48 protein-coding genes and 1 pseudogene are annotated in these 51,649 nt (G+C 44.3%); 12 read left to right on the top strand and 37 right to left on the bottom strand.

Annotated features, from left to right (window positions below; all coding sequences use genetic code 11):
* Positions 1-185 precede the first annotated feature (185 nt).
* The 21 genes and pseudogenes from HU824_RS11885 to HU824_RS11790 form a co-directional block, all read right to left on the bottom strand.
* Positions 186-368, bottom strand: a pseudogene (locus HU824_RS11885) (NVEALA domain-containing protein); the annotation flags it as partial.
* A 16-nt stretch (positions 369-384) separates the two neighbouring features.
* Complete coding sequence (locus HU824_RS11880; protein ID WP_176468960.1) at positions 385-1,404, bottom strand: hypothetical protein; 1,020 nt, start codon at positions 1,402-1,404, stop codon at positions 385-387.
* A 51-nt stretch (positions 1,405-1,455) separates the two neighbouring features.
* The gene (locus tag HU824_RS11875) at positions 1,456-2,496 is read right to left on the bottom strand and encodes a BF3164 family lipoprotein (protein ID WP_136009921.1); all 1,041 of its coding nucleotides are present in this window, start codon (positions 2,494-2,496) and stop codon (positions 1,456-1,458) included.
* A 107-nt stretch (positions 2,497-2,603) separates the two neighbouring features.
* Positions 2,604-2,843, bottom strand: coding sequence for an NVEALA domain-containing protein (locus HU824_RS11870; protein WP_176468959.1), 240 nt, complete (start codon positions 2,841-2,843; stop codon positions 2,604-2,606).
* A 374-nt stretch (positions 2,844-3,217) separates the two neighbouring features.
* The gene (locus HU824_RS11865) at positions 3,218-4,255 is read right to left on the bottom strand and encodes a BF3164 family lipoprotein (protein ID WP_176468958.1); all 1,038 of its coding nucleotides are present in this window, start codon (positions 4,253-4,255) and stop codon (positions 3,218-3,220) included.
* Positions 4,256-4,333: 78 nt separating this feature from the next.
* The gene (locus HU824_RS11860) at positions 4,334-4,570 is read right to left on the bottom strand and encodes an NVEALA domain-containing protein (RefSeq protein ID WP_136009918.1); all 237 of its coding nucleotides are present in this window, start codon (positions 4,568-4,570) and stop codon (positions 4,334-4,336) included.
* Positions 4,571-4,917: 347 nt separating this feature from the next.
* A complete protein-coding gene (locus HU824_RS11855) occupies positions 4,918-5,976 on the bottom strand; it encodes a 6-bladed beta-propeller (RefSeq protein ID WP_176468957.1) in 1,059 nt (352 codons plus the stop codon).
* Between the two features lie 31 nt (positions 5,977-6,007).
* Positions 6,008-6,286 (bottom strand): NVEALA domain-containing protein, encoded by a 279-nt coding sequence (locus tag HU824_RS11850; RefSeq protein WP_136009916.1) that lies wholly within the window; start codon positions 6,284-6,286, stop codon positions 6,008-6,010.
* A 193-nt stretch (positions 6,287-6,479) separates the two neighbouring features.
* Positions 6,480-7,562, bottom strand: coding sequence for a BF3164 family lipoprotein (locus HU824_RS11845; RefSeq protein ID WP_176468956.1), 1,083 nt, complete (start codon positions 7,560-7,562; stop codon positions 6,480-6,482).
* Positions 7,546-7,770: an NVEALA domain-containing protein gene (locus HU824_RS11840; protein ID WP_136009914.1), complete on the bottom strand. Its 225-nt coding sequence runs from the start codon at positions 7,768-7,770 to the stop codon at positions 7,546-7,548. The genes HU824_RS11845 and HU824_RS11840 overlap by 17 nt, the downstream gene beginning before the upstream one ends.
* Positions 7,771-7,913: 143 nt before the next feature.
* Positions 7,914-8,945, bottom strand: coding sequence for a DNA-binding response regulator (locus tag HU824_RS11835; RefSeq protein ID WP_176468955.1), 1,032 nt, complete (start codon positions 8,943-8,945; stop codon positions 7,914-7,916).
* A gap of 706 nt (positions 8,946-9,651) precedes the next feature.
* Positions 9,652-10,035 (bottom strand): 6-bladed beta-propeller, encoded by a 384-nt coding sequence (locus tag HU824_RS20050; RefSeq protein ID WP_356936433.1) that lies wholly within the window; start codon positions 10,033-10,035, stop codon positions 9,652-9,654.
* An 82-nt stretch (positions 10,036-10,117) separates the two neighbouring features.
* Positions 10,118-10,342: a DUF1573 domain-containing protein gene (locus tag HU824_RS19775; protein WP_255260508.1), complete on the bottom strand. Its 225-nt coding sequence runs from the start codon at positions 10,340-10,342 to the stop codon at positions 10,118-10,120.
* A 27-nt stretch (positions 10,343-10,369) separates the two neighbouring features.
* A complete protein-coding gene (locus HU824_RS19770; RefSeq protein ID WP_255260507.1) occupies positions 10,370-10,780 on the bottom strand; it encodes a hypothetical protein in 411 nt (136 codons plus the stop codon).
* A gap of 369 nt (positions 10,781-11,149) precedes the next feature.
* Positions 11,150-12,154, bottom strand: a complete 1,005-nt coding sequence (locus HU824_RS11820; RefSeq protein WP_176468953.1) for a 6-bladed beta-propeller — start codon at positions 12,152-12,154, stop codon at positions 11,150-11,152.
* 184 nt (positions 12,155-12,338) lie between these two features.
* Positions 12,339-12,623 (bottom strand): NVEALA domain-containing protein, encoded by a 285-nt coding sequence (locus HU824_RS11815; RefSeq protein ID WP_136009911.1) that lies wholly within the window; start codon positions 12,621-12,623, stop codon positions 12,339-12,341.
* A gap of 217 nt (positions 12,624-12,840) precedes the next feature.
* Complete coding sequence (locus HU824_RS11810) at positions 12,841-13,062, bottom strand: NVEALA domain-containing protein (RefSeq protein WP_176468952.1); 222 nt, start codon at positions 13,060-13,062, stop codon at positions 12,841-12,843.
* A 376-nt stretch (positions 13,063-13,438) separates the two neighbouring features.
* Complete coding sequence (locus HU824_RS11805) at positions 13,439-14,518, bottom strand: 6-bladed beta-propeller (RefSeq protein WP_217994197.1); 1,080 nt, start codon at positions 14,516-14,518, stop codon at positions 13,439-13,441.
* A 182-nt stretch (positions 14,519-14,700) separates the two neighbouring features.
* The gene (locus HU824_RS11800; protein ID WP_136009908.1) at positions 14,701-14,928 is read right to left on the bottom strand and encodes an NVEALA domain-containing protein; all 228 of its coding nucleotides are present in this window, start codon (positions 14,926-14,928) and stop codon (positions 14,701-14,703) included.
* A 222-nt stretch (positions 14,929-15,150) separates the two neighbouring features.
* Positions 15,151-15,372, bottom strand: a complete 222-nt coding sequence (locus tag HU824_RS11795) for an NVEALA domain-containing protein (RefSeq protein ID WP_136009907.1) — start codon at positions 15,370-15,372, stop codon at positions 15,151-15,153.
* Positions 15,373-15,516: 144 nt separating this feature from the next.
* Positions 15,517-16,605, bottom strand: coding sequence for a helix-turn-helix domain-containing protein (locus HU824_RS11790; RefSeq protein WP_176468951.1), 1,089 nt, complete (start codon positions 16,603-16,605; stop codon positions 15,517-15,519).
* Positions 16,606-16,905: 300 nt separating this feature from the next.
* On the opposite strand from HU824_RS11790, the gene HU824_RS11785 reads away from it, so the two are divergent.
* Positions 16,906-17,781: an Rpn family recombination-promoting nuclease/putative transposase gene (locus HU824_RS11785; protein WP_176468950.1), complete on the top strand. Its 876-nt coding sequence runs from the start codon at positions 16,906-16,908 to the stop codon at positions 17,779-17,781.
* Positions 17,782-17,789: 8 nt separating this feature from the next.
* Here the strand turns inward: HU824_RS11785 and HU824_RS11780 are convergent, their stop codons facing one another.
* The 4 genes from HU824_RS11780 to HU824_RS11765 form a co-directional block, all read right to left on the bottom strand.
* Positions 17,790-18,860: a BF3164 family lipoprotein gene (locus HU824_RS11780; protein ID WP_176468964.1), complete on the bottom strand. Its 1,071-nt coding sequence runs from the start codon at positions 18,858-18,860 to the stop codon at positions 17,790-17,792.
* 219 nt (positions 18,861-19,079) lie between these two features.
* Positions 19,080-19,892 carry a glucosamine-6-phosphate deaminase gene (gene nagB / locus HU824_RS11775; protein ID WP_136009904.1) on the bottom strand — a complete coding sequence of 271 codons (813 nt, stop codon included), beginning with the start codon at positions 19,890-19,892 and terminating at the stop codon, positions 19,080-19,082.
* Between the two features lie 55 nt (positions 19,893-19,947).
* Positions 19,948-21,147: an FprA family A-type flavoprotein gene (locus tag HU824_RS11770; protein ID WP_136009903.1), complete on the bottom strand. Its 1,200-nt coding sequence runs from the start codon at positions 21,145-21,147 to the stop codon at positions 19,948-19,950.
* Between the two features lie 61 nt (positions 21,148-21,208).
* Positions 21,209-22,138 carry a TIGR01212 family radical SAM protein gene (locus HU824_RS11765; protein ID WP_136009902.1) on the bottom strand — a complete coding sequence of 310 codons (930 nt, stop codon included), beginning with the start codon at positions 22,136-22,138 and terminating at the stop codon, positions 21,209-21,211.
* Positions 22,139-22,463: 325 nt separating this feature from the next.
* Between HU824_RS11765 and HU824_RS11760 the strand changes: the two genes are divergently transcribed.
* From HU824_RS11760 to HU824_RS11750, 3 genes are all read left to right on the top strand, one after another.
* Positions 22,464-24,677, top strand: coding sequence for a S9 family peptidase (locus tag HU824_RS11760; RefSeq protein ID WP_136009901.1), 2,214 nt, complete (start codon positions 22,464-22,466; stop codon positions 24,675-24,677).
* Positions 24,678-24,743: 66 nt separating this feature from the next.
* Complete coding sequence (gene lipA, locus HU824_RS11755) at positions 24,744-25,604, top strand: lipoyl synthase (RefSeq protein WP_176468949.1); 861 nt, start codon at positions 24,744-24,746, stop codon at positions 25,602-25,604.
* Between the two features lie 62 nt (positions 25,605-25,666).
* Positions 25,667-26,785: a hypothetical protein gene (locus HU824_RS11750; protein ID WP_136009899.1), complete on the top strand. Its 1,119-nt coding sequence runs from the start codon at positions 25,667-25,669 to the stop codon at positions 26,783-26,785.
* On the opposite strand, the gene HU824_RS11745 is transcribed toward HU824_RS11750, so the two are convergent.
* Complete coding sequence (locus HU824_RS11745) at positions 26,751-27,455, bottom strand: SAM-dependent methyltransferase (RefSeq protein ID WP_136009898.1); 705 nt, start codon at positions 27,453-27,455, stop codon at positions 26,751-26,753. The two genes, HU824_RS11750 and HU824_RS11745, sit on opposite strands and share 35 nt — an antisense overlap.
* The gene (locus tag HU824_RS11740; protein ID WP_136009897.1) at positions 27,455-28,312 is read right to left on the bottom strand and encodes an enoyl-ACP reductase; all 858 of its coding nucleotides are present in this window, start codon (positions 28,310-28,312) and stop codon (positions 27,455-27,457) included. The genes HU824_RS11745 and HU824_RS11740 overlap by 1 nt, the downstream gene beginning before the upstream one ends.
* 372 nt (positions 28,313-28,684) lie before the next feature.
* Here HU824_RS11740 and HU824_RS11735 point away from each other — a divergent pair, with 372 nt between their 5' ends.
* Positions 28,685-29,338 carry an HAD family hydrolase gene (locus HU824_RS11735; RefSeq protein WP_176468948.1) on the top strand — a complete coding sequence of 218 codons (654 nt, stop codon included), beginning with the start codon at positions 28,685-28,687 and terminating at the stop codon, positions 29,336-29,338.
* Between the two features lie 153 nt (positions 29,339-29,491).
* Here HU824_RS11735 and HU824_RS11730 read toward each other — a convergent pair whose 3' ends face one another.
* The 3 genes from HU824_RS11730 to HU824_RS11720 form a co-directional block, all read right to left on the bottom strand.
* Complete coding sequence (locus tag HU824_RS11730) at positions 29,492-30,625, bottom strand: metallophosphoesterase (protein ID WP_176468963.1); 1,134 nt, start codon at positions 30,623-30,625, stop codon at positions 29,492-29,494.
* Positions 30,604-30,975: a hypothetical protein gene (locus tag HU824_RS11725; protein WP_255260506.1), complete on the bottom strand. Its 372-nt coding sequence runs from the start codon at positions 30,973-30,975 to the stop codon at positions 30,604-30,606. The genes HU824_RS11730 and HU824_RS11725 overlap by 22 nt, the downstream gene beginning before the upstream one ends.
* Before the next feature lie 104 nt (positions 30,976-31,079).
* The gene (locus HU824_RS11720) at positions 31,080-31,649 is read right to left on the bottom strand and encodes an RNA polymerase sigma-70 factor (RefSeq protein WP_136009894.1); all 570 of its coding nucleotides are present in this window, start codon (positions 31,647-31,649) and stop codon (positions 31,080-31,082) included.
* A 603-nt stretch (positions 31,650-32,252) separates the two neighbouring features.
* Here HU824_RS11720 and HU824_RS11715 point away from each other — a divergent pair.
* The 3 genes from HU824_RS11715 to HU824_RS11705 all read left to right on the top strand — a co-directional run bounded on the left by HU824_RS11715 (position 32,253) and on the right by HU824_RS11705 (position 36,256).
* Positions 32,253-33,644, top strand: a complete 1,392-nt coding sequence (locus HU824_RS11715) for a PTS galactitol transporter subunit IIC (protein WP_176468947.1) — start codon at positions 32,253-32,255, stop codon at positions 33,642-33,644.
* Between the two features lie 28 nt (positions 33,645-33,672).
* Entirely contained in the window at positions 33,673-34,629 is a 957-nt protein-coding gene (kduI, locus tag HU824_RS11710; protein ID WP_136009891.1) for a 5-dehydro-4-deoxy-D-glucuronate isomerase, read from the top strand.
* A gap of 136 nt (positions 34,630-34,765) precedes the next feature.
* A complete protein-coding gene (locus HU824_RS11705) occupies positions 34,766-36,256 on the top strand; it encodes an MFS transporter (protein ID WP_176468946.1) in 1,491 nt (496 codons plus the stop codon).
* A gap of 324 nt (positions 36,257-36,580) precedes the next feature.
* Here HU824_RS11705 and HU824_RS11700 read toward each other — a convergent pair whose 3' ends face one another.
* The 7 genes from HU824_RS11700 to HU824_RS11675 all read right to left on the bottom strand — a co-directional run bounded on the left by HU824_RS11700 (position 36,581) and on the right by HU824_RS11675 (position 45,623).
* Positions 36,581-40,009 (bottom strand): DEAD/DEAH box helicase, encoded by a 3,429-nt coding sequence (locus HU824_RS11700; protein ID WP_176468962.1) that lies wholly within the window; start codon positions 40,007-40,009, stop codon positions 36,581-36,583.
* Entirely contained in the window at positions 40,009-40,827 is an 819-nt protein-coding gene (tatC, locus tag HU824_RS11695) for a twin-arginine translocase subunit TatC (protein WP_176468945.1), read from the bottom strand. Before tatC ends, HU824_RS11700 begins: the two co-directional genes overlap by 1 nt.
* Positions 40,828-40,961: 134 nt before the next feature.
* The gene (locus HU824_RS11690; RefSeq protein WP_136009887.1) at positions 40,962-41,177 is read right to left on the bottom strand and encodes a twin-arginine translocase TatA/TatE family subunit; all 216 of its coding nucleotides are present in this window, start codon (positions 41,175-41,177) and stop codon (positions 40,962-40,964) included.
* A gap of 124 nt (positions 41,178-41,301) precedes the next feature.
* Positions 41,302-43,827: a bifunctional UDP-N-acetylmuramoyl-tripeptide:D-alanyl-D-alanine ligase/alanine racemase gene (locus HU824_RS11685; RefSeq protein WP_176468944.1), complete on the bottom strand. Its 2,526-nt coding sequence runs from the start codon at positions 43,825-43,827 to the stop codon at positions 41,302-41,304.
* Positions 43,803-44,792, bottom strand: coding sequence for a GSCFA domain-containing protein (locus tag HU824_RS11680; protein ID WP_176468943.1), 990 nt, complete (start codon positions 44,790-44,792; stop codon positions 43,803-43,805). Before HU824_RS11680 ends, HU824_RS11685 begins: the two co-directional genes overlap by 25 nt.
* A gap of 83 nt (positions 44,793-44,875) precedes the next feature.
* Entirely contained in the window at positions 44,876-45,022 is a 147-nt protein-coding gene (locus HU824_RS19525; RefSeq protein WP_217994196.1) for a hypothetical protein, read from the bottom strand.
* Positions 45,023-45,083: 61 nt separating this feature from the next.
* A complete protein-coding gene (locus HU824_RS11675) occupies positions 45,084-45,623 on the bottom strand; it encodes a hypothetical protein (RefSeq protein ID WP_136009884.1) in 540 nt (179 codons plus the stop codon).
* A gap of 527 nt (positions 45,624-46,150) precedes the next feature.
* Between HU824_RS11675 and dxs the strand changes: the two genes are divergently transcribed.
* The 4 genes from dxs to HU824_RS11655 all read left to right on the top strand — a co-directional run bounded on the left by dxs (position 46,151) and on the right by HU824_RS11655 (position 51,434).
* Positions 46,151-48,058: a 1-deoxy-D-xylulose-5-phosphate synthase gene (gene dxs / locus HU824_RS11670; protein WP_136009883.1), complete on the top strand. Its 1,908-nt coding sequence runs from the start codon at positions 46,151-46,153 to the stop codon at positions 48,056-48,058.
* Positions 48,059-48,145: 87 nt separating this feature from the next.
* On the top strand, positions 48,146-49,486 hold the full coding sequence (gene trkA, locus HU824_RS11665; protein ID WP_176468942.1) for a Trk system potassium transporter TrkA: 1,341 nt from the start codon (positions 48,146-48,148) through the stop codon (positions 49,484-49,486).
* A gap of 21 nt (positions 49,487-49,507) precedes the next feature.
* Positions 49,508-50,959: a TrkH family potassium uptake protein gene (locus tag HU824_RS11660; RefSeq protein ID WP_176468941.1), complete on the top strand. Its 1,452-nt coding sequence runs from the start codon at positions 49,508-49,510 to the stop codon at positions 50,957-50,959.
* Positions 50,960-51,062: 103 nt separating this feature from the next.
* Positions 51,063-51,434 carry a hypothetical protein gene (locus tag HU824_RS11655; protein ID WP_005823953.1) on the top strand — a complete coding sequence of 124 codons (372 nt, stop codon included), beginning with the start codon at positions 51,063-51,065 and terminating at the stop codon, positions 51,432-51,434.
* Positions 51,435-51,649 lie beyond the last annotated feature (215 nt).

Below are 51,649 nucleotides of genomic sequence, written 5' to 3'. Positions count from 1 at the left end.
TCCACGCTTTACATTCTATCGCTGACACGGCCTGGAAAAACGGACAATCCCCTCTTAAAGCTATATTGGCGCTCGTCTAAACTGACGGGCTAATTCTTCGTATCCTTTGTTCTCGCTGAATAGTTACTTGAAATAGTGAAGACTCTGCTTTAACACAAAGTCTTCACTATTAACAAACAATTCAATTACGCTTCTCTATAGGTAGGGAACCAATAATGACAGAGACATCCATTACCATTACTAAGGCATCCATTAGGACACATCGGATTTACATCACCTTCTCCCCGTGCTAATGCTTCCACATTAGCCAGCATCAAATCCGACATTGTTTCTGCTTTCTGACTCGTATAAACACCATATACGCCACTGCAACAAAAGTAGCTTTCATTGCTTCCTCTCTACAATATTCATGTCATAAATCAAAATTTTCGGGTCCGGATTATATGCAATACCATATATCAAATTATTTTCCGAATCAATACAAAAATTATACAGATTAGAGAAAATGCGATATCTTTCCAACAACAGCCCTTCCTGATTCAATAAGTGAAATTCTCTTCCATAGTTAAATGCCGAACCTTTCTTTTTGCCGAAATATAACCCTACTACCGAATCTCCCATAAAACCGGCAGCCATATATCCCATAGGACTTTGCTGATATATAGAATTATTCTCCTTTGTATACTTGAAACCGGAAGATGTATATTCCCAGACCTTTCGTACAGAGTCTGCAACAGTTTGATATTGTGCTAAGGTTCCAGACATATATACAACGCTCAACATCTTGTCTCCTGTGGCAGAAGGATACTGCCTTCCATAATTTGCCTTAGATACGGTCATTGAATCCTTGTCAACTTCATTTCCTCTCTGATAATCTGTACAGACATTTATACGTTGCAGACTGTCTGAACCTAAAATAGTATATTTATGTGCAGTCCGTCCTGTTGCAATATAAAAATCCTGCAATTTGTAAATCTCCAAATAGCGGGAAGTTGCGGGTAACTTCATTCTTTTTATCGGTGGGCATTTACCTTTATAATGGTTCAGGCTATCAACGGAATAAACCATGTATTCACGCTTCATATTGTCAAACAGCGATAAAAACCATTTGTCATCCAAACGATACACATCCATACTCGCTATTTGAAGAAATTCATCCGCTCCCTGCCCCTTGGTTGCAAAAGAATACAATATAGAGTCATTGGCTATATCAACAGCATCTATATTACAGCCGTCAGTAAACGAATAGTTTACAAATAGCAAGTCTCCTGCCTTTTTTATCAATGTAGGGCTACCTATTTCCACGTTCAACGAGTCAGAAGGTAGCCACTCCTTCATTTCGCTTGATTCCTTCGGCAGGATGCAAGAAGTAAACAAGAACATTATAATTATAGCATATTTCATAACCTAGCAATATCAATTATCCCTTTTATTCCTATTCCCAGATTAATCTCATCATAAACTAAAACGATAGACAATCGTTCTGTCATTCTGATAGCGAACAACATAAATATAATGCTCATCTATGCTTAAATTACTGATAGGAAATGGCAAGATATATTTCTTCACTTTTTCACCCTTCCAATTGAAACAAAGTATTTCTCTTGATGCCATATCCATCGCAGCCGCTTCCGTATAACTTAACGAAGAATAAGTGAAACAAATCAAATCATCCGAAACTGCCATTTTCATTAAACCTGCTATGCTTTTATCATAATCAACAGTGAATCGTCCTCCCTTTTGCTTTATTTGAGGTATATTTGCATACGGACTCACAAATGTTCTATGAACGCAATTGTCTGAAAGTTGATAAATCTCAAATACATCCGAAGCAAACGTCGATATCACAAATTTACGTTGCTTATTATTCGACTTTATATCACTCTGAAAAACATTTCCTCGATATATTCCTTCTATTTCTTCATATCCAAATGGATAACCAGAAGCAAAATCCATAATACTGTCATTCGAATCCAGAACACCGAAACGCCCTTCCTTAAACGAACCTACAGCAAGCTTATAAGTATCTAGAAAACAAAAGCGTGTAGGACGAAAGTCTACCGTATAGGGATAAAACGCCTGCGCTACATCTACAGAATCACTATTCTTCAAGACATTTGGAATTGAAACATAGTGTATCTTCTTTTTCATACGTTCACTAAAAACAAGCAAGGAGTCTTGTATAACAAAGTTACTTCCAAAATCGAGATACTCATCCGAACCATTTCCTTTCCGCCCCCATCTTTGTAGCAGTTTACCACTCGCTAAATCTATTAATGAAAAGTTGTACTCATCATGCATATGTTTTGCAATTAGTATTCCATCATAAATACCAATATCAGTTATTACACCCAATTCATCTTCTTCATCAGAATAGATACTATCCAACGTACTGACCTCAATAACTTGATTAAAAGCATCAATATTCACATTAGTTTGTTTACAAGATATGCAAAAAACTACTGATAAAGCCATCAAAAACAACTTATTATTCATCTTCTCACTTTTATGATAGTGTGTCAAATTTATCACATAATCAGCCAATATATTTAAAATTTACTTGCTAACAATAGAATAAATTCGACACATTCTATCCAAATTATTTACCACCTAGCATTATCTCTTCGCTTGTCTTGTGAAGGATCTGTAGGATGCAAAGCTTCACAATCATAATTGGGGTCAGAAATACAATCGTTAGTATTGGGCTGTTCTGGAGTTGCCAATGCCTCCACATTAGCCAACATCAAATCCGACATTGTTTCTGTTCTCTGATTCGTATAAACTCCATATCCCGTCACTGCTGCAAAGGCTGCAACAAAAGCAATTTTAATTATTTTCTTCATTGTTATTTCTTTTGATTTTTAGATTTCAATTATTCTATTCCGTATCTATCCTTTCAACGGAAAGGCAAACATATTGCCCGTTCAATTTAAATCGTTATCTTTGCCGAGACCTCCTTTCCAGGATGGGTTACGGAACGGGCGGGTGCGTAAAGTGTCAAAAAACGTTAGCCGTCCGCTCCTCTCCAGCCCTTTTATATTTCTTTTTTCCTAATAGCCATCTTTTTGTAGTAAATACTTAAGTACATGACAAAAATTAAATATATATTATTTTCTGCCTATCCCGTATCCCAGTATTCTATCTCGTTCATTTTCCAAGCCATCAAATAGACAATCTACCCTGCACAATTCATTCAGTTCACTTGCCGTTTCATCCATTATAATTTGAATCTATAGATAATAGTTTCCTCTTCATTATTACAAATCCCATAAATATACTGTTTATCAGCACAGAAAGAGGTTATGGGAATAGGAAGGAGATATTTTCTCACTTTCTCGCCATTCCAATTAAAACAAAGGATTTCATTCGCAGAGTTACCCAACCTTTCTTTTTCATTACTTCTCAACGATGAGTATGTAAAATAAATGAAATCATCCGATACGGCCATTTTCATCAGCCCTGCAATACTTTCATCATAATCTATACCATAGCGATTACCGCTCTTTCTTAATTTAGGAGGATTATTAAAAGGACTTACATAAATCCTGCTAAGTGCCGTATCGGAACATTGATATATTTCAAAAACATCAGAAGCTAAAGTTTGCACAATAGTTTTTCTTTGCTTTTCATTTGACTTTATTTTACATTGAAATACACTTCCCCTCATAACACCTGCCAATGGTTCTGTGGAAAACGGATATTCAAAAGGACATTCCATAATCTCGTTTCTCGAATTTATCACACCTAAACGACCAGTCTTGAAACAACCCGCAAAAATCTTTTTTCCATTTACTATATTAAAAATCAATGGACGAAAATCAACCGTATATGGATAAGACTCTTTCGTAGCAATAGAAGCGCGTCCCTCATCTAATATGTCAGTAACGGAAACTGAACATATCATTTTTCGCATTCGTTCCTGAAAGATGAGCAAAGAGTCGGTCAATACAAACCCATTGCCAAAATCAATAAATTCATTGTCTCCTTCTCCTCGTTTCCCCCATCGCTTCAACAGATTGCCGGTACTCGCATCAATAAATGAAAAATTATACTCATCATTTCCATGTTCAGTAACTATTATACCATTTCTAACTTCCAGATTGACAATTACTCCTAAAGGGGTCTCTTTATCTGAAAACAAACTATCATAATCAGTTATTTCCGTTACTACTTCAAAGGCATCAATATCTGTCATTGACGAACGACATGACATAAGAAGCATGATACATGCTATAAGAACTAATATTCGTTTCATTTTCATTTCTTTTGAAGAGGACACACATTCAAAAGATGTATTAATAATCCTCTAAATGTATATCCTCCAACTCTCTATTTAGGGCCATTTAGCTTTCGACTGCGTTTCATCTTTTGAAGGATCAGTTGGATGCAACAGAATACAGTCTGAATCAGCAGAAACACAATCTTTAACGCTGGCCTCTCCACTTGCCAATGCCTCCACATTAGCCAACATCAAATCCGACATTGTTTCTGTTCTCTGATTCGTATAAACTCCATATCCGGCAACTGTTGCAAATGCTGCAACAAAAGCAATTCTCATTATTTTTTTCATTGTTATTTCTTTTGAATTTTAGATTTCAATTATTCCATTCCGTATCTATCCTTTCAACGGAAAGGCAAACATATTGCCCGTTCAATTTAAATCGTTATCTTTGCTGAGACCTCCTTTCCGGGGTGGGTTACGGAACGGGCGGGTTCGTAAAGTGTCAAAAAAACGTATGCCGTCCGTTCCTCTCCATCCATGTTTTATATTCTTCCTTTATAGTTCATGTTATATTTTATTATCGGCTCATCCTTATCCACGTCTGTAACAAAAATGACTCCTTTCCGTCCACTAACCCTTTTCAAAGTTATAAGGTCTTGCCGCAAGATATAGTTAACATGAGCAATCAGACTATCTTATTTTTTCAGATACAATATCTGGAGTATCGGGTTTCGGTCTTCTTCAGGAGCACACCAAAATAGAAATGTATTTTCTTTTGTCATGGATGTCTTGCCGGAGCATTGGACACCATCCAAATCATTCTTCAGGTATTTGCCAATCAGATACTCATCCGCTGCTTTTGAATATAAAAAATATCGAAGATCAAAAACTGCACACCAATATGCAGCAAACAGCCATTTCTCACTTTCGATATATCTGGTTCGGACAAAATCTTCCATGTGTTCCAACGAGACATTCCCTTTATAGCTATGTTTTATTTCAGGTTTCATACAAAAAGACTGTATCGTATCCAATTCTGTGCCATCAAAATGATAAACCTCGTTATCCAAGTTGGGAGCCATAAAACATATCTCATTCTTGATAGAACATAAGTCCCAATCCGAATTCATATAAATCAGATGTTCTTGGTTACGGCCTACCAATTGACTCACAACCTTACCTGAAGCATCCAAATAATAAATTCCGGCCTCTTTATTGTCGGCACCGGCCAAAGAGATAACATAGCCACCTGAAGGAAGTATCTTAAAGTCAAAGGCACTAATCTCCAATCCGATACTTTTCAAATACTTGCCTTCAAGAGTATAAAAGAGAAGGGAATGTGTCCATAAATCCAGAATTACAATTTGCCTGTTACTTTCATCATATTCAAACTGACACATGTTTACATATTCCCCGGGAGCATCACCTTTATGAAACACTTGTCCCCGATACTTACCGTCTCTGGAAAAAATCCAGACTGTCTGCATTTGCAAATCGAGAACAAATATGTGTTCTTCACTAATTTCTACATCAGTGATGTTCCCAATCAGACATGCATCCGTTGTCTCCAAAGGTATATACTTTATTGAATCAACGAATTGGGAATAAGCGATAGTATCAACAGCTTCATTCAGTAAATCCGGATATTTACTCACTCTTTCTATTTTTTCAGAGCAAGAGATTAACATCAAAAACAAAGACAAAACGCAAGCAATAATTCTACACATAATTACGACTTTACCTTCTATTTTCATAACACTCCTTCCTTTCTATTTAACCGGCTACTTATTTATTGCATTTTCCCCAAACAGCAGAACGCTTACATTCATCACCGGGTTGAGTTTGAGCACATGTAGCACCAACAAGCCTATCACCATCGTAACAATTAGTTGCTTTATAACCATAAAAAGTATTTGGATCTGCATCTGATTCTCCGCTCGCCAACGCTTCCACATTAGCCAACATCAAATCCGACATTGTTTCTGTTCTCTGATTCGTATAAACTCCATATCCTGCCACTGCTGCAAATGCGGCAACAAAAGCTACTTTCTTTATTTTCTTCATTGTTATTTCTTTTGATTTTTAGATTTCAATTATTCTGTTCCGTATCTATCCTTTCAACGGAAAGGCAAACATATTGCCCGTTCAATTTAAATCGTTATCTTTGCCGAGACTTCCTTTCCAAGGTGGGTTACGGAACGGACGGGTTCGTAAAGTGGCAACAAAACGTTAGCCGTCCGCTCTTCTCCAGTCCCTTTTATATTTCTCTCCTTTTATATTTCATCTTATACTTTATTATCGGGTCATCTTGGTTCACATCGGTAGCATAGATGATTCCTTCCGACTCATTCACCGAGATGCCATAGATATAGTGGTCGAGCACATATTTGCAAAGAGGCTCGCCATGCAAACTGAATACATAGATGTATTGCCCGCCATCTACCTGGATGCCTTTTTGAGCGTTCTGCATAATCTCCTTGAAAGAGCGTCCGTGGAACACGGCATAAATGGCTTTGTCCGTGACCTGCACATCGCTAAAACCCATAATGCCCGTAGGAATACCATAGCCTTCGGCAACCTTGAACTCCGGTTCACCGTGAGGACCGATGCGCACCACGTGCGTACTGTCCTTCAAGTTATAGACTTCGAGCACTTCACCCAGCTGGGTGACTGCTGCCAGCACGCCGTTGCGCGGATTGTAGTCAATGAAGCTACGCCATGCCTGCGCCAGCGCAGGACGGGCGTTCTGCAAAGCATCGGTATTGCCGGTAGGTATAGTGCCGGTCTTACGGAGCAGATGTCCTTTCCTATTAATCAGGCAGAAACGGCTGTCACCGGAATAGTCGGGAATGATGAAAGTGGAGTCGTCGTACTGCACAAAGTCCAAAGTGCGAAGTACCTCTTCATCTATTTTTACCGCTTCCTGACGAGAAAGCGAGTCGCCGGACAACGACACCCCATACCTATTAATTTCCGATTTACCGGTATCGAGCAACCACAAAAATTCCCCATTCCATCGGATATTTTCCGATGAAAGCACCTCACCGGGAGCTTCGCCCCTCTTGCCCAAAGATGCCAGATAGCGAAAGTCCGGATAATGGAAAAGGTGACAGAAGTGGTCTGTACTGTGCAAATCCATTACTGCAACCTTATCGCCCTGCACCCGAATACGGAACGGATAGCGGAACAAGGCGGTGTCTACCGGCACCGTTGTTCCTTTCAACGCAATGGTCTGCAGAAAATCACCGTAAGCAACGGAGGCTTCCGTAGGCTTTGAAGCGCAAGAGGAAAGGAGAAAAACGGAGAGCGCTATGATATGAATTTTAATAATAAAGTACATGTTTTACTCCTTCATTTGAACGAGGACAAGGGATTGAACCGCTTCCGATACATTTTCCATTTATTTCAACCTCATCGTCGGCCAATGCCTCTATGTTTTCTAATAACAAATCGTCCAACTTTTCTGCATGGTTAATTTGAGAATAGCCGAAAAACGAAAGGGCACAAACGACCATTCCGCCTACTAATTTCACTTTAATTGTTTTCATCTTGTTTTTTATTTTTCGTTACGGCAGCAAAGGTAAAAGGAAAGGTTAGAAAACACCAATTTAACCATCAGTAATATACGAGAATGGGGCGTGAAAAAAAAATCACGCCCCGCAAAAACCTCTTAAAGCATTTATAATCAACATTATTCAGAAATGAAGATTTTATATCCTTTTAGCTTCGACACAAAACGAATTTGAACAGAATCGTCCGCACTGAACAGTTTCTTCACCATGCTGATGGCTTTCCGGCGGCGTTCATTTATGTTTGAGTCCGTTGGTTGCCACTCGCAGATTTCGGCAATTTCCGCTTTTGTCAATAGGAGGTCGGGACTCTTGGCAAAGCCTAAGAGTAATTTGGCGGTTTGCGGCGTGCACGCTTTGCCTTCTTCTTCCCGATAGGTCAGCGTATGGTTTACGACATCGAATACATACTCTCCAAACCGGCAAGTGGTGAGCACTGCATCTGTATTTTCTTCTTTCGTAGGCAGCCGGGACCAAACATACATAGCCAGCCCCGCCAACGCGCTGAACAAAAAGAGGCCGGAGAGCACCAAAAACAGTGTATCAGTCCAGTCCACGCAACGCCAAGCGGAAAACTGCATATAGGCGGTCAGGGTCATGGTATACATACCGTCTAAATAGTAAGTGCCCAAAGCGTATTTCGGAAGTATAATTGCCTCGTTTCCGGCAAACGATTCCCGGCAACTATCTTTTCCCAATGGCTGCACCTTTAAAGAGAGGGCAAACCGTGCCCCGTCATACTTGGCACTCGTTTCGTTTTTCCACTCTGCCCCCATCTTTTCCAATGGGAACTTACCATAGCAGTTTAGTATATCGGCTTTGCTTCCTATCAGATCCAGGGGGTATAGTCCTTGCGCCTCTTTCAAGGAATCTATCTCTATTTCAAATACGCCTTCGGTCGATACGGCTTTCCGCTTGAGATTCTTCTTTCCTGCACTATGCCAAGATAGATAGTATTCCCCCAGCCTATCAAACTCTCGGCTCACCGCCTGTTCCGCAACCTTGCGCAGCGTCTGTATCGCCATTGCTTTCACTTCAGTACGCCCTTGGCGTACATTACTATACAGGGTTATTACCCAGGCAAGTGCTACCACTGTGGTAGCGCCTGCCCATATGGTTCCAATGGACTTCTTTGCCTTAAATTTTATTTTCATATCGTGTGGCTTTTTTCGTGCGGTAAATCATAACTACGTGCAAAGATAGTTTTTTCTGCAAAGAATCTGCTCCCTTTATGAATACAGAGGGAAGGGATTCTTCGCTTCGCTCTGACTATACTTTAATGAAAAAACAGAAGAGGCTTTGAGCGAAGCTAATGACGAATAGTATAAGCCTGTTAATGTGTAATGCACTATCTTTCAGGATGATTCTCAGATAAAATTCTTTTATTTTAGAATTGTGGACAGGGTGCCAACAGCTACTACTTTATCATTTTTATCAAGTAAAAAAGCTTGAAATATTATATCTGATGGAAAATGGTTAAGTTTATTCAAAGAATCTTGTTCATCAATACAAACAGGATAAGAAAAATTATTCAGTTTTAAAATATACTCTAACTCCTTCCTGTTTCTAGGATACAAAAAGAAACAAACAGGAACATACCCCACAGAATCTAACTGACAAATAAATTTTCTTCATTGAGCCATCTTAACTTACAACTTGTACAACCTACCGAATCAACATACGTAATAATCTTATATTCACTTTCAGTGAATAAACCGTATCAGCTCCTAATTATTTCCTTCCTCATTTTTCCACACGAAATAAAGCAAACGACAAAAGGAATTAGTAATAAAGGATTTATTTTCAATAATTTAATTCTAATAGGATTAAATATATCCGTAGGTGCAAACTTCCACTTCACTACTTTAAGGAGTATATGAACAGAATCGGATTATCATCTTCATTTGAATTCTCCAGTATTCTCATCAAATCATCATTTATCTTGGATCCACTCTCATGCAGTTGCAAAAGTAACCCGGGACGAAGTAAAGATATAAAAGCACCGTCTTGAGTTATTCCGCTTGGAGAACTAAAAGCTCCTATTTGAAGTTCCGACTGGAGTCTTTCTTGAGAAAAGCTGTAAGAAACTTTTCTTTGCTTATCATAAAACCCGAAATACATTGTTTTATTCACATAATACGGTACACAGAACGATTGGTCATTCTCATAAACATGATAAAATGCAATGTATGGCGACTCCAACAAATCCGGGATATAATTTCTATTGTTGGCAGATTTTTCTATACTCTAAATCCACCAAGCCACATCCCTTCGCATATAAAGCCCTGAATATCCACATAAAGTTCACCGATAAACAGGTAAAATATTATTTTGCATCTCCCGACAGGGACAGCCGTATCGGCGAGGAGGCCGTATTGCAATACACGGTGACGGTCTTGGAGAAGTGTTCCGGATGCTCCGCCTTATAGACCGCCTCCAGTGTTATCTCCTTGCCCGGCTGGGCAGGTTCCTTGGAATAGGATACGGTGGTGCAGCCGTAAGAGGTGGTGACATCCTGTATCACCAAAGGGCTGCCGCCTGTATTCTTCAAAGTGAAGGTCGCCTTTTGCTCCTTATGTCAGTCGAAACTGCCCAAGGTCACGGAAGTCGCATCCATACCAACCTCGGTCATTATCTGCTTGCTTTCCTTCTCTTCACCGATCTCTCTGCCTCGGATAATCCTTAGATAGAGTTCTTTTATTGGGGGGTTGTTGATGGGGTTTCCAATAGCGACGACCTTCTTATTTTTGTCTAACAGAAAAGTTTGAAAACGATTATCTTTAGGAAATTTGTTCAGAAGATTAAAAGAATCCTTTTCATCAATACACACTGGATATGAAAAATGAACTCGCCTCAATAAACTTACCACCCGTTCTTTGCCATTTTTTTTAGGATTAAAAATGAATAGACATGGGACTGTTTTATTAGAAATAGAATCTAACTCTATTATAAAATTAGCCCACTCTGGCAAATTCATTTTACAGCTCATGCAACCTATAGAATCTATATATATCAATATGGCATTTTGCTGGAATTCAACCTTATTATAACTAATTATGAATCATCCAAATACACATCCAAAACAAACTCCTGAGGAAATAGAAGTTGTTTTCCGCTCCACTCTTTTGTTAAATTCACAATGCTTTCTCGTTCTGGAACAGAACACATACAAAAAATAAGCAAACATAGAAACACATATAAATATTTCATTTTTTCAAACGATATTTTAAGATTACCGAATTATCATCTTCTTTAATGTTGTTTATTGTATCTATAGTAGCAGTTTCCACCAATAATTTTTTGGATACTAAATATTCCAGCCAACTGGGTTCGGCTATTACATATAAAAAATCATTATCTACATAGATTGGGGGTAATAGTAGTTCACCATTATTAAATGTACATGAATAAAGGTTGGACCGTTCTGAATCCTTTTTATAAAGAAGAAGATGTTGTTTTCTTGATACATAATAAATGTAAATAAAAAATTCTTATTTTCCCATCGACAAATAGGGAAAGCATATTTTCCACTTCCCTTAATAATATCTTCAAAAATAGCTTTATGAGAATCTATTTTCTCAAAGGGGAAAGAACAACTTCCAAAATTATAACGAATTACTTCTTTTATATGACCTTCATTTTTTTCTATTTTATACACCTTATCATTAGGATAAGGAAAAGAGAAAAAAACATCTCCCTCAGACTCATAAAAAGAATACGGTTGAGTAACACCAATCCTCAAAGAAGGAATATAAATATAACCTTTTGTACTTTCTACTATACGATTTTGTTTGAAAGAATAAATATTCATTCTATCATTCGCATTGGATGTGGATGAGAAAGAAGAATAAAAGGCATATAACTCATTATTCAAACATTTAAAAGTACTTATAGGATACAAATCTTTTGGTATTTCAACTTCATCTAAAAAATTAAATTCATCATCATATATCATAATTTTATATGCTGATACATCCAAAATTTCAATATGCTTATCTTTAGAAATATCAAAATCTACTATACAGTGATATTCACCGGGACCATCGCCTTGTTTGCTTTTGCTATTTCTCAAAAAAGTCCCATTTGCATTGAATACATAGATACAGGCCTCTTTTCTATCTAATATGTAGTATTTCCCTTCTTTAAAAAGCATTTTATCGCATTTACCAAATAACGATGCTTCTGAACTTTCTAAAGCTGTCACTTCTATAGAAGAAAAAATAGCCTCTATATCTAACTTTTCTGAATTATTCGGATTGACAGTAATACAAGCCGCATCAGTGTCAATAATAGAATCATACTTATTGACACATCCCCATAAACAAAAAAAGACAACTAAACACCCAAACACAACTTTATACATTTCAGTTATGGATTAAAATTTCACATCTAAAAATTAAAGAGCAGACCTTTCCAAAGGAATTAATTCAAATTCCTATTCATAAATGATGCGGGCTAAATGAAAAAGTTGAGAGGAGATATGTTTCTTAAATGACAAATAATCAAAACAAAATAATATCTCCCAAAAACAATCAAAATACTTCAAATTATGCCGGCAACCCAGGTATACAACTCACCCAAGTATAGCCTACAAATTTACAACGAGTTACTTTAAATCCACCAAATGGAGTCCAAGTATATTCATAGCCATCATCTCCCCAGCATTTTCCTTCCGAACTGCCACAGGCTATATCTACTTCCGGCAACTCATATCTTGCCAATGCCTCCACATTAGCCAGCATCAAATCCGACATATTATCTACTTTCTGATTAGAATAAATGCCATATCCGGCAACTACTGCTACTAAAGTAGCTTTTGCTATTTTCTTCATACTATTTATCTTAAAAAAAATTACTGATTAAGATTAACATTCCGTATCTATCCTTTCAACGGAAAAGCAAACATATTGCCCATTCAATTTAAATCGTTATCTTTGCCGAGACTTCCTTTCCAAGGTGGGTTACGGAACGGACGGGGTCGTAAAGTGTCAAAAAACGTGTACCGTCCGCTCTTCTCCAGCCCTTTTTATATTCATTTCTTCCTTTTTCTTAATAGCCACTTTCGGATACTAAATATACTTTCACATGAGAAATCGGGCAATCTACGGAACCGCTTCCCAAACAATCAATTGATACGTGCCCCTCACCCGACGCCAAAGCCTCTATGTTTTCCAACATCAGGCTGTCCAGGTTTTCGCGTTCAGCACCCAATTGAAAGGAAGCGGCTACTGCCACTAAAAATAAAAACATAAATAGAATTTTCTTTTTCATTGTTTTCCACATTTATTATTTGTTTTGAATAATGGGGTAAAGTTAATGGAAAACAAAAGTCATATCCAAATTTACATCCTGACAATATCTGACAATCAAGCAAGAAAAGAAATTGTCAGAAATTGTCAGGCAATGTCAGATAATGTCAGGATGTTATTCTGATGGTATTTTTTCCGATGAAATGGGGATTTTCAATAGATAAGCGGAAATCTTACGTTCTATTGTACAAACTGAAATCTTCGACAGGCAGTCGCGCAATCTTTTTATACTTTGATACAACTTATCCAGAGTACCACTACCATCCGGCCACAATAAATGCAGGATTTCATCCTTGGAAAGTCTATTATCTTCAGCATCCCAAAAACGCATTCACGCTTCATATTGTCAAATAGCGATAAAAAACGAGAATGGGATTACTTTCCTCTGATTTGCTATCCAACAAATCCTCCAGACGCTTATCTTGGACATCTTCCTTGACAACATCAAATGGAGTAATGGCACCCACGAATAGACCGTCACAAACAGCCATAGGCAAGGGAAATCTTCCGCCAAGTCCTAAATCATCAACAATCATATCACTTTTAACATTAACTGTTCTATTCTCTTTTTTATCCCGGATTGATAAATACAAATCTCTCTTTATATAATACTTCACAACCAACATTTGATTGGTTTCATACACATAAAGAAGTCTAATCCAATCATTCTCACCTGTCAATATTTCCTTCATCACATCTCCTGAAGTATCATGTTTTTGGAACAATTCCAAAGGAGGGAATTTCTGTTTTCCCCAAGAGAATTCATAACAAGCATCAAAAGAATTCCCGCTCAATTCATATACCTGATTGCTGAAGTAAGGATAAACCCTCAAACTCTCATTAAACATATAAAAATTAGCAGGACAACCATGAAGTATTTTCCCCGTTAGCGGAGCGTCATAAAATGTACGGACTACGTCCCCTTTTTCATTAGCCACAACAAACTGTTTACCAGAAAAGACATCATTTTGCCTCAAAGGATAATAATATATATACATTCCTGAATCTTGCATTGCAGCAAAAGACAACGGTGAAGGCGCGGGAAGCGTTACATCACCGATATATTTCAAATCAGTCAAGCGATATTTCAACAACCTATTCAACTGTCTATCCAAAATCAGAACATGCCCATGCTTGTCAATCCAAAAAGAATGAGGAGATATAAACTCTCCCGGTCCATTTCCATGACCTTCTAACTTCATAACAAATTTTCCATCCATGCCAAACACATTAAATGTATTCATCTTGTTATCAAGTATGTATATGCGATTGCCACAGATTTCTATTTGACCGATATTACCCACTAATGAATTTTCCGAGGATTCCAATGCAACATAAGAACATACCGAAATCAACTCTGCAGCATTTACCGATTTCAAATTTCCAAAATCAATAACCTCTGCGGCTGTACTACTCACTACATTAGGTCTACTACAACCCATCAATAAACATATAAGGCCTGCAAAATAAATGCAAATAAGCGATTTTATCATCTTCAACATTAAATTTACATGAATAGGAAGGACGATGATAGCTTAACAATGTATGAAAAGCTATCATCTCATTTCTTACATTACAATTCAGGAAAAACTATATTTTTTCAACACGTCTCATTTCCTGTTTTAGTACAATTATATCCATCCCCTTCAGGGCGATAGTAACGTTCCCACACTTTGCTATTATAATCAGATTCCCCACTTGCCAACGCCTCCACATTAGCCAGCATCAAATCCGACATTGCTTCTGTTCTCTGATTCATATAAACTCCATATCCTGCCACAGCTGCAAATACGGCAACAAATGCAACTTTCATAATCTTCTTTCTCATTGTTTTTCTACTTTCAAATTTATTCTTTTTAATTCTTATCTATTTCCGTATCTATCCTTTCAACGGAAGAAGCAAACATATTGCCCGTTCAATTTAAATCGTTATCTTTGCCGAAACCTCCTTTCCGGGGTGGGGTACGGAACGGACGGGTTCGTAAAGTGGCAACAAAACGTCTACCGTCCGCTCTTCTCCAGCCCTTTTCATATTCATATTCCTTTTTTCCTAATAACCTCCTTCTTGTACTAAATACACTTTCACATGGGAACTCGGACAATCCACGGAACCAAGGCCAAAACAACTGATATTTACGTGCCCCTCACCTGATGCCAAAGCTTCTATGTTTTCCAACATCAGGCTATCCAGGTTTTCGTGTTCAACACTCCATTGAAAGGAAGCGGCTACTGCCGCCAAAAATAAAGCAATAAATAGAATTTTCTTTTTCATTGTTTTCCACATTTAGTATTTATTTTGAATGATAGGATAAAGTTAATGGAAAACAAAAGTCATATCCAAATTTCCGGCCTTACAATGTCTTATATTCGGGAAAGAACAAGGAATATAAGAAATTATAAGATTGTGAGTAGGATACTATTCTCCGGCATTCCCCTCGATGAAATAGGGGATTTTCAACTGATAAGTAAAATTTCCACGCTCAATGGTACAACAGGAGACCAGCGACAGACAGTCGCGCAATCTTCTTATAGACTGATACATTTTATTCGAGCCACCACTACCATCCGGCCACAATAAATGCAGGATCTCATCATTGGACAACTTATAATCTTCAGCATCCAAAAAACCTTGCAGCAACCGGGCAAGCAGTGGAGTCAAATTTACAACATCATCACCCCTCTTCAGCAAGCGGGAAGCAGCATCAAAATATACACCTGCTTCCAACTGACAAATACGTGAAGGATTCCCGTGACCGGCAACCACCGGAACTTCCTTTTCTACCACGATGTGCTTTTCCTTGACGAATAAACGATGATAGACTTTACTCACATACTCCTGTATAAAAAACAAGAGTATGCAGGAAGCCACCAAAACTGCCAACAAAACCTTGTCTTTCCGGGAAAGAACCATCCAACAGGAATGATAAAGGTAGCCGGTCATGCCGACTTCACATCGAAGTCCTAAATAATAAGTGAACAAGCTATCCGATTCCGACAAATAAAGGGAATCTTCGGAGTAAGTATAAGACTCGTGCTCTTGCCAGTCGGACACAGAAATGCGCATAGCCGTTGTTCCGGGAAATCCCATCGCAGCCAACCGGTTATTCCAGAACAGATTCAATGAATCGGCACTCAGAGGAGAGACATGCAGGAGATAAGAATGGGCTCCTCTCGTATCACGAGACCGTTCCATATTACGGGCGTGTTTCTCATAAGGAACCCAAAATTCTTTCTGGCCATATTCGCTTGTCAGCAAAAGCTTGATTGGTTCCTTCTTAATGTCAGTAGAGTCATCCGGCAATCGAAAGCCACCTGACAGATGAAGATACATAGGAATACCCTTCCATTTCTGCGTCTCTTCCTGCAAAGCCGAACGGAAGGCATCACGCGCCTGTGTCTGCCAGTATTCCAGCCGGTACTGATACAAAAAACAGCCGGTGAATCCCGCCGCCACAATGCCTATAAACGCGTATATCAATAGCAGCAGCCAATATTCTTTTTTCATGGTCGGTTCATGGATAAACTGTTTTCGGTCAAAAAGTTAAGCATTTATTCCTAATCCTTTAAAAAACAGCAAGCATGAATTTCACACTCCTCCCAAGAAAAAAAGTACCCGCATCCGGGAAGCAAAAGCCACACTTCCGACAGCATAGGCAACGGGACTTACCCTCTAAAACTCCAACTGAAGTATATTTAACTCAAGTTTACTCCCCTATTCCTTGTCTATTAGGATTTTAATTCTTTACTTTGCAACAGGCTGTATATAGCCGAACAGTATTGAACCGCGAATTAAAAAAACAGAACCATGTCCAACTATATCCGTTTTGACTGGGCCATGAAACGGCTGCTGCGCGACAAAGCAAACTTTGCCGTGCTCGAAGGGCTCATGACAACACTGCTGAAAGAGAAAATAACCATCAAGCGGCTGCTGGAGAGCGAAAGCAACCAGGAAAGCGAGTATGACAAGTACAACCGGGTGGACTTGCTGGCAGAAGACGAGAAGGGGGAACTGATTCTCTTCGAGATACAGAACAACAACGAATATGCCTACTTCCAAAGGATGCTGTTCGGAACTTCCAAGCTGGTGACCGAGTACATCAACCGGGGGGAAGGATACGAGAAAATCAGAAAGATATACAGCATAAACATCGTTTACTTCGCACTGGGAAGCGGTACGGACTTTGTCTATCAAGGGAAAACGGAGTTCCGAGGAATGCACAACAACGAGCTACTGCAGCTCTCGCCTTTCCAAAGGCAGACGTTCAAGGTCAGCGAAGTGAGCCAACTCTACCCCGAATACTACATCCTGAAGGTGAACGACTTCAACCGATGGTCAAAAGTACCCCTCGAGCAATGGATCTACTTCCTGAACACCGGCGAAATCCCCGAAGATGCGACCGCCCCGGGCCTGCCCGAAGCCAGGGAACGCCTGAAGCTGGACAAATTGAAAAAAGATGAGCTCAAAGCTTATTACAGGCACCTGGACAATGTAGTGATTCTGAGAGACAATATCAATACAGAACGTGCCGAAGGAAGAGAAGAAGGGAGAGCCGTGGGAAGGAAAGAAGGAAAAGAAGAAGGAAAACGAGAAATGGCCTTGAGAATGAAAGCGGAAGGCATTCCTGTTGATGTCATTGCGCGATGCAGTGGATTGAAAGTAGAGGAAATCAATAAACTATAAAACCGGTTTCATCGGAAAAGTCGATGAAGAGGGCGATACTCTATGACAGGTTCGTCCTTGTTCACATCCGTAGCAAGGATGATGCCTTGCTGCTCATCCACAGAGATGCCATTAACAAAATGGTCGAGCACATAGCTACAGAGCGGTTCGCCCTTCAAGCTAAACACATAAATGTATTGACCGCCATCCACATGGATGCCTTGCCGGGCATTCTGTGCCATCTCCTTGAAAGAACGTCCGTGGAACACGGCATAGATGGCGCTGTCTGTTACCTGAACATCGCTGAATCCCATGATGCCGGTAGGGATGCCATAGCCCTGGGAAATTTTGAACTCCGGCTCACCGTGAGGACCAATGCACACTGTGCGGGTGCTGTCTTTCAGATGATAGATTTCGAGCACCTCGCCAAGCTGTGTCACCGCTGCCAAGACACCGTTACGAGAATTGTAATCGATGAAGCTGCGCCATGCCTGCGCCAGTGCCGGACGGGCATTCTTTAAAGCGTCCTCGTTGGAAGAAGGGATTCCACCCAGTTTATGCAACAGACTGCCCTGCCGGTTCACCAGACAGAAGCGACTGTCGCCCGAATAGTCGGGAATGATGAAAGTGGAATCATCCATCGCCACAAAGTCCAGGGCGCGGAGAATATCCTTATCTAGGTTCACCGATTCCTGACGCGACAATGAATCACCGGATAGGGCACAACCAAACCGAATCAATTCGGACTTATTGGAATCGAGAATCCACAAACCATCGCCGCTCCATCGGACATTTTCAGCGGAAAGTTGCTCGCCGGGAGCTTCGCCACGCCTGCCGAAAGAGGAAAGGGGGCAGAAAGCTGGATAGCTGAAAGCATGGCAGAAACAGTCCTCGCCATGCAAATCGAGCACAACTGCCCGGTCTCCCTGCACACGAATGCGGAAAGGATAACGGAATAGGGCGGTATCCAGCGGAAGCGTTCTTCCCTTCAGCTCCAATGTACGGGGAAAGTCCGTATAAGACAATACTTCATTACGGGGAGCAGAGGTACATGCAGCCAAAGCTACAGACAGAAAGAACAGGCCGATGAGGTTCCGCATAGCTATTATCTTTTGAAAGGAAGTTACTGCCGTCACCAAAAACAGAGTCATAAATAACATTTTCTTTTTCATTGTTTTTTCACATTTAGAGTCCGTTTAATTTTATTCAGTATTCGTCCCCCCCAAAAAACAACCATGGTGACTAATAGAAAGGCGCATTGGCAGTAAGACTTGAGTCAAGCTGTCAATGCGCCTTTCTATTAGTCATCAGCTATCTGCTTACTTCAGCAAGCTTTCCGCATCCAGATGCTCCGCCTCAATATCTTTAAAATAGCGGTAAGTACCCACTTTCAATTCATCGGTAGCAGCGTCATCAGCAACAATGATTCCCTTTTCGTGCATCTGCAACGCGCTGATAGTCCACATCTGCATCACAGGTCCCTCGACTGCATGATAGAGGGCACGTGCCTTGTTGTGTCCGTTTACGATAATCATCACCTCGCGGGCGCTGAGCACAGTACCCACACCGACGGTCAGGGCAGTCTTGGGTACCTTGTTCACGTCATTGTCGAAGAAACGGGAATTGGCAATGATGGTATCGGTAGTCAATGTCTTCTGACGGGTGCGTGACGAAAGAGAAGAACCCGGCTCGTTGAAAGCGATATGTCCGTCGGGGCCGATACCGCCCATGAAAAGGTCGATGCCACCGTAGGACTTGATTTTCTCTTCATAGCGTGCACACTCGGCATCCAGATCAGCAGCGTTGCCGTTCAGGATATTGGTGTTCTCCGGCTTGATGTCTATATGGCTGAAGAAGTTGTTCCACATGAAGGAATAGTAGCTTTCGGGATGTTCCTTGGGCAAACCTACATACTCGTCCATATTGAAAGTCACTACGTTCTGGAAAGACACGATGCCTTTTTTGTTCAGGTCGATAAGTTCCTTGTACATGCCCAGCGGAGAAGAGCCGGTGGGACATCCCAACACAAACGGTTTTTCAGGTGTCGGATTAGCGGCCTTAATCTTGGCAGCTACATAATGTGCCGCCCACTTTGACACGGATTGATAATCCGGTTGAATGATTAGTCTCATTGTGATTGTTTTATTAGGTTAATAAATTAGGGGTAACTCTCTATTTAAATTTTTGTCACTTCCTATCCTTCTTCAAACGCTCCGCCATGGCACGTGCCAGATTTTCGCATTGTTCGTAAGTAATGTCCTTCATGGCCTGCTTCATCTCTACCGGGTCGCCCACAATCTCGAACTTGCTCTTTTCGGCAAACTCGTTCATACGCTTCACGGCAGCACCCGCCCAGCAGAAGGAGCCGAAGTATCCCAGATAACGTCCCTTCACTTCGCGTACCAGAATTTTGGAAAGCAAGGATTCTATCTCAGGATAAATCTGGTTGCTGTATGTGGGACTGCCAATAATAAGTCCGCGATACTTGAAGATATCGGCAATGATATAAGAAGGATTGCTCTTGCTCACATTGTGCATCACGATGTTCTTGATGCCTTGTGCTGAAAGTTCCGCCGCAATGGCTTCCGCCATCTGTTCCGTGTTGCCGTACATGGAGCCGTAAACAATGACCACACCTTCGTCAGCGGCGTAGCGGCTCAGCTTGTCGTAGATGCCGATAACCTTGGATATATTTTCTGTCCATACCGGCCCGTGCGTAGAGCAAATGGTGGAGATGGGCAGACCGCCCAGCTTGGCCAGCGCTTTCTGCACCGGAGAACCATATTTACCCACGATGTTGGAATAATAACGTACCATTTCCTCCCAATATCTGTCCAGATTGATGCGCGTATCGAGGAAACCTCCGTCCACAGTGCCGAAACAGCCGAAACCGTCACCAGCGAAAAGGACTCCTTCCGTTTCGTCAAAAGTCATCATCGTTTCGGGCCAGTGCACCATCGGAGTCATATAGAAACGGAGTTTATGATGCCCCAAAGCCAGAAAATCCTCGTCCTTCACCATATACTGCTCGCCCGTCACGCCATAAAAACCTTCAATCATGCCGAAAGTCTGCTTGTTGCCCACGATGACGATGTCCGGATAATGCTGCTTTATCAGACGGATGGAACCCGAATGGTCCGGCTCCATATGATTGATGATAAGATATTGAATGGGACGCTCACCAATGATGCTCTTTATTTTGCGTAGGTATACCTCGAAATAGCAGGCGTCTACCGTATCGACCAGGGCGACCGTTTCATCGTCTATCAAGTAAGAGTTGTAGGAAACTCCATACGGTAACGGCCACATGCCTTCGAACAAATGCTTATTGCGGTCATTCACTCCCACATAGTGGATTTTTCCCTTTATCATTGTTTTTGGGTTCATAACTATTCTTTATTTAGATTGATTCCACATTTAAAGTTGCGGCAAAAATAATTCTTTTTTCTCACATTTCATACTTCTTTCCCTGATATGCACCGAGTTCTTTCATTCTTTTTTGAACCCGGTGATTAAATTCATAATTTTTCAATCCCCAGTCGGGTGCAATGAGCAGATCCTTAGGAGACTGGGAGACGAAGCGCTCCAGCACCAAGTCCGGCCGCAAATGCTCGACATAGTCTATCACGAGATCGATATATTCCTCCACATTAAACAGATGGAAATCTTCGGGATGCTGCCGATACTCCAGAGCCATACGGGTGTCCCTTATCAGTTGTAGCTGATGCATCTTCAAGGTAGTGAGTGGCAGACGGGACAACACACTGGCTTGTGCAACGATACTTTCATGCGTCTCGCCCGGCAGTCCAAGGATGACATGTCCACCGGTCAGGATTCCACGCGAAGCGGTTCTTTCCACCGCATCAGCGGTAGCACAGAAAGTATGTCCGCGATTGATTCGGCAGAGCGTCTTGTCGTCGGTACTCTCTATGCCGTACTCCACTAAAAGGAATGTATGTCGGTTCATCTCTTCCAGATAGTTCAGCAAGCTGTCAGGCATACAGTCCGGACGGGTGCCGATAACCAACCCCACCACTCCATCTGCCGACAAGGCCTCCTCGTATTTCCGCTTCAGGTCTTCCAGCTCACCATACGTATTGGTATAAGCCTGGAAATAAGCGAGATACTTCATACCGGGATATTTGTGTGCAAAGAACTGCTTGCCCTCTTCCAGCTGGCGGGTAATGGATTTCTCCGTACGGCAATAATCGGGGTTGAAGGTCTGGTTGTTACAATAGGTGCAACCGCCGACTCCTTTGTTTCCATCCCGGTTGGGGCACGTAAAACCGGCATTCAGCGATATTTTCTGTACCTTATAGGAAAAATATCGTTTCAGAAAAAGAGGGAACTCATTATAGAGCGTAGATTTGGTTTCCATACATATTCCTTATGTAAATGGCAAATATAGGATTTTTCCGTGGGATGAACCTGCAAAAACAAGAATAGTTTCCACCCGATTTGTTAACGAACATAAAACAAAGTGTTTTCATCTGTTCTAATTCACCACGATATGGCTGGCATCACGACCGTTGCTGTATATCAAAGCAAGGTCAAGTGCTTGTAACGAAAGACATTCAGAAGCAGGACAGACTTTTTCTTTTTCAGAAAGAATAAAATTAGCCCGCTGTTTCGATAAGTCCTCCCTTTGTCGTATATTTGTTCCCCAGAACAAATATGGAAACGGATAAGCATAAAACAGATATATGAAACAGATAAGCATCGTACTTCTCCTCTGCCTCTGTACGCTGGCAGGTTTCGCCCAAAGTGGCAAGGCTCTTGATTTGAAAGAAATCGTATCGGGCAAGTTCATTCCGAAGAACATTTCCGGCGTTATCCCCATCCCGGGAGACGGAGAACACTATTCGCAGATGAACGCGGCAAGAACACAAATCATCAAATACTCCTTCAAGACGGGAAAACCCGTGGAAGTACTGTTTGATGCCGCCACCGCACGCGAATGCACATTCAAGACATTTGACAGCTACAGCTTTGCTCCGGACGGAAGCAAGCTGCTCATTGCCACCGAAACAACTCCTATCTACCGTCATTCCTATACGGCTGTGCATTACATCTACAGCCTAAAGCGCAATCTGGACGGTAAAATCAACAATATTGTGGAAAAGCTTTCGGACGGCGGCCCTCAGCAAGTGCCCGTATTTTCACCGGACGGCAATCAGGTGGCTTTTGTACGCGACAACAACATCTTCCTTGTAAAACTGCTCTACGGCAACAGCGAAAGCCAGGTGACAGAAGACGGAAAACAGAACGAGGTGCTGAACGGCATCCCCGACTGGGTTTACGAAGAGGAGTTCTCCTTCAACCGTGCGCTGGAATTCAGTGCCGACAGCCAGATGCTGGCTTTCATCCGCTTCGACGAGAAAGATGTTCCCTCCTATTCTTTCCCTCTTTTTGCCGGACAAGCTCCCCATTTTACACCTTTCGAGAAGTATCCGGGAGAATACACCTATAAATATCCTAAAACGGGAGAAGTAAATTCAAAGGTATCCGTACATACCTTCGACATCAAGTCAAAAGTGACCCGCAAGATAAACGTGCCGGTAGATGCAGACGGATATATCCCCCGCATCCGATTTACTCAAGACCCCAACAAGCTTGCCGTCATGACTCTGAACCGCCATCAGAACCGGTTCGACCTATACTTTGCCAATCCTCGCAGCACAGTAGCCAAACTAGCTCTGCGTGATGAAAGCGATACCTATATCCGCGAAAATGTATTCGACAACATAGTCTTCTATCCGGAAAATTTCAGCTTTGTCAGCGAAAAGAGCGGATACAACCATCTGTACTGGTATAGCATAGGAGGCAATCTGCTGAAACAAGTGACAACCGGACAATATGAAGTGCAGGAGTTCCTGGGTTACAACCCCGAAGAAGGAAGTTTCTACTTCAGCAGCAACGAGGAAAGCCCCATGCGCAGTGCCATCTACAAGATTGACCGGAAAGGCAAAAAGACCAAGCTATCGTCACAAGCCGGAACAAACAGTGCGCAGTTCAGTGCGAACATGAAGTACTACATGAACCGTTATTCTAATCTGGACACACCGACCGTCATTACACTGAACGACAATACAGGCAAGACTCTTGCCACCCTAATGGACAATGCGGCATTGAAGCAGGAAATCAGCAGCTATGACATGCCCCGGAAGGAATTCTTTACTTTCCAGACTTCCGAAGGCACCACATTGAATGGCTGGATGATGAAACCAGCCGACTTCTCTGCCGGCAAGAAATATCCGGTACTGATGTACCAGTACAGTGGTCCCGGTTCGCAGCAAGTGCTTGACAAGTTCAGTGTAAGCTGGGAAACCTACATGGCATCACAAGGCTATATTGTAGTCTGCGTAGACGGACGTGGCACTGGAGGACGTGGTGCCGAATTCGCCAAATGCACCTATCTGAACCTGGGTATCAAGGAAGCCAAAGACCAAGTGGAAACCGCCCTCTACATGGGCAACCAGCCATACGTGGACAAAAACCGCATCGGTATCTGGGGATGGAGTTTCGGTGGATATACTACCATCATGAGCATGAGTGAAGGAACACCGGTGTTCAAGGCCGGAGCAGCCGTGGCTGCCGTTACCGACTGGAACTACTACGACACAGTCTACGGTGAACGGTTTATGCGCACTCCTAAGGAGAACGCCGAAGGCTATAAGACCACTTCCGCCTTTACCCGTGCCGACAAGCTGCACGGCAACCTGCTGCTGGTACACGGCATGGCAGATGACAATGTACATTTCCAGAACTGTGCCGAATATGCCGAACAACTGGTACAGCTCGGCAAACAGTTCGATATGCAGGTATACACCAACCGTAACCACAGTATCTACGGAGGAAATACCCGGTTACATCTGTACACACGGTTGACTAACTTCTTTAATAAAGAGCTAAAATAAATTTAATTGAGGAATGACGAATTCTTCATTCATCATTCCTCATTCATCATCCTTCATTAAACCAACATGAGAGTACGCAAACCGGAATGGCTCAAAATAAGCATCGGTGCCAACGAGCGTTATACCGAGACCAAACGCATTGTTGAATCACATTGCCTCCATACCATCTGCAGCAGCGGCCGTTGCCCTAATATGGGAGAATGTTGGGGGAAAGGCACCGCAACCTTCATGATTGGAGGAAATATCTGTACCCGCAGTTGCAAATTCTGCAATACGGCAAGCGGCAAGCCCTTGCCGCTAGATGCCGACGAACCCACACACGTGGCAGAATCCATTGCCTTGATGAAACTCTCCCATGCGGTCGTCACTTCTGTAGACCGTGACGACCTGCCTGACTTAGGTGCATCGCACTGGGTACGTACCATCCGGGAAATCAAACGGCTCAATCCGAACACCACCGTCGAAGTACTGATTCCCGACTTCCAGGGGAGAAAGGAGCTCGTGGCACAAGTCATCGATGCACAACCGGAAATCATTTCGCACAACATGGAGACTGTCCGCCGCATCAGCCCTCTCGTACGCAGTGCCGCCAAGTATGAGACAAGCTTGGAAGTGTTACGGCAGATTGCAGAAAGCAATACTACCACCAAGTCCGGCATTATGGTAGGGCTGGGCGAGGCTCCGGAAGAAGTGGAAGAACTGATGGACGACCTTCGCCAGGTGGGCTGCCACATACTGACCATAGGCCAATACCTGCAACCCACACACAAACATTATCCGGTAGCCGAATATATTACTCCCGAACAATTTGCACTCTACAAAAAGAGAGGATTGGAAAAAGGGTTTCAGCAAGTGGAAAGCGCTCCATTGGTACGCTCCTCTTATCATGCGGAAAAACAGATTCATTTTATACAAAAAAAGAAGTAAAATAGAAAACATTTAAACCTGCCAGTTGTTATGATGTAAACGACAAAATCATAATACGGATAATGAGCCATCAAAGAATTTTATCATCAAGATTCAATATGTCACTGGGATTCATCCCAGTTATAATATCCATCATATTATGCGAGTTTATAACGCAGGACATGTCCATCTACATCGGTGCAGGCGCAGGACTTTTATCTAGCATCCATTCAATAAGGCATAGAGAGACGCATGTTCCGCAAATCATACTTTACTGTACTACAGGAATGTTACTGCTATTGTCGGCAACAAGCCTATTCCTCGTAAACTACTGTCCCCGTTTCATGCTTCCGTTCACGCTGGAAATCAGCGCCATCATCCCCCCGTTCATCATCTACCTCAATAAGAGAAGGTTTCTGGACTACCACATGTCTCAGACACATAAATGCTGTAAGCAGCTTTTTGCACAAGGGGCAGAAGCCGCCATCGTATCCGCACGCGTAATTCTTATCATAAGCTTGCTGCATTTTCTGATTATCTTCCTGGCGATTCTGATTAGTTACCCTTTGGGAGACACTACCCGCCACATTCTGTTTTATGTGGCACCTCCCCTCGTCTTTATATCAGGCATTCTGTTCAACCAGTTCGGCATCTTCTACTTCAATATGGTGATGAACCACACGGTTTTCGTACCGATAGTGAACACCAAAGGAGATGTCACGGGGAAAGCCATCGCCTCAGAAACCATCAACCGGAAAAACGACTATATCAATCCGGTCATCAGGATTGCCGTTGCCTCACACGGCATGCTGTTTCTCCTCCCTCGCCCCCAATGCAACGTTTTCGAGAAAAACAAAATCGACTTGCTGATAGAGGGATACCTGATATACGGAGAAACACTGGAACAGGGTGCACACAGAATATTACGGCAAACGCTTCCCACCGCTCCATTAGATTATCTGCACTTCAACCTCATGTATCATTTTGAGAATGAAGCCACCAACCGTCTGGTCTATCTCTTCACGCTCGACCTGAAGGATGACTCCATCCTATGCAATAAGAATTTCAAGGGTGGAAAGCTATGGACGTTCCGGCAAATTGGACACAACCTGGGACGAAACTTCTTCAGCAGTTGCCTGGAATATGAATTCGAGCATCTGGAAGCTATTATTTATACAAGAGAAAAATACAAGGAATCTTAGAAAGGTCGGGGGTCTTGCCCTGCCACTCCCTCACTGTCTTGGTTTTGATATACTCCCCTTCACAAGTAATGTTCGCTGCAATGCAGAGCTTGGTCTGCGGACGGCAGTTATGAAGAATATCCTCTATCATCTTATTATTGCGATAAGGCGTTTCAATGAAAAGCTGAGTCTGATGTTCATTGTAGGCGCGCTGTTCCAGCATTTTCAGCTTTTTGGCACGCTCTGCCGGTTCAATGGGAAGATAACCGTGGAAGGCAAAGCTCTGTCCGTTGAAGCCGGAACCCATGACAGAGAGGATAATGGAAGAGGGTCCCACCAAGGGGACCACTCTCAAGTTTTTACGTTGTGCAATAGCCACTACGTCTGCGCCCGGGTCGGCCACGGCCGGACAACCGGCTTCGGAGATTACGCCCATCGGCTGCCCCTCCACCAACGGCTTCAGATAGCCGGAGATGTCTTCGGGTGACGTGTGTTTGTTCAACGTATAGAATGTCAGCGCATCAATATCCATTCCCTTGTCCACCTTTTTCAGAAATCGGCGTGCCGAGCGCACATCCTCCACAATGAAATGGCGGATTCCCAGTATTATCTCCTTATTATAAGGCGGCAACACCGTTTCAATAGGCGTATCGCCCAGGGTGACTGGCAAAAGATAAAGTGCGAGTTCCATTAGCCGTAGATGATATTTCCGTTTTCATCCTTATACTCATCCAAGCCCTTTTCATAGGTAGCCATGGCGCGAAGACTCATACCTACGCTGGAGAAGCCTCCATCATGGAACAAGTTCTGCATGGTGACCTTGCGGGTGAGGTCGGAGAACATCACGATACAGTAGTCTGCACACTCGTCGGCAGAAGCATTGCCAAGGGGAGACATGCGGTTGGCGAAGTCGAACAACTTGTCCATGCCCTTCACACCGGAACCGGCAGTGGTCATCGTAGGAGACTGGGAGATGGTGTTGACACGAACATGGTGTTCGCGTCCGTAGATGTAGCCGAAGCTGCGGGCAATGGATTCCAGCAGCGCCTTGGCATCTGCCATATCATTGTAACCGTAGAACGTACGTTGCGCAGCCACATAACTCAGAGCCAGAACTGAGCCGTAGTCGGCAATGGCGTTGAGTTTCTTGGCTGCTTGTATCATCTTGTGGAAAGAGACAGCGGAAATATCCAGTGTCTTTTCCAACATATCGTAATCCAAATCATCATATGTACGTTTCTTACGCACATTGGGAGACATACCAATGGAGTGCAGCACGAAGTCAACCGGGCCGCCCAATACTTCCATAGAACGTTTGAATACATTTTCCAAATCTTCTACACTTGTAGCATCTGCAGGAATCACCTCGCAATTCAGTTTCTCCGAAAGAGCCGACACTTCACCCATACGCACGGCAACCGGCGTATTCGACAAAGTGATTGTTGCACCTTCTTCTACTGCTTTTTCTGCTACTTTCCAGGCAATGGACTGCTCATTCAGAGCACCGAAAATAATGCCTCTTTTTCCTTTCAACAAATTGTAACTCATACCTATTTTTAGTAAAATTCGGCTGCAAAGATAGGAAGTTTTTGCATAAAAAGCCCGAAAGTGTGCAAAGAAAAGGAAAGAACGACAAAAAATACCACTGCAAAACTACTGCAACGCTTGTGCAGTGTCACTGCAAAGCAGTTGCAGTAATGCTGCAAAGCAGTTGCAGTCACGCTGCAAACCTATTTGCAGTAACGCTGCAACCTATTTGCAGTACTACTGCAAAAAGCATACAGCAGGAATGCAGTAATAATACACTGATTATCAATCAAGAACTTCCTATCCTGCAAATACCTGATGAAAACCGGAACTGCATTTGAACATGAGCGCAAAAAGCCCTATATTTGCAGCAAACTAAAAATAGAGAAAGCAATGAAGAAGTTGATTATATTTGACCTGGACGGAACTTTACTGAACACAATAGCCGATTTGGCACAAAGCACAAACCATGCCTTGCAAGCGCTCGGCTATCCCACTCACCCGGAATCGGCCTATAACTTCATGGTTGGTAACGGAATCAACAAACTGTTCGAGCGCGCCCTTCCGGAAGGGGAAAAGAGCGAAGAAAACGTCTTGCGCGTCCGCAAGGAGTTTGTGCCTTATTATGACGTGCACAATGCTGATAAAAGCCGCCCTTACCCCGGCATCCCCGAACTGCTGGAACAGTTGCAGGAGAAAGGGATGATATTGGCAGTGGCTTCCAACAAATATCAATCGGCTACCGCGAAACTGATTTCACATTATTTTCCCCGCATACGTTTTACCGCCGTCTTCGGACAGCGGGAAGGGGTCAACGTGAAGCCCGACCCAACAGTGGTGCATGACATTCTGGACATCACCCGGATATCCCGTGAAGACGTGCTATATGTGGGAGACTCCGGAGTGGATATGCAGACGGCCGCCAATGCCGGAGTCACCGCCTGCGGAGTCACCTGGGGATTCCGTCCCCGCACAGAACTGGAAGAGTTTCATCCGGCACATATCGTAGACAATGCTACGGACATTGCCGTTATCGCCTCTCTTTGAGAGGGCACTCCCTCCCCCAGTTATCCGAAAGCGCATATTTACATTATGATGTTTTTTAGGCGCGGATTACGCGAAAAACGCGGAGTTTTTCTTTGTTTCTCCGTGAAATCCACGTACTTCCACGCCTAAAAAATAATCAGAAAGAAAACAGCCTCAGAACAATTTCCGCATCGCTCCTTTATCTCCCACCACAAGATAGGTATTCCCGTCAATCAGTAAAGCGCGCCCACGTTTCTTCTTTCGGTTTTCCTCGTTATCCACATTCACTCCAATCACCCGTCCATCATAGAAAGTGGAAATGTCCTTAAAGATGGTATGCCCCACAATGATATGTTCGACGTCATAACGTTTCAACATCAGTTGCAGGGAGTCTTGTGCCAATGGATGGTATTTTGCATCCGTCCGTACCAATCCACGATACCAGATAAGGCCGCTATTACCATATAGGAAAGCCGTGAGAGGCGATAGGGCCTTACGTTCCTTCTTGCTCATGAATAATGCACGGCTCATTTCCTCATTTACTGTGGGAATATTCAAGTCACGGTCATAAAACTCCTTTCCCAAACCTGCATGTACATACAGATTAGGTCCGATGGTCTGCATCGTATTACGGGTACCAAGCCATCTGCCAAGTTCTGTGTCCAGACCGAACAATGCCGGATAATCCATACCCAGTTTTCGAGCCAATGTCTTGTACTTTTCTTTGGTATAACGCAAATCATTTGCCGTCACAAGCGGTTCATGGTTACCCAACAGAAACGAGACATGACCACCTGCATCCGCCGCCTCCTTCTCCAATTTATAGAACAGCCAAAATATCTGCAGCACATCTTTGCCACGGTCAAATATATCACCGATAACCACCAGATGATTGGTTCCAAAATTCCAATGGTAGTCTTTATCAATGACATTGTTGCCCCGCAGCAAGCTCATCACGCAATTCAACTTGCCATGGGGGTCAGACATCACAAACACTTTATCCGGTTGTCTGTATTGCCATTCCGGACGTTTGACCGGATGCAGCTTCACATCAAACGGATAACGCCCTTTGTGGTCTGTGACATGAAGGGTGAAATCCTGAGGAAGTACCGTATAAGCCGTATCTCCTATCTGCCCCCGGGCTGTAACGCTTATGACGCGCACCTTGCCGTCCGGTTCATAAATCACATAAGGTCCGTCTGCCGACAATTCCTCCTTCCTCTCCTTATCCTTCTTCTTACCGTCTAAACCAAGAGTTCCGGCACTTAGGCCGGAACTGATGAAGGTTAGAATAAATACAGTAAAAATTGATTGTCATCCATGACATGGGGTACAGAAATATCCTGAAGTGCAAAAACCAATATCAGCACCGGTGCAATAAAAAGAGCAACGTACCGTAACAGTTTCAAATGTCTCCTTCTGAGCTCCACCCTCTTGATACGTACTTCGACACCTCTCCATCCAGCCTGCGAATCAAACTCCATTTTACGAATTTCGTGCTGTGCATAATGTTCATCACTACAAATCTTTTGGAAAAGCTGCTCATGGCTTTTGCTCTCTTTGCGCCATTTATCCAAAAAACGGTTTTCTTCCGGTGTTACTTCACCGGATAGGTGCCTGGAAATAAGATGAGCTATATGAAAGTATTCTTTTATCATAATCCGGCATGTTTTAGTCTATCTTTAATGATAATACAAGCCAAAATGAAAACATGGTGAATCGATAAAGACTTTTTTTTGAAAAAATAGAAAAAAATGTGCTTTTAGATAAATAACAGAAGGCAATAATAATAATAATCGGTAAGGAATGCACGGAGCTTTTTATAAGCCACTTTTTTAAGAGTATGTACCGTTTCAGGAGAGACATTGAGACGCTCTGCTATTTCTGCATTCTTTTTACCTTCCAGAGCCAACTGCATGATAGCTCTCATTTGGGTAGGAAGTTTCTCTATAGCTTCTGACAGAATCCGGAAAGTCTCTTCTTCCACAATCGCATCACGAAAAAAAGCATCTGTCTTTTTGGCTATAATCTTTTGCTCGTATTCATGAGCTACCTTCGAATGCTCAAGTTCGTTCAAGGCATGGTTACGTACGGCCGTATAAAGAAAAGCTTTCACCTGATGAAGATAAAAGAAATCGTCTCTTATCTGCCACAACTTGGCAAATACGTCTTGTACTATATCTGCTGACATATCCGCATCCTCCATGTATTGGAACGCGAAGGAACAAAGCGCCGCATAATATTCCTTAAAAATATTATGAAACTCTTGCTCATCCAGCTTAATGCTTACAACAGAACGAGACTTATCCTTTTTTATCAGATTTAGCGCCATATTTATGCTTTTCGGGCGCTAATATAGTTAGATTCTCAGAATATAACCAATATAACTATCAATCCTCTAAATCTTTTTCCCATAAATCAATATCGGATGGAGTTTTCCATAAGCTCCACCCGGATGTGTTGTTTTTCACTCCTTCATTTCTATATTCCGTCAGTGTCATTCCCATTTTCCACTTGAAGCATCCCCGCACTGTGGGCGGGAGAGAAAGGCACGTACATGAGGGTCAGTTCCCTCCTCCCCCCCGACTCTCGTAATCGACATAAATGCTGATACAATAAATTTACAAATTAAATTCATCTTCATGTCGTCATTCATTTTTTGGCATAAGACCGGTTTCATTTCCAAGAACAAAAGTAATGCTTTCTTTCCAAACGGACGTATGCTTTTCAATGCAGAGGGTGTATTATTCGGTTTTCGTGTACGGAAACGAGCATTTTTGTGCACGATAACGACCAATTTCGTCCGAAATCATTCCATTTACTAATAATTATGCTTTTCAAGTTTGATTAATTGAGAAAAGGTCTTATTTTTGAGCCCGGTTTTTAATTCATACTATTGCAAAACATTATCAATTATCTAATTAAATCACAAAAAATGGAACAAGTTTTCGGTTATATCATCGGCTTAGGAGCAGCAGTGATGATGCCTATAATCTTTACAATTTTGGGATTATGCATCGGCATCAAGTTCAGCAAGGCATTAAAGAGCGGTCTGTTGGTAGGCGTCGGCTTCGTAGGTCTGTCAGTAGTCACTGCGTTGTTGACCAGCAGCCTCGGTCCTGCTCTGAGCCAAGTCGTTGAAATTTACGGTCTTCAATTGAAAGTATTCGACATGGGATGGCCTGCGGCTGCAGCTGTAGCCTATAACACATCAGTGGGTGCATTCATCATTCCGGTATGTTTGGGAGTAAATCTTCTGATGTTATTAACGAAAACAACCCGTACGGTCAATATCGACCTTTGGAACTACTGGCATTTCGCATTTATCGGTGCAGTTGTTTATTTTGCCAGCGACAATATCTGGTGGGGCTTCTTCGCCGCTATCATCTGCTATATCATTACCCTGATCATGGCCGACTATACCGCCGACAAATTCCAAAGATTCTATGACAAAATGGAGGGTATCTCCATTCCCCAGCCTTTCTGCGCAGGTTTCGTTCCATTTGCCGTAGTCATCAATAAAGCATTGGACAAAATCCCCGGTTTTGACAAATTGAACATCGATGCGGAAGGCATGAAGAAGAAATTCGGGCTGCTGGGTGAGCCTTTGTTCCTGGGAATTCTGGTAGGTTGCGGCATCGGTGCCTTGTCTTGCAAGAACGGTCAGGAACTGGTAGACAAGATACCTTATATATTAGGTTTGGGTATCAAGATGGGCGCCGTGATGGAACTGATTCCGCGTATCACCGCTTTGTTCATCGAAGGCTTGAAGCCTATCTCCGATGCTACCCGCGAACTGATTGCCAAGAAATTCAAAGGTGCTGTCGGTCTGAACATCGGTATGAGTCCCGCATTGGTTATCGGCCATCCTGCAACGCTGGTAGTTTCCCTGCTGCTGATTCCCGTAACCATACTGTTGGCTGTCATCCTGCCGGGTAACCAGTTCCTGCCTTTGGCGTCGCTGGCCGGAATGTTCTATCTCTTCCCGCTAGTACTGCCCATCACGAAAGGGAATGTAATAAAGACGTTCATCATCGGACTGGTTGTACTGACCATCGGCCTTTATTTCGTAACAAACCTCGCCCCCTATTTCACACAAGCAGCCCACGATGTATACGAAAAGACACAAGATGCTGCCGTAAATATTCCTGCCGGCTTTGAAGGCGGCGCACTGGATTTTGCATCCAGCCCCTTTGCTTGGGTCATTTTCCACCTGACCTACTCGCTGAAATGGATAGGTTCCGGTATCCTTGCATTATGCACATTGTTCCTGATGATTATGAACCGTCGTGCTATCATCAAATACCAGAAATCAATCAAAAATTAAAAGTTAAAAATTAAATAGTAACGCAATTATGAAAAAGTTAGTACTTGCATTTATGATGGGAGCAGCTGCCATGGCAGCCAATGCCCAAGTGAATTACAAAGTGCAGACCGCCTGCCATCCGCAGGACGTGAAGCATTATGACACGGAACTGCTGCGCAGCAGATTCATGATGGACAAAGTGATGGCTCCGGATGAAATCAACGTAACCTACACCCTCTACGACCGATTGATTTACGGTGGCGCTATGCCGGTGAACAAGACATTGAAGTTGGAAGTGTTCCGTGAACTGGGTCCGGAAATCACCTACTTCCTCGAACGTCGCGAACTGGGTGTCATCAATACCGGCGGTGACGGAGTGGTAACTGTAGACGGTAAGGAATACCCCATGAAATATAAGGAAGCACTTTACGTAGGCTGCGGAAATAAGGAAGTAACCTTCAAGAGCAACGACGCCACCAATCCTGCCAAGTTCTACATCAATTCGGCTCCAGCCTACAAGCCCTACGTCACCCAGCTGATTACGACCGATGCCAAGCTTCAGAAAGCCAACCCCAAGAAATATGCACTGGGTATCTCCGACCATTATGGAAAAATGGAGGACAGCAACGACCGCATCGTAAATCAGCTGATTGTGAAAGATGTGTTGGAAAGAGTGAAAGACGGTGGCACCAACCAGTTGCAGATGGGACTCACGGAACTGGCTCCCGGCTCCGTATGGAATACCATGCCTGCCCACACGCACACTCGCCGCATGGAAGCTTACTACTACTTTAACCTGAAACCCGGCAACGCTATCTGTCACCTGATGGGCGAACCGCAGGAAGAACGTCTGATATGGCTGCACAACGAACAAGCCATCACTTCTCCCGAATGGTCTATCCACGCTGCTGCCGGAACCAGCAACTATACTTTCATCTGGGGTATGGGCGGTGAAAACCTGAAATACAGTGACAAAGACGAAATCAAATACAACGATATGAAATAAAGTTGCCCGTAACACCCGATAGGCATGGACTAAGTCCATGCCTATTTTTGTCATTTTCTACATCCTTTTTACCCGATATTACACCTCGAATAACACACAAGCCCCTGCATTTGCATCAAAATATAAATCTATTATCATGAGTACATTTCAAAACACTACGGGGCGGATGACCAACTACCGCTGGATTATCTGCGCCATGCTATTCTTCGCGACAACCGTCAACTACCTCGACCGCCAGGTTCTTTCATTGACCTGGAAAGATTTCATCTCCCCCGAATTCCACTGGACTGATACACACTACGGCTACATCACGGCTATCTTTTCCATCGTCTATGCCTTAGGCAATCTGTTTGCCGGACGTTTCATCGACTGGATGGGAACGAAGAAAGGATATTTATGGGCCATTGCCGTATGGTCTATCGGCGCTTGTATGCACGCCCTCTGCGGACTTGCCACAGAAATAACCCTCGGCATTGAAAATGCCGCCAACATGATTAGCGCTACCGGTGCATTGGCCTCTACCATAGCCATCACCAGCGTTTATTACTTCATTGCCACCCGTATCATACTGGGCATAGGTGAAGCAGGAAACTTTCCTGCCGCCATCAAGGTGACAGCCGAATATTTTCCCAAAAAAGACCGCGCCTTCTCCACTTCCATCTTCAATGCCGGCTCTACTATCGGAGCACTGATAGCCCCATTGTGTATCCCTACCCTGGCCCGCTACTTCCAACGCATGGGCGTGGGCAACGGCTGGGAAATGGCTTTTATTGTTATCGGCGGATTGGGTTTCATCTGGATGGGACTGTGGATGTTCATGTATAAGAAGCCTGATGAAAATCCACACGTAAACGCTGCTGAACTGACGTATATAGAACAAGACAAAGACAACGAGGAGGATAAAAAAACAGCTACTCCGGCAACCAACGACGAAAAAAGCATTTCTTTCCTGCAATGTTTCAAATATCCGCAGACTTGGGCTGTATTTTTCGGCAAGTTCATGACGGACGGTGTATGGTGGTTCTTCCTCTTCTGGGCACCCGCATACATCTCGGACGTTTACGGATTCTCCTCAGATACTCCCACAGCACAGATGCTTATCTTCATGCTCTATGCCATCACAATGCTGTCCATCTATGGCGGGAAACTGCCCACCATCATTATTAACAAGACTGGCAAGAACCCCTATGCCGCACGCATGCAGGCCATGTTCATCTTCGCACTGTTCCCACTATTGGCATTGTTTGCACAACCATTGGGCAATAAGGAGGTATTCGGCGAACAAGCCTATTGGTTCCCGATTATCATCATAGGTATTGCAGGCGCGGCCCATCAGTCTTGGTCGGCCAATATCTATTCTGTAGTAGGTGATATGTTTCCCAAGAGCACAATTGCCACCATTGTGGGAATCGGAGGTATGGCAGGCGGCATCAGCTCATTCCTCATTAACATGAATTCCGGTTTGCTGTTCGACTATGCCGACAAGACACAAATGGTATTTCTTGGATTCCAGGGCAAACCTGCCGGATACTTCATCATCTTCTGTGTGTGTGCAGTGTCCTACCTGATAGGCTGGTGCATCATGAAGGCACTGGTTCCGAGGTACAAACCGATTATAGTGGACTAATCAGAAGTCTTTTTATAGATATTCAGAGCCATGCAGAGTTTGCAAAGTGCATTACATGCCTTGCAAACTCCGCACAAAAAAAGCCTTTTCTCACGAAATGGCTTTTCTTCGTTCAATTACAGTCAAAAACAAAAAACTGTAAATGGAACACAATTTAAGATGAAAAAAAGGGAAGTCTCACGACTTCCACAATTCTTCTAACCTTAAATCTAAATCTCTATGAAAAAAACGTGATGCAAAGATAATGGTTTATCTCACACAGCGTTATTAATAAACTATATAAAGAAGCTGAAAATATTTAAAATTTACTAAATAGCGCAGTTGTCAATGACAAACTACCGACAAAAGCTCGGCATAAATAGGATTAAGTTTCAATAGTTGCGGCACTCCTGTCATAAACATCTGCTTACGGGCACGAGTAAGGGCAACATTCAATTTCCGGTCAATCCAAGTACCGTTTTCCTCCGTCATATTTGCCAGAAACTTCAACTGATAAGCCCGATTCACACAGAAAGAGTAGATAATGACATCCCGTTCGCTACCTTGGAAGCGTTCCACGGTGTCTACCAATATATCCTCCAAAGGAGCAATACCCAAAGTGGCAATCTCTTTCTTAATCAAGGCTATCTGACTGCGATAAGGAGTAATTACACCTAAAGTGACAGCCGGATTGAAACCGGAAACAGCAGCATACTGCCGGTAGATGGCCGCTGCCAACCGTGCCACAATCCGCGCCTCCGAATGGTTCATCTTGGCCGACTGTGCCGGCGGTTCGACTGCGGAAGGCAGAAAAGCGACACGACGAGTCAACAAATCGGCAAATTCACAATCACACAACTCAGGAGCAAGGCTCAGCTCGCCCTGCTGGTGTGGCAGACCAACCGGCTCCAGCAGACCACCATAAAAAGCCTGGTTAGGAAACAAAGCTACTTCGATATTCATGCGCCCCTGACGGCAGAGCATGTCATAAGAGGGATGAGGGATAAGGGATGAAGAACGAGAGGTTGATGCCTGGCGATTGACACCCTCTCTGGACAGGTTTCTATAAAGGCGTTCGAAAAGGGAATCTTTCAAATTATACAATCCGATGGCCTGCAATGCTTCGTCACACACTTCCGACTGTTGGGACGACTGCAAGACCACTGCAGGCAGCTGCTTATGGTCACCTATCAAAATAAATTTGCCAATGGCATCCGCACCTGCGGGATTGCGGGTACAGAGCACCCCCAGCAGTTGTGGTTCCAAAATTTGGGTAGCCTCATCCACAATCGCTACATCAAAAGTCTTCAACCGAAAAAGCTCGGTCTTGGAAGAAAGCGTGGCAACCGTACCGACAAAAACACGGCAACGGGCAATGCGCTCCTGCACCTGCCGCCGAGTGGCACAAGATTCCAGCACATTCTCAATCAGATACGGACGGAATGACTCGTCGCAAGACAACTCACTGCCTAGACGGATAAAGTATATTTCCGGCTCAATGGAAGCCAGCGCCTTACTGATTTCGTCTACGGCGCGATTGGTATACGAAAGCAGCAGAATCTGTTTCCCCTCCCGGTAAAAGGCTTCTACCATGCCCCGCAACGCACGGGAAGTCTTGCCGGTACCCGGAGGACCGATTAAAAGGAAATAGTCGCGGGCAGCCTGCGCTTTCAAAGTAATCCGCGAAAAATCATCCGGAGCGGTCGCAATACTGGCATCCAAAGAAGCATCGAATTCGGGAGGGCGCTGCCCCAACAACAAGTCACGCCGTCTTTGGGTGGCAGAAAGAAAAGCGGAAAGTCCCAGATACATGCTACGGAAGGAGGTGTCCATATAGTCGTGCTCTATGGCATAGAGACTAGCAGCAGGCAATACCCCCGCATTCTGCTGCGTGGCACGAAGACGGATGCAAACTTCGTCATCGGATATGCGCTCTATATTGCCTTTAAACACCATCTTGTTGGTAACGTTGTCGGTATCCTTATTCCGTTCATAAAGAACCACCGCATCACCCTGACGGAAATTGGGAAGAACCCGCTCCTGCCGGGAAACAACAGTTTGCTTCGTTCTGAGTGACAAATACGGCTTATGCGCATCTGCCGCATGATTCTCGCAAATAGTCAAATCGTACAGAATTTCACCTGCCTCACATTTCTCAGCCAGAGTGGAAAGCCAGAGGGCGGCAGCACCGGTACGTCCTTCATAATCTACATCTCCAGATTTGGAGGTATAGAGTTCCTTAGTTATAAAGTTATAGAGCGTATAGAAATAACTTTGCTCTAACGACGAAAGAGAACAAATGCGTTGTGCTACAGCATCGATAGAGGGATAAAGGAAACGTTTCCACAAGGTATTGTCCAAACCACGCTCGTTCAAGGTGTCCGGACGAATGTCTTTCAGGCGCTCTGCCGTATACTGCGGGCTATTCCGTAACTGGATGCCATATTCATTGGCTACAATCCGGTTACGCACATCCATCACGCGGCGCACCATTGCCCACGAAGGACGCGCCGGATAGAGCAACGGATAACGGGTATAGAGCAGATAAGCCTTTACACGCCGATGGTCCATTCCCATAGAATACTCCAACACGGCCTGATAGAGCAACATCTGCACCTTATTATTTTCTTTAGGCTCCACCTTGCCCCGGATGGAATACTCGTCCGCCTTGCCTGACTTCATTTCAATGAACGAGGTCATATCCCGCTGCATATAGTCCAGACGCCCTTGCAAGCCCAATGCTTCACAAATGTAAGAGGGTTCCAGCACGGCATCAGTCCTATCGAGCTCATAGCCGGATGCACGGAATGTTTCTGTCACTGTCTGACAGATATTGTCGAAATGGCGCTTGCAATCAGAAAAGAATTCAGCTTCTTTCTCCCGGTCGCGCAGGTCGCCACATGCTGCCAGTTCGATAGGGTAAGAACGGAAGGCCTTCTTCATGCATGCCAGATAATCGGGTACCTCCTTGGCATGAATCCATTCGTCCAGAAAAAGGTTGGCAATATTACCCAACAGTAACGGACGGGTATTGTCCGGCGACTGGAGCCGCGCCAAGATATAGTTAGCTGGATGATGCCCGTAATCCTTGAAACATTCGGCAAGCGAACTGATGTCTATCAAGTAATCGGGCTCAAGTATAATAAAGGAAGGAGTGAGTATGCCGGCTTCGTCCACCGCAACATCCAGCAGATTGATCTGGGCATGCCGCCACAGAATCCGGCAGGTTTCTGCAAACTCTTCATTAATCTGAGGTACATTGTAACGGACACGCAACGGCTCATCGGCCACAGTATCTACAGGTAATACATACAAACAGGTATCATCGGCATACTGAAAACAGACACGCATGCGCTTTATCCGCTCTTTGGCGGGCGGCGCCACTATATAGGTGGCATCCGCACGGGGTAGCAGGCGATAGAGATCCGCAGGTATCTCCTCCCCCGTCAAGCGCTTTACAAAGAATGCCAGCGTTTTGGCATCACGCAACAATTGTTCACGCTGCGGCTCTGCCTGGCGGTTCAGGATAGCATTGGAAGTCAGCCGGAAAGTATGCAGACGATTTTGCTCCACGGTGGAAAGCCCAGCCTTCGAAGCCACGAAACTGATACGTGCAGAAAGGTCTGTCATCTGCAAACTGCTGTCAGGCATCTGTGTACGGCACAAACGCTCCAACAACTCGCGCAATTGCCGATAGGCCACGTCCAAGGAGATTTCCTCACCGCGACAAGCTTCCAGCAATATACTAAAATATTCCTTTACTTCACAATCCATCATTCGTCTGTATCCACTTCTTCCACTTCATCAGTCTTTTTATCCTTTATCATCAGGATACTCAACTCATAGAGCAGATAAAGCGGCACCGCCACTACTGTCAAGGTAAACGGGTCACCGGTCGGAGTAATGATGGCCGAGGCAATAACAATAATGACAACAGCATGACGGCGGTATTTCCGCAAGAAACTCTTGTGTACCAGTCCCAGCAAGGAAAGTAGCCATGTCACCAGCGGCAGTTCGAACGCCAGTCCCATGCAAAGCACCAACATCATGAAATTGTCGATGTACGAGTTCAGGGAAATTTGATTCTCGATGGCTGCACTCAACTGATAGGTGGACAGGAAACGCAAAGTCAGCGGATAGACCATAAAATACCCCAGCAACACCCCCATGAAGAACATCACCGTACCTATACCCAGCGCTTTCCTCACCCCTTTGCGCTCGTTTGGATAGAGGGCTGGACTCACAAAGCGCCAAATCTCATAGAAAATATAAGGAGCAGCCGTTACCACCGACATCCAGAAAGCGGTAGACATGTGGACAAAGAACGGTGCGGCAAGATTGATATTGACAAGCTTCACATGAAACTCCTGAGTAAAAAAATCATCCTGCAAATCCAGTTTCTGCCCAATCCAACGCAGCAAGTCATAGAAAATGAAATCATTATGGCAAGGAGCCAGTATCACATTGTCAAACAGATAAGGCATGGCAATAAAATAACCGATAGCCAATACAAACCACACACCGAGTACACGGAACAACACTCGGCGCAACTCGTCCAAATGGTCCCAAAAGGTTAGTTCTTTTTCTGCCATAAAACTAATATATTTACGATTTGACGATTTATGATTTACGACTTAGGTGCACAATGAGATGAAAGGCAACAAGTCTGCACATACTCCTGAAGTTTACAGAGTATCAAATCGCAAATCGCAAATTGTAAATCTTTTTATTTCTTCTCAGCCGGTTTATCCAAATCTTCCTGAGCCTTGCTTATTTCTTCTTTGGCTTCGTTCACACCATCTTTGAAGCTCTTCACTCCCTTGCCTAAACCACGCATCAGTTCAGGAATCTTCTTACCACCAAATAACAGCAAGATAACCAATGCAATGATTATCCATTCGGAACCGCTGGGCAGAAAGCCTAATAAAAGTAAGTTTGTCATAGTTATATCGGATTAATTATAATGCAAAGATAGGAAAATTAAGGATTAGGGGTGAAGGATTAAGGATTAATTTTATCACAATCCTTCACCCCTAATTCTCAATCCTTCCCTATCATCCTCTATTTCAGTCTTGATAATAAACACGTTTCACCCGAGTAGAGATACTTGTCAGCACCTCATAGGGAATCGTATCGAGTGCATCGGAAAGAACGGTTATAGGCAGATGGTCACCAAAAATTTCCACACTGTCCCCCTCCTTGCAATCAATGTCCGTCACGTCAATCATACAGACATCCATACAGATATTGCCTACATAGGCTGCCCGTTGGCCGTTTACAAGACAATAGGCATGCCCGTTTCCAATATGGCGGTTCAGGCCGTCGGCGTAACCGATGGGAAGAGCCGCTATACGCGACGGACGGGTGAGATGCCCTTTCCGGCTATAACCCACCGTATCCTCTTCAGGAACATCACGTATCTGAAGGATGGTAGTCTTCAATGTGCTTACATTATTCATAATAGAATTGTCTATGGGATTGACACCATAAAGACCGATACCCAGACGCACCATGTCGAATTGCGCTCCCGGGAAACGTTCGATACCTGCAGAATTACAGATATGGCGAAGTATCTTATGCGAAAAAGCTCCTTGCAATTCCATGGACGCTTTTTCGAACATTTCTATCTGCCGACGTGTAAAACTGTCGAATTGCTGCGAATCGCTCCCTACCAAATGCGAGAAGACGGAACGGACAATCACGGCATTCTGTCCCTTCAGCCGTTCTATCAGCCGGGGCATATCCTCCGGTGCAAATCCCAGACGGTGCATACCGGTATCCAGCTTTACGTGGATGGGGAAGTTTGTGATACCTTCCTTTTCCGCTTCTTTAATCAGAGCGTCCAGCAGATGGAAGCTATATACTTCGGGTTCCAACTTATAATCGAACATAGTCTTGAAAGCAGTCATCTCAGGATTCATAATGATGATGCTCGCAGTGATACCCGCTTTGCGGAGTTCGGAGCCTTCGTCGGCAACCGCCACGGCAAGATAATCGACATGATGTTCCTGCAAAGTCTTGGCTATCTCATAAGAACCCGCACCGTAAGCGGAGGCTTTCACCATGCAGACCAACTTTGTTTCCGGCTTCAGTTTGCCACGATAATAGTTCAGATTGGCAATCATCGCTCCAAGATTAACCTCCAGAATGGTTTCGTGCACCTTCTTCTCCAATACTTCCGTCAAGGAGTCAAAACCGAACTTACGCGCCCCCTTAATCAGGATAATCTCGTTTTCAAGGCGAAGTTCCCCACGCTGAATGGCGTGTATCAAGGCCGCTGTATCCGGATAAAAGGTTTTCTCTATATTAAAGCGTGCAGCGCAGGAAGATATTTCATTTCCTACACCTATGATGTGTTCAATGCCACGGCTACTTACCAGCTGTGCCACTTGCCGGTAAAGTGCCGGTGTATTCTGACCGGTCTCCAATATATCCGAAAGAATCAAAGTCCGCCTCAATCCCTTACTTTGCGAACGGCGGTAAAGAAAATCGAGTGCAATATCCAATGAGCCAAGGTCAGAATTATAACTGTCGTTAATCAGCAGGCAGTTGTTTTTTCCCTCTTTGACTTCCAGACGCATGGCAATGGGTTCCAATCTTTCCATACGCTCCGTAATCCGTTCGGCAGGAAGCATCAGATAGAGACATGCGGCCAAACAGTTCAGAGAATTCTCAATGGAAGCATCATCTATGAACGGTAGAGTAAACGTATTGTCCATATCCAGATAGCGGTAGGAAATGACAGTACAGTTATCCTGTTTCTCGACTTTACTTATATATAAAGGACGTTCCATATCTTTCCGGCTCCACGCAATCTCACGTGCAGAAAGCATGGACTTCGCCACACAGTTGCTGACGAACTCATCGTCACCATTATAAATCACGACATCACAATTCTTGAAAAGCGTCAGCTTCTCCATGCATTTCTCCTGCAACGAGAAGAAATTTTCCTGATGAGCCCCTCCTATATTGGTCAGGATGCCTATGGTAGGCTTGATGATGTTCTGCAAAGCTCGCATTTCCCCCGGCTCGGAAATACCGGCTTCAAAAATAGCAAGTTCGGACTGTTCGTTCATCTGCCACACGGACAAAGGCACTCCAATCTGTGAGTTATAACTGCGGGGAGAACGGATAATGGCACGTTCCGGACAGAGCAACTGGTGCAGCCATTCCTTCACAACAGTCTTGCCGTTGCTTCCCGTAATACCGATGACCGGTATCTGGAACTGGTTCCGATGCTGTTCCGCCAGTTTTTGCAGGGCTTTCAGCGGATTGGAAACAATAAGGTAGTTGACAGTGGAAGATTGAAAATGGATAGCGGGTTGCTGCGCATCATTATCAATTTTCAATTCTCCATGCTCAATTAATCTAAAGCTTTCTTCGCTAAGCACAAAATTACGTACTCCACGGGCATATAAATCTGCGATATAGCGCGCACCGTCATTCCTCTTGGTGGTCAAGGCAAAGAATAATGTTTCCTCAGGAAAATTCAGGGAACGGCTGTCTGTGAGCAGCCAGTCTATGGTAGCCGGCGCGTTTCCCACACGCCGTGCGCCAATACTTTCGGTTATGCTTTCAATCGAATACGACATATTTCTCTCTCTTTTTGGAAATCTAAGTACGGGTATTTTCCGTTAAGTTGGTCTATTTTTAACACAATTTGTCCTAAAAAACGCTTATACTCTTCTGAATCGGGATAAAATGGTCTATGCGACAACATCTTACGGATATTTTCACTTTCTTCCATAATCCGTAACGCATCGTCAGAGATGCAGGAATGCACGAATCGCTCCCAGACATAATCGACAGCAAGCTTAGAAGGATGCGCCATATCGTCGGCATAAAAGCGATAGTCACGCAATTCGTCGAGTAGCAGCTCATAAGCCGGAAAGTAAAAGGCATGTTCCGGAAAAAGTGTCTGAAGTTGCTCGACAGCCAACAGCAAAGTTGCTTTACTTAGGTTATTGGCATGCAATCCATCGCGGACATGACGGATGGGACTAACGGTAAACAATACTTTCAGCTTAGGGTTTCGTACCAGTACATCCGACAACAAGTTCCTATAATCAAACACAATTTCATCCACAGAAAGTTTACGACGTGTAAACTTTGCCTCCGGTTGTTTGTGGCAGTTGGATACCACACGTCCACTCTCCTTGGACTCATAAACCCACGCTGTACCAAAAGTAAGCAGAAGGTAGTCCAATTGAGAGAAGGCAGCATGTGCCTCCCGTAGTCGGGTGTTGATGTTTTCCAACACTTTTTCCTTATCAGAAGAAGAAAATTCACCATGGTGCATAGGACTATGCCAAAGTTCACGAAAAAGAAAAAGTTCCTCTGTTCCATAACTCTTCCCGGCTTCTATCTCCCGCAATGCGACAGAGATGGAAAGTGGATTATAAATCACCCCGTACGGGTTAACATTACAACGGAATTTAATGTTCAGCAGCCTTTCCCCCATTTCGGCAGCAAAACAAGAACCGAGCAGCATCAAGTGGTCGGCATGCTTCATCCGGAACAATCCGGCAGGCAGTTCAACTGGGGTACGTAAGTTCATATGTCTTCACTACATTTTATGAGTCGTCATTTCAAGGCAACAAAGATAATGAAAGAAAGCTATGAAATAATTACAAAACGTAATCATTTTATGCTTGCAAACAGCCAAAACAAGAAAAGAACAGACTTATCCACACGAGCAAAATCGGTAAGTTTGCCTACAAGCTTTTGTTCATCTTGCGAACAATGAATTTCATTGATGCGTTCAAGAGAGATTTTCACATCTTGCATGACATTGTGAGGCAAGCAATTCCGCACTGCATCGCATCCCGTTGACGAACCAATGGAAAACTCATGATTCACATGCCGTATTTGCAGCGAGTTTCTCCACGCCTTCGTAGATGTTCAACGGGGCAACAGCATTTTTGATAGGCACCAAATAGGCCAAGTCGGGTGTGCGGGGAGTTATCAGGTAGCTCAACTTGATGTTTTGCGTGGATTGCGCCCCCATAAAGGGGTCATCTTTAAAAGCGAAACTATACACCATCTCTGTCCATGAAGCCAAAGCGAACGAAGCCGTGTTGCGGTTCACACAATGATGCTTGCCGCCACGTCGGTAGTCCAATGACTGATCGAAAATATAGACTTGTGGAGTTACTATAAAAGAAAAGCGTTTCGTCCAGTGGCTTATACGTACTGACAGCTGATGTGTGTTGTCCCGGTATCGCGAAGTAAAGCTATTGTCAGCATCAAGCACAGAATGATAACCAACAGGCAGTGAACCGAATACACCTTCCTCTTCCAGCCTATCGAGCAAATAGCGGTGAGAATCCTTATCCTGAGTTTTGTGCGTAAAATTATATTCAGGCTGAATATAACTATATTCATTCATATAGTATGAATAGCCTACGTGAGTACCCAACACATAAGTTTTATTCGGTTGATTATAGTATTCGTTCTGAAGTATTTGTTGAATACTTACTTTGGAACGAATATCCACAAGCTTGATTTCACTTTTTTATTGCATGTACCCACAGTTTCCTTAAATGAAAAAGCCGTGTATTTACTTCATCTCTTGACAACAGCTAGGCAAACTTTTGCCAATAAGTTGGCAATCTTTTGACTGCATGTTGGCAAGACCTTGCCAACATATTGGCAGTAATCTGCCCGCTCACAGCTTTTTCATTTACAGGAGCTATCACTTCTCTCCGTTAGGAGTTAAAGATGTCAGAACCGATACCCTTGCGTATGTATTCACAGAAGTATCGGCTTTGGATACTGAACCCGAAGGGCAATCCCCCCTCTTAAACTCCTCCAATAAATGAAAAAGCCATGGAAGATACGCGATTTTTTCCTTGAAAAGCAAATAGCATCCGTTTTCTTTTGCTATTTTTGCATCTTGTAATCTTCAGATTAGAAATGAGAACAGAACCAACAACATATAACTTGCTTAACACCATTACATTTCCCGAGGATTTACGACAACTCAGCGTAGAAGAGCTTCCTGAAGTCTGTAAAGAATTGAGGCAAGACATTATAAAAGAGGTTTCGTGTAACCCCGGACATTTCGCAGCCAGCCTGGGCACGGTAGAGCTGACCGTTGCCTTGCACTACGTGTTCAACACTCCGCACGACCGCATAGTCTGGGATGTGGGCCATCAGGCGTATGGACACAAGATACTGACCGGACGCCGCGAAGCATTCTCCACCAACCGTAAATTCAAGGGAGTCCGTCCTTTTCCTTCACCGGAGGAAAGCGATTATGACACATTCGCCTGCGGACATGCGTCAAATTCCATTTCGGCGGCTCTCGGCATGGCGGTAGCCGCAACCAAGAAGGGAGAAAAAGACCGGCGCGTAGTTGCCGTCATCGGTGACGGAAGCATGAGCGGCGGTCTGGCTTTCGAGGGACTGAACAACGCTTCGTCCACCCCCAACAACCTTCTCATCATTCTCAACGACAACGATATGTCGATAGACAGAAGTGTAGGTGGCATGAAGCAGTACCTTTTCAACCTGACTACCAGCAACCGCTACAACCAGTTGCGCTTCAAGACATCCAGACTGCTATTCAAAATGGGACTCCTGAACGAAGACCGCCGCAAAGCACTAATCCGCTTTGCCAACAGCCTGAAATCAATGGCCGCCCGGCAACAGAATATCTTTGAAGGGATGAACATCCGCTACTTCGGCCCCATCAACGGACACGATGTGAAAAACATAGCCCGTGTCCTGCGGGACATCAAAGATATGCAGGGACCGAAAATACTGCATCTGCACACCGTGAAGGGAAAAGGCTTCGAACCTGCCGAGAAGAATCCGGACATCTGGCACGCACCGGGCAAGTTCAATCCGGAAACCGGAGAACGCCTCAAGACAGATACCAGCAACTTGCCTCCGCTTTTTCAGGACGTGTTCGGGGAAACACTGGTAGAACTGGCAAAGGAAAATCCGAAAATCGTCGGAGTAACCCCCGCCATGCCCACCGGCTGCTCCATGAACAAGCTGATGGACGCCATGCCCGACCGTGCCTTCGATGTGGGTATCGCCGAAGGGCATGCCGCCACTTTCTCGGGCGGTATGGCCAAAGAGGGAATGCAGCCTTTCTGCAATATCTACTCTTCCTTCATGCAGCGGGCATACGACAATGTCATCCATGACATCGCCCTGCTCCGCCTCCCCGTCGTGCTTTGTCTGGACCGCGCCGGACTGGTGGGAGAAGACGGACCGACACACCACGGAGTTTTCGACTTGGCCTATTTCCGTCCGATTCCCAACCTGACCATATCTTCACCGATGGACGAACATGAATTGCGCCGCCTGATGTACACCGCACAGTTGCCGGACAAAGGTCCGTTCGTCATCCGCTATCCCCGCGGACGCGGCGCATTGCTGGACTGGAAATGTCCGCTGGAAGAAGTACCCATAGGCAAAGGGCGTAAACTGAAAGAAGGCAAAGACCTGGCAGTCATCACCCTCGGCCCCATAGGAAATGTAGCCGCTCGTGCCATAGAGCGTGCGGAAAAGGACAAAGGACTCTCCATAGCCCACTACGACCTGCGTTTTCTCAAGCCGCTCGACGAAGCCCTGCTGCACGAGGTAGGACTCAACTTCCAGCATGTCGTCACCATAGAAGACGGCGTCAAAAAAGGAGGAATGGGCAGTGCCGTACTGGAGTTCATGGCAGACAATGACTATATTCCCCATATCAGACGTATCGGTGTACCCGATGCCTTTATAGAACACGGTACTATACAAGAGTTGCATCATCTTTGCGAGATGGACGAAGAGGGAATCTATAATATATTAATTAAGGACGATGATTGACGAATGAAAAGTCCGGCTACACCCATACAGCCGTCCGTAAGGAAACTCTTCATTCTTCATTCTTCATTCTTTATTCTCTAAAACATTGTGAAAATAATTATTGCAGGTGCCGGCGCAGTAGGCACACACTTGGCTAAATTGCTGTCCCGCGAGAAGCAGGATATCATTCTGATGGACGATAACGAAGAAAGGCTGACTTCCCTAAGTTCCAACTTCGACCTGATGACCGTCGTGGCATCTCCCACCTCTATCAAAGGTCTGAAAGAAGTGGGAGCGGGAGAAGCCGACCTCTTCATAGCCGTCACCCCCGACGAAAGCCGCAACATGACCGCCTGCATGCTGGCCACCAACCTGGGAGCGGAAAAGACCGTGGCACGCATTGACAATTACGAATACCTATTGCCCAAACACAAGGAATTCTTCAAGAAATTAGGCGTGGATTCACTTATTTATCCTGAAATGCTTGCTGCTAAAGAGATTGTATCAGCCGTACGCATGAGCTGGGTACGGCAATGGTGGGAATTCTGCGGAGGTGCCTTGGTACTGATAGGTACCAAGATGCGCGAAAAGGCCGAAATACTGAACATTCCCCTCCACGAACTGGGAGGACCGGAGATGCCCTACCACATAGTGGCCATCAAGCGAGGCAGCGAAACAAAAATTCCGCGAGGTGACGACACTATCCGCCTGCACGATATCGTCTACTTCACTACCACCCGCAAATACATCCCCTACATACGCAAGATAGCCGGTAAAGAAGAATATGCCGACATACGCAACGTGATGATCATGGGCGGCAGCCGCATCGCCGTGCGTACCGCCCAATACGTACCCGACTACATGCAGTTGAAAATCATTGAAAACGACTTATCCCGTTGCAATCGCCTGACCGAACTGCTGGACGACAGTACCATGATTATCAACGGTGACGGACGCGACATGGATCTCCTTGTAGAGGAAGGGCTAAAGAACACGGAAGCTTTCGTGGCTCTGACCGACAACTCGGAAACCAATATCCTGGCCTGCCTCGCCGCCAAACGCATGGGAGTTGCCAAGACCGTGGCCGAAGTAGAGAACATCGACTACATCGGCATGGCCGAGAGCCTGGATATAGGAACCGTCATCAACAAGAAGATGATTGCCGCCAGCCACATCTACCAGATGATGCTGGATGCGGACGTCAGCAACGTGAAATGCCTGACCTTTGCCAATGCCGATGTAGCGGAATTTACCGTTAAGGCCGGCTCGAAGATTACCAAACATCCGGTAAAAGACCTCGGCCTCCCGAAAGGAGCCACCATCGGCGGACTTATCCGTCAGGGGGAAGGCGTCGTGGTTATGGGTAACACCCTGATACAGCCGGGTGACCATGTAGTGGTATTCTGCCTGAACATGATGATTAAGAAAATCGAAAAATACTTTAACTAATTGAGAATGAGTAGTTGGTAAATGATTAACTTCAAGACAATCATACGGATTATCGGTATTCTGCTATTGCTGGAAACAGTCATGTTTCTGGTCTGTTCGGGCGTGTCCTTCTACTACAGAGAAAGCGATATGCTCGACTTCTGGAAAGCAGGAGGCATCACAGCAGGGGTAGGCTTATTGCTGGCGGCTCTCGGCAAGGGAGGTGAACGACAACTGACGCGCCGTGACGGATATGTACTGGTCAGCTTTGCCTGGGTGGCATTCTCTCTTTTCGGAATGCTGCCTTTCTATATAGGCGGATACATACCCGACATTGCCAATGCATTCTTCGAAACCATGTCCGGTTTCAGCAGTACGGGTGCCACCATCTTGGACGACATCGAGTCACTTCCTCATGGAATACTGTTCTGGCGCAGTATGACACAGTGGATTGGCGGCTTGGGAATCATCATGTTCACCATTGCAGTGCTTCCCATCTTCGGAGTCAGTGGCCTGCAGGTGTTCGCCGCCGAGGCAAGCGGCCCTACACATGACAAGGTTCATCCCCGTATCGGTATCACCGCCAAATGGATTTGGAGTATCTATGCCGGCATAACCGCTCTGCTTGTCGGTCTGCTGATGCTTGGAGGTATGGACTGGTTCGACAGTATCTGCCATGCATTTGCCACTACCGGTACCGGTGGCTTCTCCACCAAGCAGGCCAGCGTTGCCTACTACAATTCTCCTTATATAGAATATGTCATCTCCATTTTCATGTTTATCTCCGGCATCAACTTCACCTTGCTATTATTGTTCGTCAACCGGAAATTCAAGAAGTTCATCGGCAATGCCGAGCTGAAATTCTATTTCGGTTCAGTTATGCTCTTCACTGCCGTCATAGCCATCGTGCTTTACTATACCAGTCCCATGGGGATGGAAGAATCCTTCCGCAAATCCTTGTTCCAGGTAATCTCCCTCCAGACCTCCACCGGTTTTGCGACAGATGACTATATGCAATGGACACCCGTCTTGTGGGGGCTGCTTACCATCATCATGCTGATGGGAGCGTGTGCAGGCAGTACCACCGGAGGCTTGAAGTGTATACGTATGGTAATTCTTACCAAAGTTTCACGAAACGAGTTCAAACACATCCTACATCCCAATGCCATACTTCCGGTACGGATAAACAAGCAGGTAATCTCTCCCTCCATTGTCTCCACCGTACTGGCTTTTTGTTTTATTTATATCGCCATTATAGTCATCGGCACACTGCTCATGATGGCTATGGGGGTCGGAGCTGAAGAATCAATGGGCTGCGTTATTTCCAGTATCGGTAATATGGGACCCGGATTGGGTAAAACCGGACCTGCCTATTCGTGGAATGCCCTGCCCGATGCAGCTAAATGGCTGTTATCCTTTTTAATGCTTCTGGGTCGTCTTGAGTTATTTACCGTACTGCTGCTTTTCACACCGGATTTCTGGAAACGAAATTGATTTAGGATAAAAAGTGTAAAAATAATCATTTTTTGTTATGCGGGGATAGCAAATTGAACAATACTTATTATATCTTTGCGCCCTTGAAAGAGAGAATTGTGGTATGAAGCAATGCATTAAATACTGTTTAATCATAATCTTTGCAGCCCTATTGCACGACAGTGCAACCGGAGCTGCAGACATTTTGTGCGTTCCTGCCACCCGACAAGCAGAATGCTGCACGCTGTCACAAGCTCCTACCACCCAACAAGCAGTCCAGAAGTTCTACGACTTGTTTTCACCAAACTCCCTCTGCATAGAACATGTGGACCATACGCAAGTACCAACCAACAAAAGCGTACTCCTGCGCATGTATATCTACAAGATGCAGCAGCATGCCTATGCACCGGAATGCGACCGTTTGTTGAATCTGTCTCCTCATCCCGTACCCGACGCGAATTATTACGTGTTCGGGCTAAGAAAGATTATCATTTAGAAGGCCTGCAAGCGCAGACGCTTGCCCCTGACCTCGCCGGACAACAAATCAGAGGTTTTGTCCTCCGGTGCGATGTATCTATTATTATATAAGTAATTCAGAAAAATAAATGAACATATCAGGCTCTTTTGGAGAAGTTGATAAAGTGGGATTTGCCCAGCCCCGCCAGGCCTCGATTGACAGCGTAGAACAGATTGTCAGTCGAGACATAATCC

Origin of the sequence: Bacteroides sp. L10-4, assembly GCF_013373675.1 — a bacterium.
GTDB classification, from domain to species: domain Bacteria; phylum Bacteroidota; class Bacteroidia; order Bacteroidales; family Bacteroidaceae; genus Bacteroides; species Bacteroides muris.
This window is presented reverse-complemented; position numbering and strand designations above follow the sequence as displayed.

What these genes read in the sequence shown, in the direction of transcription:
- HU824_RS11880 (WP_176468960.1), bottom strand. Translation starts at nt 1,404, where the DNA reads ATGAAATATGCTATAATTATAATGTTCTTGTTTACTTCTTGCATCCTG.
- HU824_RS11875 (WP_136009921.1), bottom strand. Translation starts at nt 2,496, where the DNA reads ATGAATAATAAGTTGTTTTTGATGGCTTTATCAGTAGTTTTTTGCATA.
- HU824_RS11870 (WP_176468959.1), bottom strand. Translation starts at nt 2,843, where the DNA reads ATGAAGAAAATAATTAAAATTGCTTTTGTTGCAGCCTTTGCAGCAGTG.
- HU824_RS11865 (WP_176468958.1), bottom strand. Translation starts at nt 4,255, where the DNA reads ATGAAACGAATATTAGTTCTTATAGCATGTATCATGCTTCTTATGTCA.
- HU824_RS11860 (WP_136009918.1), bottom strand. Translation starts at nt 4,570, where the DNA reads ATGAAAAAAATAATGAGAATTGCTTTTGTTGCAGCATTTGCAACAGTT.
- HU824_RS11855 (WP_176468957.1), bottom strand. Translation starts at nt 5,976, where the DNA reads ATGAAAATAGAAGGTAAAGTCGTAATTATGTGTAGAATTATTGCTTGC.
- HU824_RS11850 (WP_136009916.1), bottom strand. Translation starts at nt 6,286, where the DNA reads ATGAAGAAAATAAAGAAAGTAGCTTTTGTTGCCGCATTTGCAGCAGTG.
- HU824_RS11845 (WP_176468956.1), bottom strand. Translation starts at nt 7,562, where the DNA reads ATGTACTTTATTATTAAAATTCATATCATAGCGCTCTCCGTTTTTCTC.
- HU824_RS11840 (WP_136009914.1), bottom strand. Translation starts at nt 7,770, where the DNA reads ATGAAAACAATTAAAGTGAAATTAGTAGGCGGAATGGTCGTTTGTGCC.
- HU824_RS11835 (WP_176468955.1), bottom strand. Translation starts at nt 8,945, where the DNA reads ATGAAAATAAAATTTAAGGCAAAGAAGTCCATTGGAACCATATGGGCA.
- HU824_RS19770 (WP_255260507.1), bottom strand. Translation starts at nt 10,780, where the DNA reads ATGAGCTGTAAAATGAATTTGCCAGAGTGGGCTAATTTTATAATAGAG.
- HU824_RS11820 (WP_176468953.1), bottom strand. Translation starts at nt 12,154, where the DNA reads ATGTATAAAGTTGTGTTTGGGTGTTTAGTTGTCTTTTTTTGTTTATGG.
- HU824_RS11815 (WP_136009911.1), bottom strand. Translation starts at nt 12,623, where the DNA reads ATGAAGAAAATAGCAAAAGCTACTTTAGTAGCAGTAGTTGCCGGATAT.
- HU824_RS11810 (WP_176468952.1), bottom strand. Translation starts at nt 13,062, where the DNA reads ATGAAAAAGAAAATTCTATTTATGTTTTTATTTTTAGTGGCAGTAGCC.
- HU824_RS11800 (WP_136009908.1), bottom strand. Translation starts at nt 14,928, where the DNA reads ATGAGAAAGAAGATTATGAAAGTTGCATTTGTTGCCGTATTTGCAGCT.
- HU824_RS11795 (WP_136009907.1), bottom strand. Translation starts at nt 15,372, where the DNA reads ATGAAAAAGAAAATTCTATTTATTGCTTTATTTTTGGCGGCAGTAGCC.
- HU824_RS11790 (WP_176468951.1), bottom strand. Translation starts at nt 16,605, where the DNA reads ATGAAAAAAGAATATTGGCTGCTGCTATTGATATACGCGTTTATAGGC.
- HU824_RS11785 (WP_176468950.1), top strand. Translation starts at nt 16,906, where the DNA reads ATGTCCAACTATATCCGTTTTGACTGGGCCATGAAACGGCTGCTGCGC.
- HU824_RS11780 (WP_176468964.1), bottom strand. Translation starts at nt 18,860, where the DNA reads ATGCGGAACCTCATCGGCCTGTTCTTTCTGTCTGTAGCTTTGGCTGCA.
- nagB (WP_136009904.1), bottom strand. Translation starts at nt 19,892, where the DNA reads ATGAGACTAATCATTCAACCGGATTATCAATCCGTGTCAAAGTGGGCG.
- HU824_RS11770 (WP_136009903.1), bottom strand. Translation starts at nt 21,147, where the DNA reads ATGAACCCAAAAACAATGATAAAGGGAAAAATCCACTATGTGGGAGTG.
- HU824_RS11765 (WP_136009902.1), bottom strand. Translation starts at nt 22,138, where the DNA reads ATGGAAACCAAATCTACGCTCTATAATGAGTTCCCTCTTTTTCTGAAA.
- HU824_RS11760 (WP_136009901.1), top strand. Translation starts at nt 22,464, where the DNA reads ATGAAACAGATAAGCATCGTACTTCTCCTCTGCCTCTGTACGCTGGCA.
- lipA (WP_176468949.1), top strand. Translation starts at nt 24,744, where the DNA reads ATGAGAGTACGCAAACCGGAATGGCTCAAAATAAGCATCGGTGCCAAC.
- HU824_RS11750 (WP_136009899.1), top strand. Translation starts at nt 25,667, where the DNA reads ATGAGCCATCAAAGAATTTTATCATCAAGATTCAATATGTCACTGGGA.
- HU824_RS11745 (WP_136009898.1), bottom strand. Translation starts at nt 27,455, where the DNA reads ATGGAACTCGCACTTTATCTTTTGCCAGTCACCCTGGGCGATACGCCT.
- HU824_RS11740 (WP_136009897.1), bottom strand. Translation starts at nt 28,312, where the DNA reads ATGAGTTACAATTTGTTGAAAGGAAAAAGAGGCATTATTTTCGGTGCT.
- HU824_RS11735 (WP_176468948.1), top strand. Translation starts at nt 28,685, where the DNA reads ATGAAGAAGTTGATTATATTTGACCTGGACGGAACTTTACTGAACACA.
- HU824_RS11725 (WP_255260506.1), bottom strand. Translation starts at nt 30,975, where the DNA reads ATGATAAAAGAATACTTTCATATAGCTCATCTTATTTCCAGGCACCTA.
- HU824_RS11720 (WP_136009894.1), bottom strand. Translation starts at nt 31,649, where the DNA reads ATGGCGCTAAATCTGATAAAAAAGGATAAGTCTCGTTCTGTTGTAAGC.
- HU824_RS11715 (WP_176468947.1), top strand. Translation starts at nt 32,253, where the DNA reads ATGGAACAAGTTTTCGGTTATATCATCGGCTTAGGAGCAGCAGTGATG.
- kduI (WP_136009891.1), top strand. Translation starts at nt 33,673, where the DNA reads ATGAAAAAGTTAGTACTTGCATTTATGATGGGAGCAGCTGCCATGGCA.
- HU824_RS11705 (WP_176468946.1), top strand. Translation starts at nt 34,766, where the DNA reads ATGAGTACATTTCAAAACACTACGGGGCGGATGACCAACTACCGCTGG.
- HU824_RS11700 (WP_176468962.1), bottom strand. Translation starts at nt 40,009, where the DNA reads ATGGATTGTGAAGTAAAGGAATATTTTAGTATATTGCTGGAAGCTTGT.
- tatC (WP_176468945.1), bottom strand. Translation starts at nt 40,827, where the DNA reads ATGGCAGAAAAAGAACTAACCTTTTGGGACCATTTGGACGAGTTGCGC.
- HU824_RS11690 (WP_136009887.1), bottom strand. Translation starts at nt 41,177, where the DNA reads ATGACAAACTTACTTTTATTAGGCTTTCTGCCCAGCGGTTCCGAATGG.
- HU824_RS11685 (WP_176468944.1), bottom strand. Translation starts at nt 43,827, where the DNA reads ATGTCGTATTCGATTGAAAGCATAACCGAAAGTATTGGCGCACGGCGT.
- HU824_RS11680 (WP_176468943.1), bottom strand. Translation starts at nt 44,792, where the DNA reads ATGAACTTACGTACCCCAGTTGAACTGCCTGCCGGATTGTTCCGGATG.
- HU824_RS19525 (WP_217994196.1), bottom strand. Translation starts at nt 45,022, where the DNA reads ATGCAAGATGTGAAAATCTCTCTTGAACGCATCAATGAAATTCATTGT.
- HU824_RS11675 (WP_136009884.1), bottom strand. Translation starts at nt 45,623, where the DNA reads ATGAATGAATATAGTTATATTCAGCCTGAATATAATTTTACGCACAAA.
- dxs (WP_136009883.1), top strand. Translation starts at nt 46,151, where the DNA reads ATGAGAACAGAACCAACAACATATAACTTGCTTAACACCATTACATTT.
- HU824_RS11660 (WP_176468941.1), top strand. Translation starts at nt 49,508, where the DNA reads ATGATTAACTTCAAGACAATCATACGGATTATCGGTATTCTGCTATTG.
- HU824_RS11655 (WP_005823953.1), top strand. Translation starts at nt 51,063, where the DNA reads ATGAAGCAATGCATTAAATACTGTTTAATCATAATCTTTGCAGCCCTA.